A 40,790-nucleotide genomic window follows, 5' to 3' on the forward strand; every position below is an offset into this window, starting at 1 on the left:
TCTTACAAAGCAGATGTCGGCGGTTCGAAACCGTCCGCGCCCACCATGGATAGTCGCAGGTGAGAGCCTGTTTCGGCCCCTCGATCCGCTGAGATCGAGGGGCCGTTTCCATGATCGGGGCCACATAGGGGCCACATCGCCACAGAAATGCGGTCGTCCATCACTCGTTTGAGGGATGGACTCGGTGCCCAAGGCACGTAAGCTCTGCGGCAGGGAGGGGCAGGTGTGTCTCCCCCACGCGCGCCTGAGACGCGCCTCCCGCAATTCTGTGGTGCGTCAGCGGGGAGGCCGACCCCACGGAAGCGAGGCCCCCACCGGTTATGTCGGTGGGGGCCTTCTGCTATCCAACCTAAACCGCCCCGCACCTCTGCTGGTGCGGGGCGGGGCGCCTTGACCGAGTCTTAGCGCCATGCGGCGCAATCTGGCAGAGACGCGTATGCCAGGTGCCGCCTTGTGGCCGCTCCCTTTCGCGAGCGACCGCCCAGGATTACGTGCGGAGGGCATGTGCCGCAAGCTGTAGGTTCTGCCCTACATACATTCGATCATGAAGCGCAGAGCGTGGTGGAGTGCCACGCTCCGTACCCCCGCCCGCCTGGGTCATCGCCCGCCGCTGGGCCATCGGAGAACACATCCGTACTGCCCGCCAGGCCGCCGGCCTGACCCAAGAGCAGGTCGCTCTCCGCATCGGGATGGACCGGGCGACGTACAACCGCATCGAGCAGGGCCACAGCAGCCCCCTGCTCGACTCCCTCATCCTCATCGCCGACGCCCTCGGTGTACCCCTCGCCACCCTCGTCCGGACATGACCCTGCCCGCACCCCGGCCGCCGCCGGCCTCGGGTACGGGCAGGGAGTCTCAGCGGGCCGGTGCCACCGCTTCATCATGATCGCGGTGTTCGCCGATAGCAGCCGCCAACTCGTTGGCCCGGGCCCGGTCGTACCCGGGCGAGGCCGGCTCAGTGACCGCTATCCACTCCCGCGCCAGGGCGGCGCAATGCCCGCACCCCGGGTAGGGGCGCGGGACGGCCAGCGCCACGGTGCTCACGACCGGCCCGGGTGCGGGTGCCGGCGCAGTTCGACGTTGCAGTCGGACACGGCCGCCAGGTCGCCGATGCGGTGCGCTGCCTTGCGCTGCTGACCGAGCGCCGCGCACACCGTGCAGCCGACGGCGGGCGCCGGATCGGTCAGGCTCAGGGGGTCACTCAAGAACACGGGTTCGGTAAGATCCGGCATGGCGTCGCTCCTCGCAGCGTCGTCCGCACCCCCGGACCGTGGCAACGGTCGCGGGGGTTCTTCGTGCCGACCACCATATGCCCACCCCGATAGGTGCGATAGGTGCAATAGGCCGACTGATCCAGCCTGTCTCGCCTGGTTGGCTGACTCCGCTTAGCGTCGCGGCATGGACTGGCAGCCGGATATTCCCAGGTGGCGGCAGGTGTACGCCCTGCTTGAGGAGCGCATCGACAACGGGACGTACCCGCCGGGGACGCGCCTGCCGTCGGCGCTGGATCTCCAGGCTGAAACCGGGGTCAGCCCGGTGACGGCACGCCGGGTGTTGCAGGAGCTGCGGGCCGCGGGGCTGGCGTACATGGAACCGGGCATCGGCACCTTCGTCACGCGACTCCCCGAACCCGACGCCTAACCCCGGACATGACGAAGCGCCCCCGCCCTCCCCATAACAGGGGAGAGCGGGGGCACACCTTCAGAGACGAGCCGCCCCGGGCCGGCCTCCCACCACGGGGCCGGGCCGGGGCCTACAACCCCACCCCGTGCAGGTACGGCCGCGCTTCATCGGGTATCGGCTGAGGCGCCGGCGGCGGCTCCAGCTGCGACTGGCGGGCGAAGGCCACCATCGTGCGCAGCCAGCCCACCATGTACCGAATAGCCACATCCTGAGCAGTGATCCGCTCCCGGTCCCGCTCGGAGTCCGCTTCCTGCTCATCGATCCGGCGCTCCAGGCGCTCGATGTGCTGACCGAGTTGGTCAGTGACCGCAGTGAAGTCATCGCGCCGTTCGGCGCCGCGCGGACGGCGAGGCTGGCGGCGGCCGATGATGGCCGTCACCGCCCCACCGGCTGCGGTGACAAGGGCGACCGCAAGGGCGCTCAGCGCGGTCAGCATCTCAGGTCTCACGGGGTGGCTCCGATCGTGCTGGGGGTGGCTCGTCCCAGCCGATGGCAACCAAGCACACCGCCCCGAACGCGCCGAAGATCATTGCGACGACCCATCCTCTGGAGCTTGCGCCGAGCGGCCACCAGGACAGCAGGTAGGCCATGGCCCACGGGGTGGCGATCAGCCACACCGCGAGGAATCCGGGCCAGTCCCGGCGTGCGGGGACCCAGGCGCAGGCGAGTGCTATCACGCCTGCGATGATCCACGCCCAACCCCAGACGTCGAGCGGTTGCAGCTTCAGGAGCAGGGCCAGGCCGTCGTGGTCGCCGGTGGGCTGGACGATCTGTCCGAAGCCGTACCCTGCGGCCATGATGCCCTTGAGGGTGAGGAGTGCGCCGCGGCGGCCCAGCCGTCTGGTGAGCCGCCGGGCCGCCGCGCGCATCAGACCCCCTTGGCGAGGCTGGCCGAGTTCGTGACGTCCCGCCACCGGGCGACCAGACCCTTCAGCAGGGCGAGGACGGCGCCGACTCCACCGGCCCCAGCGGCGTACCACATGCTGCCGTTGAGCGGCTGGGTGATCACGACGCCCGCTATGCCCGCCTGGAGGAACGTGACGAGGACGCGCTCCAGGAGGTCACGAGCGTAGGTCTTGGCGCCCTTGAGGACGGTCTGGGTGCTCGGCGCAGGGAATCGCGTGTCGGCCATGTCAGGCCCCCTTCTTCAGGTCGGCGACAGTCTCGACCAGGCCGTCGAGGGTGGACTGGATCTGCTCGATGCGGCCGTGCATGTCCGGGATCCGGTGACCGGCCGCGCGGGACTCCTTGTCCTGGGCCGGGTTGCGGTACGTCCACGGGGCGAGGGCCTGCTCCGCCTTGATGTGGGCGACGTCGGCCGCGAGCTGCTTGAGCAGCTTCTCCTGGGCAGGGGTCATGTCGGTGTCCTCCTCAGGCTGGGGGGTTGTCTTGCTCGGGACGGTGCTGCCGCCGGGTGACCAGGACGCGGGGTGGGCGAGGCGCTCGGCGACGTCGGCGCGGAGGTCCGGCATGCCGAAGCCGCGGGGGTCGACCTTGTCGCTCGACCACTCCAGGTGGCCGATGACGGACTTCGCGCTCCAGCCGTGGGCGCGGCATAGGGCGGCCTGGACGCGGACGATCGCGTCGTACTGGGCGGCCGGCCACGGGTCGCGGCCGTCGCCGAGGTTCTCGCACTCCCACCCGTAGAAGTGCGCGTTGCCGTCGATGCCGTTGCTGTTGCCCTTCGTCGGGGCGGTCGGCCGGGTGGTGTAGGACTCGGCGGTGACCTGCTCGAGGACTCGGGGGTCGCCGCCGCCGGCGTGGTTGGTGCGGCCCCAGCCGACGAGGTGGACCTGCCCGTCCTTCGCGATGACGCCGTGGCACAGCGGCCCGGGCAGGGCGCTGTGCCCGTCACGGCACAGGGCCACGGTGGACGCGGTCCCGCGGGTCACGGTGTGGTGGACGATGCTGCCGTTCACCGGGCCCCAGGGCCCCTTGTGGTTGCGGTTGTGGGTGCGCCAGTCGCCGACCTCGACGACCCGCACGCCCTCGGCGCGCAGGGCCGCGAGGACAGCGGCAGCAGACAGTGGTGCGGCCATCAGGCCTCCAGACATGACGAAGCCCCGGGCCGGTCGGCGCGGGGCGGAGAGTGGTGCGGTGGGTCAGGTGGCGGTCTGGTAGGTGATCGACGCGCGCAGGACGTGGCCGGCGGCGAGGGTGTCGGGGACTGTTGCGGCCATCGATGCCGAGCGGGAGTCCGTCGCGGACGTCGGGAACGTGGCGTTGAAGGCGCTGCTGCCGCCGGACATGATCGTGCCGCCGTGCCAGGCCTGTACGGCGACGAGTCGTGCTGAGCCGGTGTAGTCGATACCGGCCGCCGACGTGAACGGGACGCCGAAGCTGTAGCCGCCGCTGCCGTATGTGGTGGTGGAGCCGGTGGTGAGTTTGAGGACGACGTGGCAGGTACGGCCGATCTTGATGTACTGGCCGGTCAGGGTGCCGTTGCCGATGCTGGGGTTGCTGGCCGCAGTCCAGGTCGGTGTGTATGGCGTCCAGGCGCCGAACATGCTGTTGAACTGGTCGCGGATCTGTTCATTCAGCATGGCCGCGGTGACGACCTCGCCGACTGACCATGATTTCGGGCCGAACGTCACGGCAGCGGCTCCTCGGGGGCGGGCTCAGGTGTGGGCTCAGGTGTGTTGGGGTTGGCCGGGTCGAGCGGGTTCCACCAGAACCGGTGATCGAGGGCGAGCGCTTCGGCCTCCGCCGCCGCGGTGTCGATGGGGACGATGAGCGGCACCCAGTCCCGGCGGCACTGCGCGCACCCGAACCGAGCGTCGGTCACGGACACGATCCACACAGCACCGCAGGAGGCACACTCGGCGAGCCAGCGGCCGTCATCGATCCGGGCGTACACCCCGGGGTCGTCTTGGACGAATTGAGTGGGGACGGGCACACGCCAGCCGAGCCGGTATTCGACCCATTTGTAGACCAGTTCGGCGCCGGGGACCTGTGACCAGTCCTGTGCCGGCTGCCCCCGGCGGGCGGGCGGCGGGAGGTAGTACGTCTCGGCCCGCACGATCTCAGTGGCGGGCAGGGCGTTTGCGGCCATGGGGTGTCCGATCAGTAGGCGAGGCGACTCGTGGACCCGAGCCTGGAGTAGGCGGGATCGTCCAGGACCCACACGGAGTCGGTGCTGGACGCGCTGGTGCGGAACTGGATCAGGTGCGACTGCTCCTTGAGCGTCTCGGTGTAGCCCTCGACGGTGACGCGCAGTTCTGCGGCGGTGGCCTGCGCTGGCAGCCCGTACACGGTGAAGTAGCCGCTGATGTCCGCGTCGAGGATGTCCAGGTAGCTGGCCATGGTGTACGCCTCGATGGGGACCTCGCGGAGCTCGGGCGCCGGGTCCGCGTACCGGGACACGATCCACGAAGCGGCGTCCACCACGCTGTTGTCCGTCGTCTTGAGGAGAGTGAGCGCCTTCTCGTACAGCCCGTATGCCTGGATCGATTCGGCCGAGCTGATCTTCTGCGTGGCCCCGCCCGGCCGCGACGCCTCGACGCTGTTGACCAGCTTCTGGTCATCGTCGGCGAGCTGCAGCCCCGGCTCCAGATCCGCGTAGGCGATGGTGAACACTTCGGCTGACGCGTCCGGGTTGTACCGCAGGTCACGGGACTGGTACGCCAGCCCGAAGTAATCGCGCTCGGCATACAGGCGCCCGGACTCAGTGGCCTCGACCTCCCGCATCCTGGCAATGACGGTGCTCCCGGCCTCGGCCTGGCTGGCCACCGGGTCGTGCGTGGACCCCAGGATGGTCACGCTGCCGACACCGGCGTACCGGGCCAGGCGTGTGATCCGCAGGTCCGCGGGCTCCCCGGCGTACCCGGTCGTCCCGGCGGCGTAGTGGGTGGCGAGCGTGGCCCCGATGGGAGCGCTGTACTGCACGGCGTACAGGGCCAGGTGTCCGATCGACCCGGACCACAGGCGCCCGCCCCGGTAGGCGCCGACGGTAAGCTGCCGGATCTCCACCGCGACGGTCACGGGGGCGCTGGTGCGCAGCACCCCGTCCACCCACACCATCTGCCTGATCTCGTCGTATACGAGGTGGTGCCATGCCCCGTCGGCGAGGTTGCCGCTGGCCACGGCCGACACGGTCAGCGGTGCGCCACCGTTGGCTGACTCCGCCTGCAGGGCGCCGGTGGCGTCCAGCGACCAGACGAGTTGACTAAACTGGATGGTGCTGGACAGGGCGGCGATAACGCGGCCCGGAGTCGTGGTCTGAAACCAGCACTCCATCTGAAGCCAGCGCGCACTGGACGCCCGCTCGAACGCTGCTCCGAGGTCGCTGGCGAGGTAGCGCCCGGCCGAGGCGCTGGCCGGGGTCAGGAGCGGGACGGGGTCGGCGGCGGCCACCGGGCCCGGTGTGGCGCCGAGGGTGAGGGTGCCGCCGCTCCCGGCCTGAGAAATCGTGAGCGGGCTGGCCGTGGTCCCGGACAGGTCGCCGGCCGATGTGCTGTCCGTCGGCTCGGTCAGCGGGAAGTACGCCAGCGGGCTGTTGAAGACGATCTCCTCGACGAGGGATGACCGCAGCGGCGGCAGCCGGTTGAGCCGCTTGAAGAGGTCCGTCGCGCTGATGGTCACCGAGCTGGCCAGCCCTTCCCAGTCCACCGGCCACTCGTTCACGGTGCCGTAGAAGCGGGGCCGGACCTGGGCGCCGAGGTAGTCCCACTCCACGTAGTCCCCGGTGCCGCCAGTCCGGGATGTACTCAGCGTCATGATGAGCTGCTGCGTGGCCGCCCAGGAAGGTGTGGCCAGACTGCGGCGCACGGCCCAGTCCCATCCGTCCGGGCTCGTCTCCCAATACACCGTCCCGGAGGTCTCCCGGATCCGTAGCCACAGGTGATCGATCCCCGAGTAGGGCAGATCGACGGCCGTCGCGTCACTGAATCCCACCATGTTCACGCACCGCAGCATCTGCGTCGCCACGTTGAACTGGAACCCGATGCGGGTGCCATTGGTCACCCCGTCGAGGATGAAGTGCGACAAGGCGGCGCTGCTGCCGTTCGCACCCGGTGCGGTCGATAGGCGGGCGCACACCGACGCCCCGGGCAGCAGCCAGGATCGGGCCGACTGCACGCCGGACGACCCGCCCGGGAGCAACGGGATTCGCAATCGCCCGCCGACCAGTGCGGACCCTCCGTACCGGTTCGGCCACAGGGCCGGATTGATCGCTGACCCGTCGAAGTCGTCGCCCATCATCGACACCGGCCACGGCGCCGCCCCGGTCCTCGCCGGGTACACCAGGGCGCTGACCCGGATCGGGGCATTACGCCGCACGTAGGGGGAGAACGGCGAGTTCGGATTGCCCGGGGTGAGCGCCCCGTCCTGGTTGTCCAGGGTCAGGCTCGCCGTACCGGGCTGCGCCTCGGACAGCTCATCCGACGCACCCCGGGTGATGGTCACCCCCCGCCCCTGGTCGACGCGGTCGGTGATGTCCGTCCACGTGATTCCCCCCGGGGCCTGTACGACCCCGCCCCACCCCATCTCGACGAGCACCGCCACGCCGTCACCCCACCTTCAGCTGGACCGTGGCGCCCTGCGCCCGGCCGTACTTGAGCAGCACACGCTGCAGTTCCCGGCCCACAGCCACCGGGTCCATGGCCTGCTCGACGTTGACCGCGATGTTGTAGACCACGCCGCCCGTACCGGCCCCGGCGACCGCGGGCCGGCCGATGACCGGGCGTGCTGCGGTGACCCGGCCGGACACGGCGGCGAGCGCCCCGTCGAGGACCGGCAGCCGCTCTCGCATGCCGACGGCCAGACCCTCAGTGGTGTACCGGCCGAGCTGTGCCATCACCCGGCTGGGGCTCTTGATGCCGAGGGCCTTCCGGATCGCCTTGTCCATGCCCTTGGCGATCTTCAGCATCTGGGCTTCGATCGCCTTCTGCTGCGAGGTGATGCCCTTCAGGAAGCCCTTCCCCGCGTTCTTCCCACTGTCGAACATGAGGTCAGCGCCCATGTTCCCGACGTTCTTCGCCGCGGTGTCCAACTTCGTCTGCGAGGCCGTGACCCCGGCCAGAGCGCTTTTGCTCATCCCGGACAGGGCCGAGGCGTAGGCGTACCCGGCGTCCGGGCCCATCTCGATGACCTGCCGCAGCAGAGACTTTGACAGGCCCCGCTTCCCGAGGTCGGCGATGTACCGGGCGAACTGGTTGACCTTCGCCAGCTTCTGCTGGAGCCCGGCTTGGATGCCGCCTGCGGTCACCTCCTCGTCCGACATCCCCAGGTTGCCGAGCCCGGCCGCCTGCGCGGCGTTGCCCTTCAGCGACACCGCGTACTGCCCGGCCTCGGCGAACGTCGCCGCCAGCTTGTCCCGGGCAGACGCCAGCTTCTGGAGCTTGGCCGTGTCCCGCTTCACCATGGCAACAAGGTGGCTGTCCTTGTTGGTCTTGACGCCCTTCCAAGCAGCCCAGATGTCTGCGACGAGATCCGTCGCCGTGGCGGAGATCTTCGACTTCTCGCCGGTCAGGCCAAGGATCAGACCCTTCCCGACGTCCTTCATCAGGGCGCGCATCTTCTTCGACGGAGACGCGATCTCCAGCTCTGTCCGCACGCCTGCTTCGACACCGGCCGCCATGACCCGCGCGGCGCTGTCGACCCCGGACACGGACGCCCGGAGACCTGCCTGCAGTCCCCGCCCGGCTTCCGCTCCGGCGCCGGCCATGCTGCCGCCAGCGTTGCCCACCGTGGCCGCCATACCCAGCCGGCCCTCGTTGATCGCGGCGAGGAACCGGGCACCGTACTTCGCGACGGACCGGGCCTTGATGACGAACTCGCCGTTGCTGACCCGGGCGATGATGCTGTCCGACGTGCCGGTACCGGGGCCGGACACCATGCCGCCGCCCGGGTAGCCGACGAGACCGCCGTCCGCGTACTTCAGCTGAGCGCCATACGACCCGGCCTTCCTGGCCGCGCTGCTGTCCCCGACCGTCACGTACCGGGTGGTGATCGTGACGGACCCGTCCCGCAGGTTGTCAAGCGCCCGCTGAGCGTTCGCGATCTTGTTCTTCAGGTCGGAGATATCCGCCCGGACCTGTGCCCGCCGGGAGTCCGGGACCTTGGCCAGCCGGGCCTTCGCAGCGTCCAGCTTCGCCTGCAGATCCTCCATATTGCCCTTGAGGTATGCCGTCTTGTTCGGCGTCTGCAGGATCTGATCGGCGAGCCGCTTGGCCTCGTCACGGTTCAGCCCCATGGCGTCAGCAGACGCAATCAGGGCCGCGCGCCCTTGGGCGTACTGGCCCTTGGCGTATTCCCACGACTTGCCCGAGTCCCGAGCCGCAGTGACGCTGCCCTCCGTTTTCCTCGCCAGATCAGTCAGCGCAGCTTGCGCCGTCCGCGCCGTCTCGGAGTTGAGGTTCAGCTCCCCGTTGGTGAGGTGCAGCGCATCCTTGTGCTTTGTCGCCGCCTTGGCTGCGGCATCGATCGACGCCTCCATACCGGCCCGGCCGTCAAGGGCCGCCCGGTTCACCTCATTGAGCGCAATGATGCTCTGCCGCAGCCCATCAGTGCTGGCCTTCTGCGCGTCGAGCTTTGCCTGCACCTGCTGTGCCTGGGCGCCGAACAGGCCCATGGACTGGGCGGCGAGCTCGGCCTCAAACTTCTGGTCGGCCAGCGCGGCCTTGTAGTCGTCCAGACCAGCCTTAAGCTCCTTGACCTTGTCCGGCTCCATGCCCTTGGTGAGGTTCTTCAGGGCTGCCGCGGCCAGGTCGGACTTGCCGCCGCTGACCAAGTTCGACAGCGCCTTGTCGACGGCCTCGATGTCCTCCTTGGCGGCCCTCGCATCTGGGCCGCCCTCCCCGTACCCGAAGAAGTCCGAGAACGCCTTCTCGATGGACTGGGTGGTGGAGGGGCGAGCCAGGACCTGCAGGCTGTCCGACAGGCCGTCCAGGTCCGTGCCGAACGCCTTCGCCGCTTCGCCGGTGACCTTGCCGGTGTCGCCGAGCTTGCCGAGTGACGTCGTCAGCCGGTCCACGTCCGGGGGCACCGACTTACCCCGCGCTGACAGCTCACTGATCGCGATCAGGAGCAGCCCGATACCCGTTCCAGCCAGGGCAAGTTTCGCCCCGCGGCCCAGCGCACCGATGGCCGCAGTCACTGCGGACAGCCGACCAGGTGCCGCGGCTGCCGCCGTCTGCATGGCGAGGAGCTGCGTGCCGAACGCGGCCATCGCGGTGCGCGCCGCCGCCATACCGACTGCCGCGAGCCGCACCGCCTTGATCGCGACGGCCAGCTGCAGGATCGTAGCGAGCGCCTCGGGGGGTACTGCTGCGACGATGCCGGCCAGGGCGTTGACGACCTGAAGCATGCCGACACCGACGTCCGCGCTGGCGTCGAGGACGTTCATCAGGGCGGCGCCGACGCTGCGGAGCGTCTCCGCGACCACAGGGCCCTGCGCGCGAGCGAAGTCCATGAACTCCGACAGGCCGCCGCCGACCTTGCCCGAGTCCGTGGTCCGCATCAGACGGACCAGCCCGTCGTTGACCCGCTGCAGGGTGCCCGTCGCGAAGTCAGTGAAGCGGCGGTTGAGCCCGTCCAGGCCCGGGGATGCCATGCCCCCGGCGAGGATCGTCACCATCCGGTCCAGCTGCGCCGACGCCCCCTTGACCAGCCCGGTTGTCTTCGGGAGCGCCGCCGAGAACAGCGCCATGCCCTTGATGACCGGGCCCATCGTGTCCTCGGCCAACGAGTCCGACCACCGCTTGTACTCGTCCTTCAGCACAGACAGGCCAGCCGCCGCCCGGCGTGTGGCCGGCGGCAGGTCGGCCATCACCCGCGCGTACTCCGCCTGCGCAGTGACCGCGGCCTCAGACGTCTTGCCGCTCTTCTTGACCTCGTCGGTGTACGCCTTCTCCGCCTCCACTGCCTCCGACATCGCGGCGATCTGCGGGCCCAGAGCAGCCCCGTAGGCGGCTGCGGCCACAGCAGCCGCACCGGCGCCCGCAGCAAGCGGGGCAAGCGACGCAGCGGCCGGACCGGCCGCCGGAGCGAGACTGATCAGCGCACCGCGCAGAGCCGCGGCAGCCTTCGCCCCGATGTCCGCGTCCCGCTGGAGACCCGCCATGTGCCGCGTCGTGCTGGAGCCGAGACGGCGCATGGCCGCGTCCCCGTTGATCGACGCGGCAGCGAGGCGGCGCTGCAGCCTGGTAGCCGCGTCGCCCGCGCGATCGAGGACGCGCGACAGCTGGTCGCGGCCGTCGAGCAGGAACGTGAGGCGAGTCGCCACGGTCACTCACCTCCGGATTGCTGGGCCTGCTGATGCGCGTCCAGCCAGCAGGTCAGGGAGTAGAAGTCGTCGACGAGCTGCCGGTCGACGACGTCCGGCGGCATGTTCAGGAGGTGGGCGAAGAGTCCGAGGTACTGGGCCCGGAGGACGTGGATGTCTTCTTCGCAGATTTCGTCCGCGCGGGTGCGGACCCCGTCGGCTCGGCCTCCGGCTCGGGGGCTTTTCCCTCGGAAGCCTCGGCCTGCCGCTGCTCGATGTACGCCCGCGCGTGCTCCGGATCGGCGGCGGCGTCAGGCACCTCGCGCAGTGCGTGAGCGATCGCCTCAGCCGTCACCTCCGGGTCGGTGCCCATCAGGTTGAACGCACCGTTCACCCAGTTCTCGACCTCGTCCTTGTCGAACCGGGTGGCCAGCTCGTCCACGCCCGGGTCGAACTCACCGAACCGCAGCGTGGGCGCGGACCGCTTCTTCAGGATCCAGACGACGGCGCGCATTGCGTCGAGGTCCTCGTCCGGCAGGCCTTCCTTCACGGCCGGCCACTTCATATCCACGGTCCGCGCCACGATCGACGCCTCCGACGCCAGCAGCGTCCGGGCGTCGTATTGTTCCGGCTCCCCACCGGCGGGGGTGTAGACGATGATCAACGGGTGCTCCTACTCGATACGGCGGCGCACGTCATCGACGACGCGGGCCACCTCGGCGGTCATACGGGGGGTGTGGCGGCGGACGGTCTTGTCCCACCACAGAGGGGGCGCTGTCTGCTGAGCCCAGCGGCGCCTGTTGCCGAACACCGGGTGCCTGAGACGTCCCTCGTTCAGGCGGTTCAGGACACCCATCGGAATGTCCGGCGGCAGGAGGGCTTTGTCGACCCAGACCCGGGCGCCCGGGCTGCCGGAGGTACGGACGCTGATCCGAATCGCCTGCGCGATCGACACCCGGAGCGGCCGTGTCGTCGGCGACGGGCCGCCACGCTTCCCGGACCCGCGGCCGGCCGACTGGATCGACAGGCCGCGGATCGTGGACTGCAGGTCATCACGCAGCGGCTCGGCCGCACGCCGAATCCTGCGCTGCATGCTGCTGCGGATGTTCTCGTGACCGGCCGCCCGGAGCTTCCGCTGGAGCTCCAGGAGGTGGCCGGTTCCGAGGATCTGGAAGGAGGCTGGCATGCCGGCCTCCGCTCAGAGCGCGATGTCCGTGGACATGTACTCGATGGTCGTGGGGTTCGTCCCGTCGTACAGGCCGGTGAAGTTGAACGTGGGCTTGATGACGTCGAACCCTTCGACGACCGGGGGAGCGTCGTCGAGACGGATGGCCGGGACCTTGAAGGTGATGCGCTCCGGGTTCGCTGCGGCAATGAGCGGGCCGGTGAAGTCCCAGACGAGGGACGTCGCGGCGTCCGAGGTGTGCAGGTCGTCGAGGATCGTGGAGACGTAGTCGCCTTCCAGCGACCCGGTGATCTTCACCTGGTCGTTGCTGATGGGCTCCTTCTTCAGCCCGGACTGTCCCGCGTAGAACCGCTCCGTCGCCTGCGGGCGCTCGATCTTCAGGGACACCTTGCGGATCCCGTCGAGCGCGGTCTCCGTGCCGTAGGCGCCGGTCTTCACTGACATCTGCCCGAAGTGGAAAGGCGACATGGCGGGGTACGTGGCGACGGCCAGGGTCTGCGTCTCGTCGCAGTCCTTCGCGTCGATCTCGAAGCTAGCGGTCAGCATGCCGCCGACCTCGCACGAGAACTCCGCGCTGATCACCTTGCAGCCTACGAACGTCTTGTCGGAGACGACTCCAGTGGTGAGCGGCACACCCTTCTGGATCACCAGCGATTTCCCGGCGACATCCGCGAGGACATGCGTCTGCAGATACGCCGACGTCGCCGCCTGCTGAGCCGGGGTCACGCTGGTACCCATGAGCGTCTGCAGGAGCACGCCCATGCCCTTGGTGGTGACCTCCATCTCCAGAGACCCGGACGCCTGCCGCTGCGTCACCACACGGCGCGACGACAGCGGGACGAGCCGACCAGCCGCGATGCCCGCGCTCTGCGCCGTGGTCTTCTTGAGCTGAAGGGATTCCTTCGTGAACTCGATGAACTTCGTCGGCGCGAGGAACGTCCCGTAGGACGCCTCCGCCGCGATACCGATCTGGGCGCCGAGCCCGGAACCGATCGCCATGGGTCAGCCCTCCGTCTTCGTGGCCGGCGGCTTCACCGCGGCGGTCAGCTTCGTCGCGGCGGGAGCCTCGTTCTTCGGCTCCTCGACCGCCTCCCACGTGCCGGCCTGGCACACGTACCCGTCGAACCGGGCGTCGGGTACCTCGACCAGCTCGTCCGGCTCGATCCGGCGGTCACCGAGCTCCGGCACGGTGACCGGCTCGGCGCCGATGTAGCGCACTCGCGCCATGGCGTATCTCCTCAGGTGGTGGTGTTCAGATGCGGGCGCGGTACGCCACGGTGAAGGCGAGGCCGGCCAGAGCACCGTCCGGGCCGTTGTCCTGGATCAGGGCGCCGGTGGTCAGCTCCGACCAGAGAACGACCCCGCCGAGCGCTGGGGCGTCCGGCGCGGTGTTCGTAGCCCGGAGCTCGGCCTCGACAACGGCGAGGAGCTCGAAGACGCGGGCCCGGCACAGGGCCATGTCCTCGTCCCCGGAGCGGGCCTCCAGGTAGCAGGAGATCGCCCCGTCCTCGTCACGGCGGCGGGCGCCAGCACCGGCGAACCGCTGCTGCAGCTCGGCCGCCTGCTCAGCCCCCGGGGCCCACCCGACGTACAGCCGGTCGGGCTCGGAGAAGTTCGTGCTCGGCGGCGGCCCGTCGATCACCCGGACTTCGGCCAGCGCCGGGGCGGTCTCGAACCGAACGACGAGGGCGGTGATCGCGGCATGCGCCGCAGACGTGGCCATCAGCCGATCCCCGGCGGGAGCTTGAACGGCTCCAGCAGTTCGAGGACCCGATTCGGCACCGCGTACCCGAACCCAGGGACCGGCTCGGTCACCGCGTAGTCGTCGGCGCCGGTCGCCCCGCGGGCGGGCCCGTTCTTCGTGCGCCACAGATGCTGAAGCAGGAGCAGCGCGGCCAGTCGGACGGTGGGCGGGACCACCGCCCGACCCGCCCTGTAGGTGGCCGTCCACGGGCCCCCGGAGAACCGGGAGCGGTCCGCGTAGGCGACCACGCCTGACGGGCCGTCCACGTGCAGCCTGGCCACGTCAACGGCCATACCGCCCGGCTCCACCGGGGAAAAGGACGTCACAGCCAGGACCGGCGTCTGCAAGAGCACAACGGCCGGCCCCTGCCCCGTCACGGTCTCGGTGACCTCCCGCTGCTCGACCACCCCCACGTAGCCCTCGATTACCGAGGTCAGGGCGTCGATGTACATCTGCAGCTCAACGTCCGACGCGGTGGTGCGAATGTTCAGCTGGGCTTTCGCCTCGGCCAGGGTCAGCAACGCCACGACTGGCCCCCTTACTTCGTGCGGGTCTCGGTGCGCGGCCGGCGCCCGGTCTGCTTCCGGGCCGTGCGCTCGGGCCCGGCCGCAGTGGTCTCCGGGGTCTCGGGCTGCTCGTCGCGGACCATGACGGCACGGACACCGTCGGCCCACGCCGCCGCCTCGGCGCCGGGCAGGTCAACGACCTCACCCGGCGCCCACGCGAACCCACGGCCCGACACGCTCGTCAGCAGTCGGATGCGGGCCATCAGTCACCCAGCCCCTGGTGCAGGTCGCGAACCTCGCGCTCCGCCCGGGACTCGGCTGTCTCCACGGCCTTGTCCTGGGCGTCCTTCAGCGCCTTGACGTCCGGGTCCGGCTCGGCCGCCGCAGCTGCCTCCGGGGTGCTGGACACCCCGCGCGCCGCGACGTCCACCGCGCTGACCGCCTGCTGGCCGAGCTGCTCCTTGGCCGCGGCAATGGCCACGTCCTTGTCGCCGATGAACTCCGGTGCGGTCTGGTCCATGCTGCCGTCGGCCTTGCGCGACGCCATGACGATCCGGTCATGGTCACCCGCCTTGGCCGCGGAAGCGGTCGGCTTGTCCTGGAGCACCGACGATTCGGTGCCCTCCTTCTTCGGCGTGGTCGCCATGGTCTGCGTCCTCTCTCAGTCGGATCAGGTGGCGGAGTTGCGGTACGCCTTGTACGCGGCGGTGTCCTGCGGCGTGCCGTCCGCCCGGGCGAACCCGAGGAACCCGACCTGGAGGTAGTCGGCGTACCGCTCGGCGAGACGCAGCATCTGCACGTCCTTGACGTCACGGATCAGGTAGCCCGCGAAGAAGTCCCCGAAGAGGATGCTCTTGGCGTTCGCGGCCATGACGGGCATGTCCTGGTTCACGACGTAGCCGTGGCCGAGGATCCCGTCCGGGACGCCGACCTGAATCGACGGCTCCCACAGCGGACGGTTCTGCCCGTCCTTCAGCTTCCGGACCGACGCCAGCGTGGCGTCGTTCAGCATGAACCGCTGCCGGCCGGAGGACCGGTACGCCGGGTCGATGCTGTGGATCAGGTCGATCAGGTCGTCGTACGTGACGGACGTGGTCTGCCCGGTGCCGCCGGTCTTCCCGATGGCCGCGTTGGTCTGGACACCCTCCGGCTGGGCCGTGCCGGTGCCGGTGGTGAAGTGGGTGTTCTGGATACGGCCGATGCGCTCGCCGAGCTTCCGCGGCAGCCAGGTCTCGATGTCGAACGCGCCGTCCTGGAGCAGCTGAAGGCTGACGCGCACCAGCTTCGAGGTGTACATGAACGCACCGATGTCGGCCTGGCCGATCGTCACGTCCTGCTCGGTGACCTGCGTGTTCTCAGCGAGGATCGCACCGACGTTGGCCGTGTCGTCGTTCGTCGGCCACGGCAGCGTCGCACCGGTCGACGTGGTGATGACCTCCGACACGTCGCGCATCGCGCCGTAGAACTTCATGGCCTCGACCATCTTCGCCCGGAACTCCGGGGGCACCAGGTACCCGCCGGCCGCACCGGTCGCGACACCCTGGGCGCGCAGCTCCTTGCCGTCGACCCACCCGGTCCGCAGGACCGTGCGCTCCTCGGAGGTGAGCTCGCTGGTGCCGTCGCGCATCCACGAGCGGTACGCCGCGGTGTACGCCTCGACGCCGGCCTCCCCGCCGTGGCGGGCGCGCGCCTCCTCGGCTTCCTCGGTGTCGGCCCTGGCGTCGATGACCTGGGAGTAGTCGACGGACGAGAGGCGGGCGTGCCGCTCCTCGGTCTCGATGTCCTTGGACAGCTGCTCGACGTCGGCGAGGGCCGCGTCCCACGCCGACCGGTCCTCGGCGGACAGCGGCTTGTCGTCGCCGCGGGACTGGAACTCCTGCGCCTTGTCCCATGCCTGCGCGCGCTTGTCGAGCAGGGTCTGAAGGTTGGGCATTGTGCCTCCCAGCACGAAGAGCCCCACAACCGTGCGGTGAGGGGCTGGAAAGGGATGTGAGAGCAGCTACCGCGCGAGGAGGTAGCGGGCGGCGAGCGCCTCCATGCGCATCGCCTGACGGCCCCCAGTGGTCTCTCCCGGCTGGGTTGCGTCACCACCCCGAGTGGGCGCGCGGCCCGGCTCGTGGCGGAAGTCGTTGAGTTCCGGGCGGTACTTCGCCCGGCGGTCGAACGCCGCGTCACTGCCGCGCGCGGCCAGGGCGACCCCGACGGACCGGAGCCCGGCGTCGGTGTCCTCGTAGGCAGGGAACGTCACCGCGGACACCTCGAAGAGCTGCACCTCGCGGATGATCCGCAGCTCGGCCTCGGCCTTGTCGCCGTCGACCGTCTCTATCTCCACCGGTTCCCAGTCGTCCTTGACGACCCGGAACCCGAAAGACATGCCCGTTACGTTCTTGTTCCGCAGGTTCACCACGAGGTCGCTCACGTAGGACAGCTCCGTGTCGAGATCCGCGTCGACCGCGAGGCCGACGCTGTCCTGCGCCAGCCGCAGCGACCCGGCCGATACCCGCGACACCACCATGCGGGTGTCGTGGTCCACGAGCATCCGGGCGTCGCCTTCGGTGATGGTCTTCGTGAACGCACCCGCCGCGATCTCCTCGTAAAACCCCCAGGTCAGCGGGTTACCAATCGCGGTCCGGGAGTTGAACACCGCGGCGTGCCCGGCGAACCCGGGTGCCCCGCCGTCTGCGGCCCGGACCTGCAGACCGGCCGTGGCCAGACTCAGGTCACGGCGCTCAGTCGTCTTCGGCATCGCTGCCTCCTTCGTCTCCGGGGTCGGTCATCAGGGCCGCCGCCTTGGCGAGATGATCGGCGGCGCGCGCCGCCCGGTCCGCGGTCGGTGGTAGGTCCGCCGGCGCCTTCACGCTCGGGTCGTAGCCCAGCGGGGCCATGTACAGCGGCTGCAACCGCATGTCGCCCTCAGGCCCGGTGATCGGCGGCAGGTCTTCCAGGCTGAGGATGTTGTTCGCGCTGAAAGCTCCCGTGTCCCGCATCGCCCGGTAGAACGTGGCGCGTGCCGCGCTGTCTCCACGCAGCAGCCCGCCGAGCTGGTACTTGGCGTACACGTTCTTCGGCAGCAGTTCCTTCGTGACCCGCTGCTCCGTCGGCGTCAGCCACGTCGGCGCGAGGTCCCACGTCACGAACCCCTGCGCCTGCTGCTCCAGCCCCGTACCCCACGACGTGCTCTTCTCCGTGGACATCAGCAGGAACGGCGGAACGCCGAACATGCGGGACACCTCGGTCACCTGGAACATGCGGGACTCCAGGAACTGCGAGTCCTTGTACGGCATCGTCACCGGATGGAACGACGCCCCAGAGTCGAGGATGGCCACGTCGTGCGCGGCTTGCCCACCGCCGTACCGCGCCCTCCACCCGGCCTTCAGCCCCGCGGCCTGCTCCGGTGTCAGTCGCTGCTCGGTCTGCAGCACACCGCTGATCATGTTGCCCGAGCCGTACAGGCGCCCCGCGGCCCGCTCCGCAGCGATGCCCAGCCCAATACCCTGCGCCGCCGCACGAATCGGAGAGCACCCGGTCACCCCGTCGTAGCCAAGGGCCGGCAGGTGCAGGATCTCTGCGGACGTGCGCCGCACCCGGCCGCCGTCCTCGGTCTGTACCCAGAACACCTTGCCGCTGGGGTTCTCCGGGGTCGGCTGTTCCTTGTCGACCTGCACCCGGTCCGGGCGGATCGGCCACAGCTGGACGACCTGACCGCCGCCGTTCCTCACCTTCTGTACGTAGGCGTTGCCCCACAGCAGCCGGTGCACGTACACCAGCCGCCACAGCTCGAACCGCGTCAGCTCCGGGTGCGGGTCGTCCAGCAGGGCGACCGTGGCCCGGTCCTTCGTGCCCACCGTGTACGTGTGCAGCGGCAGGGACGCGGACACGTTCGCCACGACGGACACCGCCCGCCACACCGCGGGCATCGTCAGCGCGCCCGTCTCCGTGACCGTCACGCCCGCCTCGACCGGCGCCCCACCACCCAGCAGATCGGACAGCGACGACGCCGTCAGCGGCGTCGTGGGGGACTCCACCGTGGCCCTGCGCTCGAACATCCCGAAGAGGCTCACGATGCCGTCCCCTTCCGTCGTTCTTGCTCACGTTCGACGGCCAGCACCCCGAGGGCGCCGGCCAGGATCAGCGCGGCCGGGACCGACCACATGCCCAAGCCCGCCACGACGGCGAGGACGAAGAGGACCTCCAGCACGAACAGCGCCACGTTCACCACAGGTTCGGCGCCCCTTCCGGCTCCACGTCCGCGCGCTCTGCGTGCCCCCACACGGCGAGCGTGCAGCCCACCAGCGGACTGATGTCCACCGAGACGCCCCGCCGCGCCCACGCCCACCCGTCGCCCACAGGGCGCTTGTCCGCACCCGCCAGCGCCGTAGCCAACGGGGGCTCGTCGAGGTGCACGATCGCCTGCGAGGCGACCGCGTCGAAGAACTGGCCGGACGCCCCAGCGATCTCGCGGGTTTTCGGTTCGATCAGGAGGTCCGGCAGGCCGAGGAGTTCCAGCTCCTTGCGCACCGCGGGGATCAGGGATCCGGCCGGGCCGCCCGGGTCGATGACGACCGCGCACGGACTGTGCCGCTCCACCAGTTCAATGAGCCGCTCCACCACCCAGCTGGTGCCCGGCCGGTGGTCTACGACCTCGACATGAACCGCTTCACCGGACCGTCCGGCCGCGCAGATCGCCGCGTGCGACCGCTCCGGCGTCACGTCCACAGCGAAGGACACCGGGTCAGCCATCGAGCTCGTACCGTCCGCCAAGGCCCGCCACACGTCCTCGTCGATGACCCGCCACGTGTCCTCCCCGTCCGTCGGGTAGTCGCCGACGCCGAGCCGCTCCCGCGCGAAGATCTCGTCCGACATCGTCAGCCGCTCCCGCTCCGTGTGCTCCAGCGTCAGCCGGTATCCCAGCGCCGGGTTCGCCTTGGCCACAGACAGAGGTGACAGCGGGTCATCGTGGTCGGTGCACCCCGGCGGGCACTCCCTCACGTGTGGGTCGATCGACCACTCCATGTACGCCAGCGACGGGTCCGGCTCCCCGTTCTCCGCCGCGGTGAGCGCCCGACGGCGCAGGCGGGCCAGCTGCTGCGACGGAGAGCCGATGCCGGCGCTGCCGAAGTACCAGACTTGCGGGTCCTTCACGGCCGCCATGGTCGGCATCAGCGCCCCCATCGCGTCGTCACCCAGGATCATGTCCTCGTCGAGGATGTTGCAGTTGCCGGTGAAACCGCGGCCGGAGCCGCCGGAGCGGGCCAGGAAACGCAGGCGCTGCCCGGTCAGCAGCTCGATGGCCTCCTCGCCCGTGGTCCGGCGGATCGCCTTCACGCGTTTCCGCAGGCTGTCACTGTTCGTGACCAGCGCGACGATGCGCCGGAACGCCTCGATCGACGTCTTGAACTCGTGGGCCGAGTGAAGGATCAGCCGCTCACCGAGGAGGAACAGGCCGGCCAGCTCGCGGGCCTCGATGATCCCGCCCTTCCCGTTCTGCCGCGGGACGTTCACTGCGACCTCGAACGCCGACCACGAACCGTCAGGGCGCTCCCCGAGACCCACGTGAAGGGCGAACGCCTGCCAGTCATCGAGCACCAGGCCCGCGTGCGCGGCCAGCTCTACGGCCTCCTGGCCCGCCGTGGACGTGTACGAGGGGGCGGTGAAGAGGCGGGGACGCTGTACGCCGAAGGTGCGCTCAGGCGCCACGGCGCTGGGCCCGTCGATCAGCGAGGTCATCGAGGACGTCCCCCTCCGTCGCGGGCGGCGCGATGGCGCGCAGTTTGGCCATGATCGTGTCGAGCTTGTCCGCGACGACGGCCTGTGATGTCGGAGCGTCACCGGCGCTGAGTTCATCGAGGGCGCGCGCGAGCTTCAGCGCAACGGCCACCCGCCCCGGCGCGATGCTGGTCACGCCGAGTTTGTCAAGCTCCGCGGCGATGGCATCAGCGATCATGATCGCCCCCCCCGTCACACAGTGTCACGTCACACAGAGTGAGGCCGCTAATTCCTCGGTTTCCGATTCCGGGTCATTAGTGGCTTCAAAAATGGCCGCGCAAAAAACAGGGCGACAAGGGCGTTTGGGTCGCCCGGTAGTGCGCTGAAGTTTTGATCCAGCTCTCCCGGTCGGCGTGGTTCGGCCGGTCGCGATCGGTGATCACCAGGTGCGTGATGCCTGCCGTGTCACTGCCCGTGATCCGCCCTTGCGTCGGTCGCGGTACCAGCGGGTGACGACGGCTTCCATGGCGGGTTGTCGCATGTCGCGGACCCTCTGGCGGACGATGGCTTCGCCCGGGTCGACGGTGACGACCTTCGCGCCGAGTCGCTTGTAGTGCGCGCGAGCCTTCGCCTGCGGCATCGTGTGGATGAGATAGACGTCGACCTGATCGAGGTGACGCTCTGCCTCGTGGATCGCTGCCTGCCGGGCCCGGTGGACTACCCGGAGTAGTGCCGGGTGGTGGTCGTGGTGGTCTGCTCCGGGTCCGGCCATGGCAAGGGCCATGAGGTCGAGGTCGATGACGATGTCTGACGCCTTGGCGTGGGCCCGGATGTACGAGGACTTCCCTGCGCCGGGCGGGCCGGTGATCACGTAGAGCACGGCGTTAGGACGTGCTGAGGTTGACGCCGTAGGTCACGGTGTCGCCCTCGTGGATGCTGTCGACTGCGAGGGTCATGCCCTCGATCTCGATGTGGTGCTGGCCGTAGGCACAGTAGGTGATGCCGTGCTGGGCGGTGGACTCAGTTAGGCGGTCAAGCGCGTCAGCAAGTCGACGCAGTGCTGTGGCGTCCATCAGCTTGGTCATGGTCACCATCTCCGTGAGGCTCGGCGCTGCGGGATCGTGGTGCGGTTGCCGCGGGCGCTGTTGCACCGTCTGTGTGCGGGCCTGGCGTTGGCCGGGTCGAGGAGGTCGCCGCCCTTGGACAGGGGCACGACGTGGTCGAGGGTGAACGACAGCGGGTGCTTCTCGGTGAGGCGCCCGTCGATGTTGTGGCCGCAGAGCCAGCAGGGCAGGCCCGCGGCTTTCAGCGAGGCGACGAGACGGCGGTAGGGGCGCCCGTTGCGGGGGTTGCCGGCCACGGGCGCCACCTCCTGCTACTGGTCGCCGATGATGCTGCCGTTGATGCTGCCGTCGTCGTGGTAGTCGAGGAGGTCCTGGTCGTCCTTGTCCATGCCCTTGAACGCTTCCTTCACGGCGTGGTTCAGCAGCATGTCGTCGTAGTCCTTCTGGCTGAAGTCCTCGCACTCTTCGGGCCGGTTGGTCTCGGTCGACTCGCTGGTGATGGCGCGCTGGCAGTCCTTGACGCTGTAGGAGCTGCATGCGGTGAGCGCGGCGAGCAGGCCGGCGGCGATGAGTGCAGCGGTGGTGCGGGTGCGCATGGTCCCCCCTGGGGCTGAGTGGTGAGGGGGGTCACGCTGCCACATGTGGTGGAAGGGTGGAGGTTCGTTGGCGGATCTGGGCACGCCGAACCTGGGGTCAGTGTTACAGGCGGTTAGAGCGCTGGTCAAGCTGCGTTGGTGCGCGGGGTGCTGGCCTTCTGTTCGACCAGCTGCACGGCGGCGTCGAGGTCGATGAGGACGCGGCCCTCGGTGTCGTAGCCGTGGTGGGTGAGGTGGCCGCGGTGGACCCAGATGCGGAGGGTGGCCGGGCGGGTGCCGGTACGGACGGCAGCGGCGTAGATGTCGACGATCGGCATGTGCCCATTGTGACGTGGGTGAGCCCCGCTCCCGGGGGGCTTTGGGGGCGGGGCTCGGTCCGGGTAGCGCGGCAGCCATGACGCGATCCAGATGGGTGGTGCTCGTGCAGTCAGGCTACGGGCCGGGACTGACAGCGGGGGTCAGCATTCGCAGTTGTCGGTCTTCTGCAGGCAGTCCCAGCAGCGGGGGCAGTCGCAACCGCACGCACAGTCGGCGTGGTCGGGGCCGAGGCCGTAGCAGTAGCAGCTGTTCTCTCCGCAGGCGTTCGGGTGGTCGCTCATGCTGCTCATCATCCCTTCTTCGGGTTGCCGTTGTTGGCCTTCTCGGCGGCGCGCTTCTGCTTCGTCTGCTCGTTGCGGCGGACGAGGTCGCCGATGCTGATGCTCTTCTCCAGTGCCATGATGCGGGTCCTGTCTCTGAGAGGGGATGGGCCCGGGGCCGGCCGGTCGCCTGGCAGTGAGTCGGCCGGCCACGGGGTCAGTGGTTGTCGTCGGTCTCGGTGACGGTGAGGTTCGGCCGGTACTTCCTGATGCGGTCGATGCGCTCCTTCGCAAAGTCCGGTGCGTTGGTGGCGAACTCGTCGAGGAACGTGCCGTCCTCGTCGGTCACCCGGTAGCGGATGAAGTTCACGTCAGCCCTCCTGATCGGCTTCGGCGGCCCAGCGCTCTTCGTCCTGCGCGTCGAGGACGGCCTCGTCGTGCTGGTCGTACTCGTGGAGCTCGTCGGCGCTCATCACGTCGGCGTTGGTCATCTCGTCGTAGTCGCTCACTGTGTTCCTCTCGGTGGGTGGTCCGGGCTGTCCGGCTCCCCTCACCGCCCGTGCGTGACGGGCGGATCGGGCAGCTGTCAGGCGGCTTCGGTGGTCTGACCGGCCGGGGTGACTGTGATCTGTGCCCCGCTCGCGTGCCGGGTCACGGTGACGTTGTTGGTGTTGTTGTTGGCGGGCTGACCTGCGGCAACAACACCCTCAGAAGGGGTGGCAGGGGCGGGGAAGTGGTGGCCCTTCACCCCGGTCGATGAGCCGCGGCCCTGCATGCGCACCGGCTCCACCGGGATGCCCTGGGCGGTGAGCACCTCGCGGAGGAGGTCCGTTGTGGTGCCCAGCTCGTCGGCGAGGACGGCGAGGTGGGCGTGCGGTGTGCCGACCCTCCACACGGCCTCGCAGACGTCCCGGGGGGAGGGCCGCGTGGCGTCCGGGCCCAGGGGCAGGGGCGCCTCGCCCCCCTCGTTCTCCTCGGCGTCGACTCTGCTCCCGTCCTCCTTGGCGACCGGGTGGGGGATGGAGCGGATCGCGGCCCAGCACCACACCGGGACGACGACCCACAGGACGGCGGGCCACCGGCGGACGAGGAGCCACACCCCGTATGCGCCGGCGCCGAGCACGGCCAGGCGCAGGAAGCAGCCGAGGATTGCGGCCAGGCCGTCGAGGTCGTCGCGGCGGCCGGCACGGATCCAGTCGGCGGCGTGGGCGGCCAGGCGGCGAAGGAGGATGCGCTGTCCGTGGGTGAGGGTGCGGGCCGCGCGCTGGCCCTTGCTGGGGGTTTTGGTGCCCATCAGGCGCGCCCTTCCAGGATGTTCCGGCCGGACAGTCCCAGCCCGTTCACGAGCCCGGGGAGCCCGTCGAGCGCTCCTGCTACGCCCGCGGTGGCGCAGAGGATCATTCCGGCGGCGAGGAAGCCGAGCAGGCGGCCCTTGTCGTCCTTGCTGGCTGCCTTGTAGGAGACGACGAGGATGACGGCCAGGAGGAACACGACCACTCCCCCTTCAGGGGTGAGCTGCCCCATGGAGGCACCGGCCAGGGGGGAGCCTGACTCGGTGCCGGTGACGCCGGTGACGACTTTCCCGCCGGCGCCGCCTGCGGTTTGCCGGGTGCATCCGGCGAGCCATCCGGCGAGACCGCCGACGCAGACGGTGGCGAGCGCTCCGGTGACGAAGCCCTGGATCATGGGGAAGAGGTCTTTCAGGGTGCGCCCGCCGACCCACCATTTCCGCAGGTAGACGGCCATGATGGCGACGGCGATGGCGCATGCGGCGAGGGTGGCGCCGGTCTGTGTGGTGGTCATGAGGGGTGTACTCCGGTGATCCAGGTGACGGGGTCGTACAGGTCGATGGCGCCGGCCAGGCCGACGAGGCTGACGGCGAGGAGCAGGAGGCGGCGCAGGGTGCCGCCGCCGCGGGTGATGCGGATGACGGCGATGGCGAGCGGGGTGCACGCGAGGGCGTAGCCGGTGCCCTGGCCCCACTCGGTGCGGGCCTCGCCGACGGTGTAGGCCCAGATGGTGGCGATGCTGTAGCCGACGCCGGGGATCGGGACCAGGGCGAGGGCGAGGGCGCCGCACACCTGCCAGGGGCGGCCGATGGTGCGCAGCCACGCCCACAGGCGCTCCCGGCGGGTGGGCTCCGGGGGTTCCTCGTAGGGGATGACGACGTGGACGTGGACCTGTGGGGCGGGGAGCGGTGCCGGTGCGGGCGTCGCGACTGCGGTCGGACGCGTCGGAGGCGGGGGCGGCGGCGTGGTGGGTGCTTCGCGCCAGGGCGGGATCTCCCCCGGGAGTGGGCCCCGGTTCGGGAGGGGTGCGCCGGCCGGGATGATCCGGGTCGGTGTGATCGGGCGGTCGGTCACGACGGTCCTCAGTGAGGGATGGCCGCGGCGAGTGCGGCGAGGGTGAGTACGAGGGCGAGGGTGCCGAGGAGGCGGGGCGTCTCGTGGGCGATGAGCGCGGCGAGGATGGCCCCGGCTCCGAGGGCGGCGACCGGGAAGAGCCAGCCGAGGGCAGTCATCCGTAGCCGCCCTTCATGCCGTCGGCGTTGCGGCGAGCACGGCGAACAGCGGCGGCGACTGACTGCCGATCAGCGTCGGGTCGGCGGGCGCAGATCGCTTTGACGGCGTCGGTGTTGTTCGTGGTGATCGCGGTCTGCTCGCGGGCGAGATCGGCGATGCTCGGCTGCTCGATCATCGTGTTCGCGCTGGTCGGCGTGTGTTCGGCGGGCGGCGTGTTCGGGGCGATCGGGGGTGTGCTCGCTGTGTTCGCGATCTGCTCGCGGGGCTGTTCGGTGTTCGCGATCGGGGTGATCGGATGCTCGCCCATGGTGAGAGCGAAGGGGGATTGGCGCTCGATCTCGGCGCGCATCTCCAGCCGTTCGAGGGTGATCTCGAAATCCGCGCGGTCGCGGGCGAGGGTGATCCGGGCCTGCTGCTGGATCCGCTCGATCGTCGCGTCGGCGCGGCGCTGCTCCTGATCGCGGCGGGCCTGGGCGAGGCGGGCGGCGTGCTCGCTGTCCCGGATCACCGAGTGGATCTCGGCTTCCTGCTCGGGGGTGAGGGCGGCCGGGTCGCGGAGCGCTGCGAGGGCGAACGACCAGACGACCTTGCCGACGAGGACGACGAACGGCCCGGCGATGGCCTGGGCGACGCTGTCGGCTCGGACGCCGTGGAGGACGAGGAGGAGGGCGACGCCGAGGGCGATGGCCCACCCGGCGAGGGGTGCGGCCCAGCGGGGGCCGATGCGCTTGTACTCGGCCCAGAGGACGGTGAGCCAGCCGATGTCACCGGCGACGGCGACGGACAGGCCGAACGGTCCGGACTCCATGAGGTCGGTGATGGCGTACCCGGACCAGATGAGGGAGAGGCCGGCCAGGGCGGCGGCGCCGTAGAAGACGCGGGGGCGCTTCTTCATCGGCCGGCCTCCTTGTCGAGGGCGGCGACGAGCTGGCGGAGGCGCATCTCCAGGCCGACGGCGGCGCGGATCATCTCGTCGTGGTCGTGGATGTTCGCGGTGGCCTTGTCCTCGAGGACCGCGCGGGCGTGCCGGAGGGCGGCGTCGACGGGCGGGGCGTAGGTGAGGCTGTCCGTCGCCGGGTCGTACAGCGGGGTGTGCGAGGTGGTGTCGCTCATCAGATCCCCCTGGCGGCGGCGAGGATGCGGAGGGCGTAGGCGTCGGGGGTCTCGCCGTTGTGGATGCTCGGCAGGGCGCGGGCGGCGGTCCGCTTGACCTCGTCGGCGACGACGTCGGGCAGGCCGTCGGTCAGGACGAGAGACGCCCCGTAGACGTAGGCGTCGAGCGCGTCGAGGGTGAGCGGCTGCAGCGGGTCCTCGGACTGCAGGGCGGAGGCCACGGCGGTGAGGATCTGCTGGGCGCGGGACGGCTCGGCGAGGAAGTGCTGGAGTTCGGTGTCGAAGGCGTTGATGCTCATGCGGCCACCGCCGACCGGGGCTTCGTGGTGGGGGCGGGGCGGCCCTGGACGCGGCGGAGAGCTTCCTCAGCGTCGGAGTTGGCCGTGGCTTCGTGCAGGGGCGCGGCGTATTCGGCGCTCTGGATCTCGTACGAGCGCCGCTGGCACTCGTCGTGCGCCTGGCGCATGTCCCGGATCTCCTTCAGCAGTTCCTGAAGTCGCGCGGCGATGTCCATCGTGGCGGGGGCTTCAGCCAGCTCGGGCGGGTCGATACTGTGGTCCACGGTCATCACTCCTGGTCACTCAGGTGGATGGCTGGCCCCGGCCATATGGCGTTGTGAGCGCCGGCCGGGGCCGTTGTGCGTTCGTAGCTGGGCTACTTCCCCAGACTGTACGGGGCCCCGTACACTCATGGCAAGCGGCCCGCCCAAGAGATGAGGCCGGGTGTGACCGAGGAGGCGCAACGCGTGATCGACGCCATGAATGCTGTAGAGGCAATGACCGACCCGCAGGAGCGTGCACGGGCCATCAGCGAGGTGATGGCCGACCAAGCGGACCGGGGCAAGAGGTGGCGGGAGCTGCGCCGTGAGGTCGTACTCGACATGCGCGCGCAGACGCCGCCCGTCTCGTACCGGAAGATCGCGGCCTCGCTGAAGGTGTCGCTGGCCACGGTGCAGGACATCGAGCGGGGCTACACCGGGTCGGGCAGGGACCGGCCGCGGGCAAAACCGCCGGCTGCGGAGTAGTCCGCGCGCACGAACGAGCCCCCGACCGGGATGTGGTCGGGGGCTTCGTCGTGCCCGGGGTCAGGCGGCGGCGCCGAGTTCTGACCAGACGCCGCCGCAGTCCGCGCAGTTGGCGAGGGGGCTGGCGCCGGCGCCGCCGTACACGGTGATGGTGCCGCCGCAGTCGGGGCACGGGCGGGACAGGGCCGCGGTGGCGGCCCTGGTGTCGAGCACGCTCTCGACGCGGCGTCGGCTTTCGGCTGCCACGGCGGTGATGTGGCGGTGCTGGGCGTCGGCGAGCGGCCGGAACGGGCCGGGGGCTCCCTGGACCCGGGCGAGGAGCCAGAGGGCCGCGTATGGGGCTGTGGGCTGTGTTCCGGTCCATCGCCACCGGCGGGGGTCCGCGGCGTCCTGCTGGGCCATACGGATGCGGCGGGCGTGGTCGTCCCAGGCGACCCGGTCGGCCCGGGTGCGGGCGACCGCGGCACGGCGGGGTGCGGGCATGGGGATGGGTGCCCGCTGGACGTGTTCGGCGACCGCGGCGGCGCACCCGGTGAGGGCGGCCTCCACGGTGCGCATGGTCGCGTACACCTGGAGGCGGATCGGGATGGGGCGCTGGCCGAGCTGGGCGGGGTCGCGCTCCAGGGCCCGGAGTTCGGCGGCCGTGTCGAGGTCGGGTTCCTCGATGGCGGCGAGGTAGCCGCGGAGGCCGCGACCGAATGCGCCGATCTGTGCGGGGGCGCCCAGCGCGTCGTTGAGGTCGACCCAGGTGGTGGCGATGGTGCGGAGGTCAGCGGCGGTGCTCACAGGGTGGCTCCTGGTGTGCGGTGGGACGGGTGCGCGGGGGTGGCCGCCCGGGTGTGGGGGTCCGGGCGGCCGGGGTGGGTCAAGGGGTGATGAGGCCGCGGGCTCGGGCGGTACGGACGGCGGCCTGGCGGCGGTCGCCGCGGGGCAGGTGCGTCACGTCGAGGCGGCGGTAGGCGTCGGAGAGGCGGGCGGCGACGGTTTCGCGGGTGACGTCGAGCCGGTTGGCGACCTCGCGGAGCGGGGCTCCGTCGGCGGCTGCGGTGAGGACTTGGGCTTGTCGGGGGGTGAGGGGCATGCGGGCGGGGCCTCGGGTCATCGGGTCGGCTCCTCGGTGGCGTGGTTGGTGCGGATGCGGACGGGTGGGCTGAGCGGGGCCGGCGGGTCGTTGCGGTGCTGCCAGGCGTCCCAGCCCTGCACTGGGTGGGCGATGAGCCAGCCGATGTTCTCGATGGAGTTCACCGTGTACATCGCCCAGTAGCGGGCTCCGGTCGGGCGATGCTTTGCCCAGCGCTGCCGGTATGCCCAGTCCGAGGTGCGGTGGGCGGGCCGGTAGCGGCCGAGCCCGTATCCGGTGGCGAGTGCGGCCAGCGCGGTGTAGAGGGCGCTCACGGGGTCGGCTCCTCGTCGGCGTCGCTCATCGCGGTCAGCAGCGCCTTGACGGTGATCGTGTGGTAGCCGGGGCGCCCAGAGCACAGCCGCTCGACGGCGTGCAGGCGGCGGGCGAAGCGGCGGGCGGCGTCGTCGGCTGTCTCGGTGAGGTCGGTCTCGGTGGGGGTGGGCTGTTCGTCGCCGGTGGCCAGGCGGTGGAGCAGGTTGGTGGCGGCGCTGTGGTCCTGGGGCAGGCGCTCGATGGCGTCGATGGCGTCGTACAGGGCGGTCCTGTAGGCGGCGGTCGGGTCGAGCGTGGCCAGCGCGGGCTGCTGCGCCTCGGCAGCCTGCTGGCGAAGGCCCCTGATGACGTCACTGATCGCAGACCAGTACCGGGGGTCGGCGCCCGGGTCCGCCGCGTTGCGGAGCACGCCCTCGAAGAAGTTCGCACGCTCGTTCAGGGTCGTGGCCCGGCGTCCGTCCTGCTTCGCGAGCACGGCGGCGCGCAGGTGGGCGATCATCTCCCTGGCCGCCTCGGGCTCCAGGAAGTCACCGCAGTCGCAGACCTGGCAGACGTCCTCGAAGTGCTGCGCCTCGGTGTGCCCGCAGATGCAGACCGCGGCCCGGTCGACGGCGGGAGCGGGCAGTACGGCCAGGACCGCGTCAGCGTGCTCCCCGTACTCGTCGGGCTCCATCAACTCGTCGGGGAGCCAGGTGAACCCGGACGCCTCGCAGATCGCCCGGCGGATCCGGTCTCTCACCGGGACCCGGTCGACGACGGCCGCCTCGGTTTCCGGTTGCCCGGTGGTGGTGCCGAGGACCTGCCGGGCGTGCGCGAGGTCGGGCCGCTCGGCCTCGAACGCGAGGATCGAGTCGAGCAGTTCGCGCACGGCCGGGGTCTCCTCGTCGGCAGTCAGGTGCTCGGCGTGCAGACCGAGCAGTCCGGCCGCGCGGTGGACGCCGTCTCGGTACTCAGGCAGTCCGGACAGGGCGTCCGTGCGAAGGGTCGCGGCGAGGACATCGGCGTGGTGGGCGAGCAGCGCGGCAAGGCGGTCGCGCAGCTGGTCGGCGGCGGCGGGTGTGGTGTGGGTCATCGGGTGCTCCGTGGTGTGAGCGGCCCGGGGCGGTGTGGCCCCGGGCCGGGGGTGGGGTGGGTCAGGCGGTACGGTGGTGCGGCGCCCGACCGGCTTCGACCCGGTCGGGCGTACTGCGTGTCACGCCGCGGCCAGCTGCCGGGCGGGCATCGGGACGCCGGTGGCTGCGGACAGGACGTGCGCGGCAAGCAGCGGGGGGACGGCGTTCGCGATCTGCTGGAACGCCTTGGACTCGCTGCCCTGGAACGGGTAGTCGGCGGTGAATGCCTGGAGGACCGCGGCTTCGGTCAGGGCGAGCGGCCGGCGTTGCTGGGGGCCGTCACCGACGGTCTGCCACTGGTAGTCGCGGCGGGAGTGCCCGGCGACGATCGTGGCGGCGGGCTGGTCCAGGCGGTGGGTGGTGGCGTTCGAGCGGGCGCCTTGGCGGAGGACCCACCAGGAGCGGGCTTTCTCGGTGAGCGTCCAGGAGGGGCGATCTGCTGGGAAGTTGTTGCCACCGGAAGTGCGGCGTTCGCCGCGGGTGTTGATGTCGATGCCGCTGGGCCAGTCGAGAGCGTCGGCCATGCTGACCCACGGGTCCAGGCGGGTGCCGAACAGGTCGTCGGCGGGCTGTTCGGAGTGGGTCGGCTCGGGGCGGTGACCTCTCGAACCCGGGACGCTATGAGGACGGCGCGTTCGCGTGTCTGGGGCACGCCGTAGTTCGCGGCGTTGAGGATGCCGACCCACACGCTGTAGCCCCAGGAGCGCAGGATTCGCGCGTACTGCTGGAACAGGGGCAGGACGGCGGGTACCTGCTCCATGAGCACGGTCTCGGGCCGGAGGTCGTGGTGCCAGCGCATTGGCTCGGCGGCAAGCAGCGACCTGGGGTCCTTGCATGCGGTGAGGAGCTTCGCACGGGTGTCGCGTCCGGCGGCGAGGTCTTCGACAGCTTGGTGGACGAGGGGTTGGTCCTGGAGGCCAAGCCCCTTGCCGGCGCGTGACCAGGCCTGACAGGGCGATGAGTCGACCTTGGTGATGCGGCGCCCGGTGAAGGGGCTGGTGGGGTACTCGGCGACATCGCAGCGGACCACGGTGTGCCCGGCCGCGGTCGCGGTAGCGCACGCGGCGGCGTCCCATTCCAGGCCGATGGCGCGGGTGTGCAGGCCGAGGATGCGGCGGCCTTCCGCCCAGCCTCCGGGGCCGTGGAACCCTTCGACGATGAGGTCGGGTGCGGTCATGTGGTCGCTCCTGGTGAGGTCGAGTTGTCCGGGGATGGGGTCGGGTGGCGGGGTGTCGAGGAGGGCGCGGGCCCGGTCCAGGGCGAGGGTCACTCAGAACCGCCACCAGCCGTCGAACCCGGCGGGGATGGTCGGGTAGTTGTCGAGCATCGGCCGCAGCAGGGTGAGGTGTTCCTCGATGACAGTCGGCTCGTGGGCACCCCAGTAGCCGTTGCCGTTCCAGCGGCCGTCGCAGTGGCCGCCGTACCGGCCGTCGACGAATGCGGTCAGGAACTCTTCGGCGGTACGCGGTGTCTGGTCCTGGAGGTCGCGGAGGGTGCCTACACAGGCGACGGTGATAGTGCGGCGCTTGGGCCCGGTGTTGTCGGGGCGGCGACGGAACCAGACGGCGTTGATCATTGCCCACGTGTTGCCGGTGTTCGGGTTGGTGTCACCCACACGCAGAGAGGCAGGGTCGATGGCGTAGGGCGTGCGGCTGATGAGGAATCGGGTCTCGCGGATCACGGTGTTCTCTCCTCTGGCTGTGTGGTGAGGGGTGGTGGTGCCCGGGGCGGGAGTCGAACCCGCAAGGGGTGCCGCTTTTAAGGCGGCTGCGTCTGCCGTTTCGCCACCCGGGCCGGGATGGCCCGGTGACCGGGCGGCCCTGTTACGTGGTTACGTGGGCGGACTCCCGGGTGGCAATGGCGCCGGAGCCGGGGCAGGGGTGGCCGGGGGCGCCGTGGCGGCGTATCTGCCCGTTGCTGTTCACGAGTTGCCCGGTGGTGCAGACGGGGCAGGCGGTACGGCTCCCGGTGCGTTTCCGCGGGGGAATGTGGACGGCCCACCCAGAGGAGACGAGGGTCGCGGCGGCATAGCGGGCGGCTTCGGCGGGGTTCTGTTCGTGGGTGGGTGTGGTGAGGCGGTAGTCGTCGAGGCCGGCAGCGAACGCGGCGAGGGCCGCGGGCGGAAACGGGTCGGGGATCATGCGGCGCGGCCTCCTCGGCGGCGGTCGGTGCCCGTCATGGCGACGACGCGGGTGTCCTCGGAGAGCCGGGACACGATGCGCTCGCCGAGCGCGGACGTGAGGTCAGGGGCGTTCTGCGCGCGGGCGGGAAGGTTCGAGGTGTAGAGGGTGGGGCGGCAGGCGTTGTACCGCTCGTTGATCAGCCGGTAGGTGACCTCCTCCGTCCACTCGGACGCCTTCGCGCTGCCGAGGTCGTCGAGGACGAGGAGCGGGATACGGCAGAGCCGCCGAAGTTCTTCCTCGGTGCCGCGCTCGCTCCCCTTGGGGCGGAGCAGGCCGTACATGTCGGCGGCGGTGATCGCCTGGATCTCGTACACGCGGGGGCCGGCGGCGGCGATGCGGCGGAGAGCTCCGTACGCCTGGTACGTCTTGCCGGTGCCGGTCGTGCCGGTGAGGAGCAGCGATCCGGCGGTGTCAGGGTCCGCGGCAACGTCGTCGGCCCACTGCTGGACGTCGGGGACGGTGGCTTCGGCACGGCGGTAGCGGGGCGGGGTGGCGGTCTCCCAGCGCTTCAGTGCCCATTCGGCGCGGCGGCGGCGGTGGTACTCGGGGTGGCCGGGCTCGTCGGGGGTCGGTGCGTCGTCGATGGGGCCTGCGGTCACGCCTTCGTCCTGCTTCTGGCGGATGCCGCCCATGAGGTTGGCGAGGGCGGACGGGCCGAGGCTGCCTGCGGTGGTGGGTTCCATGGTCAGAATCCGTTCGAGTACGCGGAGACGTCGGTCGGGTTGGTGTAGGGCTGCCAGCCGCCGGACACGGCACGAAGCGGCGGGCGAGCGGTGCCGGCCTCGGGCATGGGCGGGAGTTCACGCCAGCCGGGCAGGAAGTACTTGGCGTAGCTGATGTCCTTGGCCGCGGCCTGCTTCTGGGCGTAGGCGGCGAGGGCAGCAACGCCGGTGCGCTGGATGAGCGCTTCGACGATGAACCATTCGGTGGGGGCGAGGTTCCAGCGGACGAGGATCCCGGCGGCGGTGAGAGTGTCGACGAGGGGTCGGCAGTTGGTGGGGATCTCGGGTCCGAGGACGGGAGCAGGCTCTCCAGCTAGCTTGCTTTCACTCCTGGTAGGAGTGGTCTGGTTGAGGGGTCCGGAATCCGGACCCATAGGGGTCTCGTTTCCGGACCCCCCCGGTCCGACTTTCGGACCCCTAGCCGTTTCGCTACCGGTCCGGATTCCGGACCCCTGCTCAGAGTTAGGGGTCTCGTTTCCGGACCGGTAGCTGTTGTCTACCGGTCCGGATTCCGGACCCCTAGCGTTCAGGGTGGGGCGGACGTACCCGACTGCGTGGGGCAGCTGGTATGTAGCCGCCCGGCTTCCCACGGCAGGCTCGGTGATTACCAGCTCGCCCGATGCGAGGGCCGCGTCGACGGCCTTGACGACCGAGGATCGGGCCGCGTTCAGCCGCGCGACGAACTCGGTGGTGCCCAGCTTTGCCGTGACGTCGGGGCCGGGTGCCTTGTCCGCGACGGCGAGCAGCACGAGCCGGGCGTTCCCCTTGGCGCGGGAGTGGTTCCACACCCAGTGCATGGCGTCGATGGACACGCGGGCCTTCTTCCGTACGGTCGTGGTGGTGCGGGTGGTGGGCCCGGGGCACAGCGGCCCCGGGCCGGTGGCGCGTCAGGCGGTGGCGAGCTGTTTCGTGGTGCCGGTGTTCCGCAAGCGGCGGTCGGCGTCCGCGTTCGCCTGCCGGCACGGGTCGCACGGCGTCTCGCCCTGCCGCCGGTGCTTCTGGTAGCCGGGCCGGGTCCCGCACACGGCTGGCCCGCGGCGGGCCCGGTCGTGGGCGCGGCGGGCGGCCTTGCACTCCTCGCACGGCTCCTCACCCCGCCGCTCATGCACCTTGTACGCGGCAGGCGTGCCATGCCGGGTGGCCCGGAGGGTGTCGTCGAGGAGGTGCCCCACGGTGATGCAGCCGGGGCGGTCGCACCCGGTGGACAGACGTCCGACCGGCGGCCCACCATGGGCGGCATGCCAGGCGACCTGACCGGGCGTGTAGCAAATGCCCTTGATCCGTACCGGGTTCGACCCGGTCCACAGGGTGTGGCCGTCGGGCAGGGTGATGGACTGCCGAGCCAGGGCATCTACGAGACCGGTCGGTCGCGGCTTCGCGGTGACTGTGCTCGGTGCCCGGCGGCCGTGGATGCGGCGGCGTTCCTCTTCGTCGAGTCCGCCCCAGATGCCGGTGTCCTCGCGCTGGTCGAGTGCCCAGCGCAGGCAGATGTCCATCACGGGGCACCGGTGGCAAACGGCCTTGGCCACGACGGTCTGCTGTTGTGCGCCGGGCCCGGTTCCGACGGGGTGCCAGGCCTCGGGGTCGTAGACCGGGTCGGCGCACAGGGCCTGTTCGCGCCACCGGTCGCCGTGGTCGACGGTGTCGGGGGCGGGCTGGTGGAAGAGGCTGACGGTCATGCCTTCGCCTCCTTGGCGGGCTTGTCGGTGCGGCGCTGCTGCCACTGGGCGCCGAGGTCGAGGGCCGGGGCGTCGAGGCCGACCGCGCTGTCGTACGCGGCCTGAAGCCGGTCCGCACGGCGGGCCTCGGCGGCCAGTGCCACCCGGTACCGGACGACGGCCCGGGCCAGGCGCTCGATACGGCGCCCGTACCTCACGGCGTCGCTGATCCGGGCCAGCCGCACCCGGTGCAAGGTCGCGTCGGCGCTGGCGTACTGGCCGGCCGCGGTACGGGTCGCGGCCTGCCCGGCCCGGACCTCGCGGCGGGCGGTGTCACGCTGCTCCAACACCCGCTCGTAGTCGGCCTGCAAGGCGGCGTGCGTGCTACGAAGAACGAACATGGCTCAGGCCTCCGTCGTGGTGCTAGTGATCTGCGGCAGGGGCAGGTGGGCCAGGGCTCCCGTGCGCCACGCCTCGGCGATCAGGGCCCGGCCGTCCTTCGTCGGCCGCACCGAGTGCGTCGTCGACCGAGTCGCTCGGATCTCCACCCCCGCCACCGCCTCGACGACACCGGTCTCCTTGTCGGACACCTCGGCCGTACCAGCCGCGGTCATCTCGGCGAGGAGCGCCGTCGTGTACGCCGGCCGAACCTCGGTGACAAGGCGGGTGGTGACGTTGTGCGGGGAGTTCGCCCGGACCCAGGCGAGGAACGCCTCCGGGTCGGTGACGACCGCGGCGGGCTTCGAGTCGGTGCGGCTGATGGTCGCGACCTTCGTGCCGTCGGGGAGGGTGGCGTCGACCTTGCCGACACCCCCGGTGGTGAGGGCTTCCTGCATCTCGGCCTTCACGGTCTTCAGCCGGTCCATGACGGTGTCGGCGAGGGTCTTCAGTGCGGCCTCTTCCAAGGCCAGCTGCTGCATGTCCATGGGATGCTCCTTGGTGGGGCCGCCCGCCTATCCCGCGGGCGGCCCCGTTGTGCGGTGTGCGGGTGGGTCAGGCGGCGGCGGGGCGGATCGTCGCGGCGAGCGCCCGGATCGCTTCGACGGGGGCGTCGGCGAGCGGCATGCCGAGGGCCTGCTCGGTGCCCGCGTCGAAGTCCTCCAGGCGGGCGAGCTCGGCGGCCTCGCGGAGTTCGGCGACGGCGGCCGCGTAGTCGTCCTCGGGGCTGACGACCTCGGCGTCGACTACGCCCTCGTCGGTTGCCTCCGGGGCGGCGGGAGCGGGCGCCGGGGCGGCGGCCTTGTCCTTGCCGACGGCCGCGATCTGCTCCAGGTACTCCGGCACCGCGCCGTCGGCCTGCGCCTCGCGCCAGATCCGGCGCACCGATTCGGCGTCGGCCGCTTCGTGTGCCTCGTGCAGGTAGTCGCGGCCCTGTGCGGCGGTCTGCGGTGCTGCCCACGGGTCGCCCTCGCCCGGCTGGACCCGACGCAGCTGCTGCACCGACGCCTCTACCGGCTCGCCGTCCTGGTTGACGACCGCGCCCAGTTCCTCGGGCGTGTAGTGCAGGCCGAAGAGGACGTCCTCGCAGGCATCGCGTGCCACCTCGGTGATCGCACGGGCCTTGAGCATGGCCGCTGTGTACTTCTCCCACGTGGCGGGCCTACCGTTGCGGTCGCGGGCCCACGGCTTGCCCTCCTTGATCTGGAGAAGCCCGGCCTGTTCGGCGCGCTCCAGCGTCCACGTGCACTCGTACGTGAAGTCGGGGTCATCGGCCCTGACGATCTGCGCGGTAGCCGTCGTGGCTCCGTCGCTCTTGACCCGCAGCTTGTGTCCGGCCTGCCGCACGAGCGCCCCGATCAGACCGGACGACGCGGACGGCTTGCCCTCGATCACGTGGATACCGGTGATCGCGGCGACGGGGGTGATGCCGAGGGTCCGGCCGTACTCGATGGCGTAGAGGACGTTGGCGGGCTTGCCCACGAACTGCTTCGGCAGAAGGTCGGCATCGGCGAGAAGCTGCGCGAAGCGGACGGATCCGTCGAGGCTGGCGGGCTGGCGGATGGCGATGTCGGTCATGCGGTGGCTCCGTGAATCGTGAGGATGGTGACGGCGATGACGGCCCAGATGGTGAGGCTGGCGGCGAGGGACCAGGCCCAGGCGCGGGGGCTCATCGGCCACCGCCGTAGCGCTGGACGAGGCGGAACACGCGGCGGCCGGGGTCGGTGTCGTCGAGGACGAGGAGCCCCTCGCAGGTCAGCTGCGCGAGGTCCTGGCGAGCCTTGCCGCGCCAGTCACCCGGACCGAACTTGCCGGCGTAGTACGTCTGGACGACGCGGGTGGTGATGGGCCCCTGGTAGTCGCGGACGAGCGTGCGGAGGGCAGTCAGCCGGGCGTCGGTCGGGTTCCTCATGCCGCCCTCCGGTCCTGCTGGCGGGGCATCGGGCGAACGGCGAGGTACCGGGAGAGGGACGTGAACCCGTCCTCGGCCGCCGCCTGCTCCGCCGAGTCGTACTCCGGCTCCTCGTCGGGCGTCAGGTCAGCGGGCATCGGTGCCTCCGAGGGCGAGTTCGAGGAGCCAGAACACGAGGACGGCGAGGGAGAACACGAGGAGCCAGATCACGAGGCGTCCTCGCGGAACGCGGCATGGAGGGCGCCGATCTGCGCATCGAGGTTGATGACCTCGGTCTGCGGCTCGTCGGCGAAGTGCTCCAGCACGTGGTCCAGCGGGTCGACGAGGTGCCGCTGCTCGGCCAGTTCACCCGGCAGCGGGGGCAGCCCCTCGTCCTCGTCGTCGTGGGTGAGGACCCACCGGCGGGACTTCAGGTCCCACTCGATGTGCTCGTCGCTGAACGGGGCGCTGATGTGCCCGTCCGGCTCGACGTGAAAAGCGACGCCGGCGTCGACGAGGGCGTTGAGCCCGGCGACCGCACGCTCCCACGGGGAGCCCGCCTCCAGCTCGGCGACCCGGGCACGCAGCTCCGCGATCTTCGCCGCGTGCCGGTCGTTCCGCAGCGACTCCCACACACCCAGCACCGCAGGCAGACCGATGTTGAACGCGTACGTGTCCCACGTGCCCATGAAGTACTGGCCGCTGCTCTCGCAGCTGGTCGGCCAGCTGCGGCAGTAGCACAGGTCCTCGTGGTAGTGGTCGTTCACCGCCCGGTTCCCCGCAGCGGCCAGCGTCTCGATCTGCTTCTCGGTCAGCTCGACAGGCATCGGCTCACCCGTCGGCATGGGCAGGGCGCCCAGCTCAGCCACCGCAGCGGCCAGCTCGTCGCGGGCGTTCATGCCGCCACCTGCTCACAGGCGTCAGCCGCCGCGTACAGCACCGCCACCGCCGACTCCGTGGTCCGCCCCTCGGCGTCACCCCACGCGTCGACGTGCGCCTCCAAGGCGAAGATGTCGCCCCACCGCGGGCCGCCGTCGTCCAGGCGCAGGGCCAGGGTCGCGATCGCCTCGTCCGCCAGCAGCGAGTCCCTACGGTGGTCACCCGACACCGCGCACTTCAGCGCGGCCACGATGCTCATCGGGCGAAGGAAGTGCGGGATGCACATCTCCCGGTCGAACGCGTCCGGGACGAAGTCCCCCTGGTGCAGCCCGTTCGCGGCGAGCACCCGGGCCGCTGCACGGAACGTGCCGGCCACGGTCGTCGGGCGGGGAACGGTGATGTCCACGTGGTGGGTGCGCCGGTGACCGGCAGGCACGTCCGTCGGGCGGATAAGATTCACAGTCACGGTGTCCTCTTCTTCTCTGTGGTTGAGGTCTGCCGAGGGGTCGCATCCGGATTGCCGTCCGGGGCGGCCCCGTGGTGCGTAAAGGGGTCAGGCGGTTGCCGCGAGCTGCGGCTCTTCCGCCATCCAGGTGCGGACCTTCTTCAGGTCGAAGCGCCGGCCGCGGAAGCGGCCCTGCTCGGTGGGGCATCCGTCCTTCACCCACTCGTTGACCGTCCAGTTCGAGACGCCGTAGTAGGCCTGGAGCTGGGCGGTGGTGAGCAGGGGGGCCACGCCTACGGCGCGGAGCGTCTCGGTGCGGTCAGCCAGAGTCGCCATGGTGGGTAGACCTTTCAACTGTGTCGGTTGAAACTGTGGGCATGTCGAAGTGGTCTTGCAGTGGCTCGCCCATGGCCGTAGTCATGAGCCAAGCCGTCCGGGGCCGGCACTCGTCGGTGGCGGTGGATCCGCTGCCGGTGATCTTCCAGACCGTTGCTGCACTGATTCCGCGCCCGGTCACGTCCACTTCCTTTGTGGCTGCTGCGAGCTGCTCGGCCGACATGCCCTTCCGCTTCATTGCGTCGCGGAGTGGCTTGCCTGCGCCCTTGCGGATCAGGTTGGTCATGCGGACCTCGCGCCAGGTGGTGTCTCTGCGGCCCGGTGTGCGCCGCCGTTGACACATTTCTACTGTGTCAGTGACGTGAGGTCAAGTGAGTTGGCGTGAGTTTCAGTGAGTTTCCCGATGGGCTGGCTGTGAAGCGAACGCGTGTTCTAGTGTGTGCATATGCCACTGTCTACGGCGCGCGACGGGGAGGTCACGCGCCGGAGCGAGATCCCGCCATGCCTCTACTTTTACTTGCAAAAGTAGAAGATCAACCGTCATTCTTGGGGTCGTGACCACCCATGAACAGCAGCCATCCGAGGACCTCGCGCAGCTGATCGCCCGGCTGAAAGACACCTACGGTGTCAGTGACTCGGAGATCGCGCGCCGCATCGGCGTCGCCCCTGCGACCGTGAACTCATGGGTCCACCGCAAGCGCGGCGGCACGCGCGGCCCCAACAAGGAGAAGCTGCGCGCCCTCGCCGCCGCCTTCCCGAGGTTCACCGAGGCTGAGATCTTCGCCGCCGCCGGCCGCGCCACGCCCGGCCCGCTCTCTCCAGACGCACGCGAGCGGATCCTCGCCCTCATCGAGGAACTCACCGAGGAGCAGCAGGAGATGACCGAGGTTCAGATGCGCGCGCTCGTCGAGCGCAACCGTTTGTCCTCGTCGTGAGTCTCCGCTAAATGGACTCCGTCACTCCTTGTGTCTGACACATCGTCAACATAAGTTTCAGTAGTCGCGGATTCCATCATCTGGGGGTACGGTCGAGCACACGGCCGATGCCCTCCCCCGTCGGCCGCAGGTCCCTATCCCGCCTGCGTACCTCGGGGGTCCCATGTGCGTCCGTGTTGAATACTCCGCCCTGCTGCCGTCGGTCGACCCGTGGGACCCGACTGCGCGCGTCATCACACTCCCTGTGACGCTGTCCGCGTCCGAGACGAAAACCGCCACAGTCGTCCGGGCGGTTCTTCGGGAACTGGCCGTCGAGCAGCCGCCTGACGGTGCACGCTGCTTCTGCGGGGCACCGATCCACCTTCTGCCCCGCGTACCCCAGCAGCGGAGGAGCAGCGAGGTGATGTCTCGTGGCGCGTAGAGCGACGAACAACCCCCGGCAGATCAGAAGCAAGGAATGCGGCTGCAAGCTGTGCACCGAGGCGTACCCGCCCGGCGAGCACGGCGAGAGGAAGCCGCGGCGAGACTGCCTCGGCCGGTGGCAGGCCCGCTACAGGGACGCCGACGGCCGGCAGTGCGGGCCCCGCTTCGATACGTACAAGGAAGCGGTCGCGCACCTCAACAAGGTGAAGGCGGCGCTCGACGCCGGGACGTACCAGGACCCGAAGCGCGGGTCCATCACAGTGGAGCAGTGGTACGAGATCTGGTGGCCGACCGTCGACATCAAGTCGGTGACCACCCGGAACCGGAAGCTGTCCGCCTGGACCGTCCACGTGAAACCGAAGTGGGGCAAGCGGAAGCTGTCCTCGATCACGTGGATCCAGGTGCAGGACTGGATCACCAACGAGGTGAAGGGGCGGGCTACCCAGCTGAAGGTGCTGGAGCTGTTCCGGCATATGATGCTGGCCGCGCTCCGCGACCGCCGGATCCAGCTCAACCCGGCCGCCGACATCCAGGTCACCGCAGCGACCAGCCGGCACCCGGACGAACTGATCCCGCCGACCCGCGAACAGTGCGCGCTCATCCGCGAGCACCTGCCCGAGTACTACCGACCCCTCATCGTGTTCGCCGAAGAGACCGGTACCCGGTGGGGTGAGTTCACCGGCCTCCGGGCCGCGAACGTCGACCTGCGGCAAGCCGTGATGAAGGTGAAGGAAGTTCTCATCGACGACCGCGGCAAGGTCCACCGCAAGGCGGCGCCCAAGTCGAAGGCCGGGTTTCGTACGGTGCCGCTCACGCCGGCCGCCGTCGAGGCGGTCGAGATGATGTGGGAGATGTGGGACCCGGCGACCACGGAGTCGCCGATCGGGGACGGCTCGGATCTTCACGAGGAGGAGCTGGTGTTCCGCGGTCCGCGCGGCGGCGCGCTGACGCGGCCGAACTTCCGGCGGTCGTGGCTCCCCGCGATTCAGGCGGCCGGGCTGGCCCGGCAGGTGACGAATCCGGCGACCGGCCGGACGGAGTGGTGGCCGAAGGTCCACGATCTGCGGCACACGTTTGCCACGAGGCTGAAGGACGCCGGGGTCCCGGAGAAGGACGTTCAGGTGGTGATGGGCCATGAACGCGGGGGCCGGGTGACGTGGCTGTATCAGCACGCGGGGGCCGACCTTGTGGACGAGGTGCGTACGGCGCTGGTTTCCGGGCGGACGCTCCGCAGGGTGGTGTGAGGCCGTGGGGCCACACGCGGCCACACTGGGGCCACAAAAACCCCTCACTGCCACTCACTCGACCTCACCGGTACTCACTCGCGGCCCTGATCGGCCTGTTGAGCCCAACTCACTGGTCCTCACTGGGACTCACCGATACAAGATCGACCGACGCGATATCTTACAAAGCAGATGTCGGCGGTTCGAAACCGTCCGCGCCCACCA

62 protein-coding genes, 1 tRNA gene and 1 pseudogene are annotated in these 40,790 nt (G+C 70.3%); 5 read left to right on the top strand and 59 right to left on the bottom strand.

The window, feature by feature from the left end:
- Positions 1 to 566 precede the first annotated feature (566 nt).
- A complete protein-coding gene (locus tag ACH4VO_RS30970) occupies positions 567 to 806 on the top strand; it encodes a helix-turn-helix transcriptional regulator (RefSeq protein WP_360989571.1) in 240 nt (79 codons plus the stop codon).
- Between the two features lie 234 nt (positions 807 to 1,040).
- On the opposite strand, the gene ACH4VO_RS30975 is transcribed toward ACH4VO_RS30970, so the two are convergent.
- Positions 1,041 to 1,232, bottom strand: a complete 192-nt coding sequence (locus tag ACH4VO_RS30975) for a hypothetical protein (RefSeq protein WP_360989574.1) — start codon at positions 1,230 to 1,232, stop codon at positions 1,041 to 1,043.
- Positions 1,233 to 1,398: 166 nt separating this feature from the next.
- On the opposite strand from ACH4VO_RS30975, the gene ACH4VO_RS30980 reads away from it, so the two are divergent.
- On the top strand, positions 1,399 to 1,641 hold the full coding sequence (locus ACH4VO_RS30980) for a winged helix-turn-helix domain-containing protein (protein WP_360989577.1): 243 nt from the start codon (positions 1,399 to 1,401) through the stop codon (positions 1,639 to 1,641).
- Positions 1,642 to 1,753: 112 nt separating this feature from the next.
- On the opposite strand, the gene ACH4VO_RS30985 is transcribed toward ACH4VO_RS30980, so the two are convergent.
- The 38 genes from ACH4VO_RS30985 to ACH4VO_RS31170 form a co-directional block, all read right to left on the bottom strand.
- A complete protein-coding gene (locus tag ACH4VO_RS30985) occupies positions 1,754 to 2,119 on the bottom strand; it encodes a hypothetical protein (protein WP_360989580.1) in 366 nt (121 codons plus the stop codon).
- Position 2,120: 1 nt separating this feature from the next.
- Positions 2,121 to 2,552, bottom strand: a complete 432-nt coding sequence (locus ACH4VO_RS30990) for a hypothetical protein (protein WP_360989583.1) — start codon at positions 2,550 to 2,552, stop codon at positions 2,121 to 2,123.
- Positions 2,552 to 2,815 carry a hypothetical protein gene (locus tag ACH4VO_RS30995; protein ID WP_360989585.1) on the bottom strand — a complete coding sequence of 88 codons (264 nt, stop codon included), beginning with the start codon at positions 2,813 to 2,815 and terminating at the stop codon, positions 2,552 to 2,554. Before ACH4VO_RS30995 ends, ACH4VO_RS30990 begins: the two co-directional genes overlap by 1 nt.
- Before the next feature lies 1 nt (position 2,816).
- Positions 2,817 to 3,722 (bottom strand): N-acetylmuramoyl-L-alanine amidase, encoded by a 906-nt coding sequence (locus tag ACH4VO_RS31000; RefSeq protein WP_360989588.1) that lies wholly within the window; start codon positions 3,720 to 3,722, stop codon positions 2,817 to 2,819.
- A 63-nt stretch (positions 3,723 to 3,785) separates the two neighbouring features.
- Complete coding sequence (locus ACH4VO_RS31005) at positions 3,786 to 4,277, bottom strand: hypothetical protein (protein ID WP_360989591.1); 492 nt, start codon at positions 4,275 to 4,277, stop codon at positions 3,786 to 3,788.
- Positions 4,274 to 4,735, bottom strand: a complete 462-nt coding sequence (locus tag ACH4VO_RS31010; RefSeq protein WP_360989593.1) for a hypothetical protein — start codon at positions 4,733 to 4,735, stop codon at positions 4,274 to 4,276. Before ACH4VO_RS31010 ends, ACH4VO_RS31005 begins: the two co-directional genes overlap by 4 nt.
- Positions 4,736 to 4,746: 11 nt before the next feature.
- Entirely contained in the window at positions 4,747 to 7,185 is a 2,439-nt protein-coding gene (locus tag ACH4VO_RS31015; protein WP_360989596.1) for a hypothetical protein, read from the bottom strand.
- 4 nt (positions 7,186 to 7,189) lie between these two features.
- Entirely contained in the window at positions 7,190 to 10,906 is a 3,717-nt protein-coding gene (locus ACH4VO_RS31020) for a hypothetical protein (protein ID WP_360989597.1), read from the bottom strand.
- Positions 10,907 to 11,012: 106 nt separating this feature from the next.
- Positions 11,013 to 11,549, bottom strand: coding sequence for a hypothetical protein (locus ACH4VO_RS31025; protein ID WP_360989600.1), 537 nt, complete (start codon positions 11,547 to 11,549; stop codon positions 11,013 to 11,015).
- Positions 11,550 to 11,558: 9 nt separating this feature from the next.
- Entirely contained in the window at positions 11,559 to 12,071 is a 513-nt protein-coding gene (locus tag ACH4VO_RS31030; RefSeq protein ID WP_360989603.1) for a hypothetical protein, read from the bottom strand.
- A gap of 12 nt (positions 12,072 to 12,083) precedes the next feature.
- Positions 12,084 to 13,070 carry a phage tail tube protein gene (locus ACH4VO_RS31035; protein ID WP_360989606.1) on the bottom strand — a complete coding sequence of 329 codons (987 nt, stop codon included), beginning with the start codon at positions 13,068 to 13,070 and terminating at the stop codon, positions 12,084 to 12,086.
- 3 nt (positions 13,071 to 13,073) lie between these two features.
- Positions 13,074 to 13,298, bottom strand: coding sequence for a hypothetical protein (locus ACH4VO_RS31040; protein ID WP_360989609.1), 225 nt, complete (start codon positions 13,296 to 13,298; stop codon positions 13,074 to 13,076).
- Between the two features lie 25 nt (positions 13,299 to 13,323).
- Positions 13,324 to 13,794 carry a hypothetical protein gene (locus tag ACH4VO_RS31045; protein ID WP_360989612.1) on the bottom strand — a complete coding sequence of 157 codons (471 nt, stop codon included), beginning with the start codon at positions 13,792 to 13,794 and terminating at the stop codon, positions 13,324 to 13,326.
- Positions 13,794 to 14,342, bottom strand: a complete 549-nt coding sequence (locus ACH4VO_RS31050) for a head-tail connector protein (RefSeq protein WP_360989615.1) — start codon at positions 14,340 to 14,342, stop codon at positions 13,794 to 13,796. The genes ACH4VO_RS31045 and ACH4VO_RS31050 overlap by 1 nt, the downstream gene beginning before the upstream one ends.
- 11 nt (positions 14,343 to 14,353) lie before the next feature.
- Positions 14,354 to 14,584, bottom strand: a complete 231-nt coding sequence (locus ACH4VO_RS31055) for a hypothetical protein (protein ID WP_360989617.1) — start codon at positions 14,582 to 14,584, stop codon at positions 14,354 to 14,356.
- The gene (locus ACH4VO_RS31060; RefSeq protein ID WP_360989620.1) at positions 14,584 to 14,967 is read right to left on the bottom strand and encodes a hypothetical protein; all 384 of its coding nucleotides are present in this window, start codon (positions 14,965 to 14,967) and stop codon (positions 14,584 to 14,586) included. The genes ACH4VO_RS31055 and ACH4VO_RS31060 overlap by 1 nt, the downstream gene beginning before the upstream one ends.
- Positions 14,968 to 14,991: 24 nt before the next feature.
- Positions 14,992 to 16,254, bottom strand: coding sequence for a phage major capsid protein (locus ACH4VO_RS31065; RefSeq protein ID WP_360989622.1), 1,263 nt, complete (start codon positions 16,252 to 16,254; stop codon positions 14,992 to 14,994).
- 66 nt (positions 16,255 to 16,320) lie between these two features.
- Positions 16,321 to 17,067, bottom strand: a complete 747-nt coding sequence (locus ACH4VO_RS31070; protein WP_360989625.1) for an HK97 family phage prohead protease — start codon at positions 17,065 to 17,067, stop codon at positions 16,321 to 16,323.
- The gene (locus ACH4VO_RS31075; RefSeq protein ID WP_360989628.1) at positions 17,051 to 18,382 is read right to left on the bottom strand and encodes a phage portal protein; all 1,332 of its coding nucleotides are present in this window, start codon (positions 18,380 to 18,382) and stop codon (positions 17,051 to 17,053) included. The genes ACH4VO_RS31070 and ACH4VO_RS31075 overlap by 17 nt, the downstream gene beginning before the upstream one ends.
- The gene (locus ACH4VO_RS31080; RefSeq protein ID WP_360989630.1) at positions 18,379 to 18,540 is read right to left on the bottom strand and encodes a hypothetical protein; all 162 of its coding nucleotides are present in this window, start codon (positions 18,538 to 18,540) and stop codon (positions 18,379 to 18,381) included. Before ACH4VO_RS31080 ends, ACH4VO_RS31075 begins: the two co-directional genes overlap by 4 nt.
- Positions 18,534 to 20,048 carry a terminase gene (locus tag ACH4VO_RS31085; protein WP_360989633.1) on the bottom strand — a complete coding sequence of 505 codons (1,515 nt, stop codon included), beginning with the start codon at positions 20,046 to 20,048 and terminating at the stop codon, positions 18,534 to 18,536. Before ACH4VO_RS31085 ends, ACH4VO_RS31080 begins: the two co-directional genes overlap by 7 nt.
- Complete coding sequence (locus ACH4VO_RS31090; RefSeq protein WP_360989635.1) at positions 20,008 to 20,265, bottom strand: hypothetical protein; 258 nt, start codon at positions 20,263 to 20,265, stop codon at positions 20,008 to 20,010. Before ACH4VO_RS31090 ends, ACH4VO_RS31085 begins: the two co-directional genes overlap by 41 nt.
- A gap of 201 nt (positions 20,266 to 20,466) precedes the next feature.
- Positions 20,467 to 20,907: an AAA family ATPase gene (locus ACH4VO_RS31095; RefSeq protein ID WP_360989639.1), complete on the bottom strand. Its 441-nt coding sequence runs from the start codon at positions 20,905 to 20,907 to the stop codon at positions 20,467 to 20,469.
- Positions 20,908 to 20,911: 4 nt separating this feature from the next.
- Complete coding sequence (locus tag ACH4VO_RS31100) at positions 20,912 to 21,121, bottom strand: hypothetical protein (protein WP_360989641.1); 210 nt, start codon at positions 21,119 to 21,121, stop codon at positions 20,912 to 20,914.
- A complete protein-coding gene (locus tag ACH4VO_RS31105; protein WP_360989644.1) occupies positions 21,115 to 21,387 on the bottom strand; it encodes an HNH endonuclease in 273 nt (90 codons plus the stop codon). The genes ACH4VO_RS31100 and ACH4VO_RS31105 overlap by 7 nt, the downstream gene beginning before the upstream one ends.
- Before the next feature lie 15 nt (positions 21,388 to 21,402).
- Entirely contained in the window at positions 21,403 to 21,687 is a 285-nt protein-coding gene (locus ACH4VO_RS31110; protein WP_360989647.1) for a hypothetical protein, read from the bottom strand.
- Between the two features lie 125 nt (positions 21,688 to 21,812).
- On the bottom strand, positions 21,813 to 22,004 hold the full coding sequence (locus ACH4VO_RS31115; RefSeq protein ID WP_360989650.1) for a hypothetical protein: 192 nt from the start codon (positions 22,002 to 22,004) through the stop codon (positions 21,813 to 21,815).
- A gap of 141 nt (positions 22,005 to 22,145) precedes the next feature.
- Positions 22,146 to 22,286 (bottom strand): hypothetical protein, encoded by a 141-nt coding sequence (locus ACH4VO_RS31120; RefSeq protein WP_360989652.1) that lies wholly within the window; start codon positions 22,284 to 22,286, stop codon positions 22,146 to 22,148.
- 196 nt (positions 22,287 to 22,482) lie between these two features.
- Positions 22,483 to 22,635, bottom strand: coding sequence for a hypothetical protein (locus tag ACH4VO_RS31125; protein WP_360989655.1), 153 nt, complete (start codon positions 22,633 to 22,635; stop codon positions 22,483 to 22,485).
- Position 22,636: 1 nt separating this feature from the next.
- Complete coding sequence (locus tag ACH4VO_RS31130; protein ID WP_360989657.1) at positions 22,637 to 22,774, bottom strand: hypothetical protein; 138 nt, start codon at positions 22,772 to 22,774, stop codon at positions 22,637 to 22,639.
- A gap of 77 nt (positions 22,775 to 22,851) precedes the next feature.
- Positions 22,852 to 23,559, bottom strand: a complete 708-nt coding sequence (locus ACH4VO_RS31135) for a hypothetical protein (RefSeq protein ID WP_360989659.1) — start codon at positions 23,557 to 23,559, stop codon at positions 22,852 to 22,854.
- On the bottom strand, positions 23,559 to 24,068 hold the full coding sequence (locus tag ACH4VO_RS31140) for a hypothetical protein (protein ID WP_360989662.1): 510 nt from the start codon (positions 24,066 to 24,068) through the stop codon (positions 23,559 to 23,561). Before ACH4VO_RS31140 ends, ACH4VO_RS31135 begins: the two co-directional genes overlap by 1 nt.
- Positions 24,065 to 24,628 (bottom strand): hypothetical protein, encoded by a 564-nt coding sequence (locus ACH4VO_RS31145; protein ID WP_360989665.1) that lies wholly within the window; start codon positions 24,626 to 24,628, stop codon positions 24,065 to 24,067. The genes ACH4VO_RS31140 and ACH4VO_RS31145 overlap by 4 nt, the downstream gene beginning before the upstream one ends.
- 8 nt (positions 24,629 to 24,636) lie before the next feature.
- The gene (locus tag ACH4VO_RS31150) at positions 24,637 to 24,786 is read right to left on the bottom strand and encodes a hypothetical protein (RefSeq protein ID WP_360989668.1); all 150 of its coding nucleotides are present in this window, start codon (positions 24,784 to 24,786) and stop codon (positions 24,637 to 24,639) included.
- Positions 24,783 to 25,682 carry a hypothetical protein gene (locus ACH4VO_RS31155; RefSeq protein ID WP_360989671.1) on the bottom strand — a complete coding sequence of 300 codons (900 nt, stop codon included), beginning with the start codon at positions 25,680 to 25,682 and terminating at the stop codon, positions 24,783 to 24,785. Before ACH4VO_RS31155 ends, ACH4VO_RS31150 begins: the two co-directional genes overlap by 4 nt.
- Complete coding sequence (locus tag ACH4VO_RS31160; protein WP_360989673.1) at positions 25,679 to 25,900, bottom strand: hypothetical protein; 222 nt, start codon at positions 25,898 to 25,900, stop codon at positions 25,679 to 25,681. Before ACH4VO_RS31160 ends, ACH4VO_RS31155 begins: the two co-directional genes overlap by 4 nt.
- On the bottom strand, positions 25,900 to 26,199 hold the full coding sequence (locus tag ACH4VO_RS31165; protein ID WP_360989676.1) for a hypothetical protein: 300 nt from the start codon (positions 26,197 to 26,199) through the stop codon (positions 25,900 to 25,902). Before ACH4VO_RS31165 ends, ACH4VO_RS31160 begins: the two co-directional genes overlap by 1 nt.
- Positions 26,196 to 26,462 (bottom strand): hypothetical protein, encoded by a 267-nt coding sequence (locus tag ACH4VO_RS31170; protein WP_360989679.1) that lies wholly within the window; start codon positions 26,460 to 26,462, stop codon positions 26,196 to 26,198. The genes ACH4VO_RS31165 and ACH4VO_RS31170 overlap by 4 nt, the downstream gene beginning before the upstream one ends.
- A gap of 183 nt (positions 26,463 to 26,645) precedes the next feature.
- Here ACH4VO_RS31170 and ACH4VO_RS31175 point away from each other — a divergent pair, with 183 nt between their 5' ends.
- The gene (locus ACH4VO_RS31175) at positions 26,646 to 26,924 is read left to right on the top strand and encodes a hypothetical protein (protein WP_360989681.1); all 279 of its coding nucleotides are present in this window, start codon (positions 26,646 to 26,648) and stop codon (positions 26,922 to 26,924) included.
- A gap of 60 nt (positions 26,925 to 26,984) precedes the next feature.
- Here the strand turns inward: ACH4VO_RS31175 and ACH4VO_RS31180 are convergent, their stop codons facing one another.
- The 20 genes and pseudogenes from ACH4VO_RS31180 to ACH4VO_RS31275 all read right to left on the bottom strand — a co-directional run bounded on the left by ACH4VO_RS31180 (position 26,985) and on the right by ACH4VO_RS31275 (position 38,270).
- Positions 26,985 to 27,710, bottom strand: a complete 726-nt coding sequence (locus tag ACH4VO_RS31180; protein ID WP_360989684.1) for a hypothetical protein — start codon at positions 27,708 to 27,710, stop codon at positions 26,985 to 26,987.
- A gap of 79 nt (positions 27,711 to 27,789) precedes the next feature.
- A complete protein-coding gene (locus tag ACH4VO_RS31185) occupies positions 27,790 to 28,026 on the bottom strand; it encodes a LuxR C-terminal-related transcriptional regulator (RefSeq protein WP_360989686.1) in 237 nt (78 codons plus the stop codon).
- Positions 28,023 to 28,319 carry a hypothetical protein gene (locus ACH4VO_RS31190; RefSeq protein WP_360989689.1) on the bottom strand — a complete coding sequence of 99 codons (297 nt, stop codon included), beginning with the start codon at positions 28,317 to 28,319 and terminating at the stop codon, positions 28,023 to 28,025. The genes ACH4VO_RS31185 and ACH4VO_RS31190 overlap by 4 nt, the downstream gene beginning before the upstream one ends.
- Positions 28,316 to 29,392 carry a hypothetical protein gene (locus ACH4VO_RS31195; protein ID WP_360989691.1) on the bottom strand — a complete coding sequence of 359 codons (1,077 nt, stop codon included), beginning with the start codon at positions 29,390 to 29,392 and terminating at the stop codon, positions 28,316 to 28,318. Before ACH4VO_RS31195 ends, ACH4VO_RS31190 begins: the two co-directional genes overlap by 4 nt.
- A gap of 120 nt (positions 29,393 to 29,512) precedes the next feature.
- Positions 29,513 to 30,609: pseudogene (locus ACH4VO_RS31200) on the bottom strand (DNA cytosine methyltransferase).
- 93 nt (positions 30,610 to 30,702) lie between these two features.
- Entirely contained in the window at positions 30,703 to 31,113 is a 411-nt protein-coding gene (locus ACH4VO_RS31205; RefSeq protein ID WP_360989694.1) for a hypothetical protein, read from the bottom strand.
- A gap of 35 nt (positions 31,114 to 31,148) precedes the next feature.
- Positions 31,149 to 31,226 (bottom strand) — tRNA-Leu (locus ACH4VO_RS31210).
- 29 nt (positions 31,227 to 31,255) lie between these two features.
- On the bottom strand, positions 31,256 to 31,573 hold the full coding sequence (locus tag ACH4VO_RS31215; protein WP_360989697.1) for a hypothetical protein: 318 nt from the start codon (positions 31,571 to 31,573) through the stop codon (positions 31,256 to 31,258).
- Positions 31,570 to 32,298, bottom strand: a complete 729-nt coding sequence (locus tag ACH4VO_RS31220) for an ATP-binding protein (RefSeq protein WP_360989700.1) — start codon at positions 32,296 to 32,298, stop codon at positions 31,570 to 31,572. The genes ACH4VO_RS31215 and ACH4VO_RS31220 overlap by 4 nt, the downstream gene beginning before the upstream one ends.
- Positions 32,299 to 32,300: 2 nt before the next feature.
- Positions 32,301 to 33,149, bottom strand: a complete 849-nt coding sequence (locus ACH4VO_RS31225) for a hypothetical protein (protein ID WP_360989702.1) — start codon at positions 33,147 to 33,149, stop codon at positions 32,301 to 32,303.
- A gap of 75 nt (positions 33,150 to 33,224) precedes the next feature.
- Positions 33,225 to 34,016, bottom strand: a complete 792-nt coding sequence (locus tag ACH4VO_RS31230; RefSeq protein ID WP_360989705.1) for a WhiB family transcriptional regulator — start codon at positions 34,014 to 34,016, stop codon at positions 33,225 to 33,227.
- Complete coding sequence (locus ACH4VO_RS31235; RefSeq protein WP_360989707.1) at positions 34,013 to 34,396, bottom strand: hypothetical protein; 384 nt, start codon at positions 34,394 to 34,396, stop codon at positions 34,013 to 34,015. Before ACH4VO_RS31235 ends, ACH4VO_RS31230 begins: the two co-directional genes overlap by 4 nt.
- A 3-nt stretch (positions 34,397 to 34,399) precedes the next feature.
- Positions 34,400 to 34,921, bottom strand: a complete 522-nt coding sequence (locus ACH4VO_RS31240) for a hypothetical protein (RefSeq protein ID WP_360989710.1) — start codon at positions 34,919 to 34,921, stop codon at positions 34,400 to 34,402.
- A gap of 67 nt (positions 34,922 to 34,988) precedes the next feature.
- Positions 34,989 to 36,011: a hypothetical protein gene (locus ACH4VO_RS31245; RefSeq protein WP_360989713.1), complete on the bottom strand. Its 1,023-nt coding sequence runs from the start codon at positions 36,009 to 36,011 to the stop codon at positions 34,989 to 34,991.
- 91 nt (positions 36,012 to 36,102) lie between these two features.
- Positions 36,103 to 36,345 (bottom strand): hypothetical protein, encoded by a 243-nt coding sequence (locus ACH4VO_RS31250; protein WP_360989715.1) that lies wholly within the window; start codon positions 36,343 to 36,345, stop codon positions 36,103 to 36,105.
- Positions 36,342 to 36,482 carry a hypothetical protein gene (locus ACH4VO_RS31255; protein WP_360989718.1) on the bottom strand — a complete coding sequence of 47 codons (141 nt, stop codon included), beginning with the start codon at positions 36,480 to 36,482 and terminating at the stop codon, positions 36,342 to 36,344. Before ACH4VO_RS31255 ends, ACH4VO_RS31250 begins: the two co-directional genes overlap by 4 nt.
- Positions 36,483 to 36,551: 69 nt before the next feature.
- Positions 36,552 to 37,223: a hypothetical protein gene (locus tag ACH4VO_RS31260; protein WP_360989721.1), complete on the bottom strand. Its 672-nt coding sequence runs from the start codon at positions 37,221 to 37,223 to the stop codon at positions 36,552 to 36,554.
- A complete protein-coding gene (locus ACH4VO_RS31265) occupies positions 37,220 to 37,669 on the bottom strand; it encodes a hypothetical protein (RefSeq protein WP_360989723.1) in 450 nt (149 codons plus the stop codon). Before ACH4VO_RS31265 ends, ACH4VO_RS31260 begins: the two co-directional genes overlap by 4 nt.
- An 87-nt stretch (positions 37,670 to 37,756) precedes the next feature.
- Positions 37,757 to 37,984: a hypothetical protein gene (locus ACH4VO_RS31270; RefSeq protein ID WP_360989726.1), complete on the bottom strand. Its 228-nt coding sequence runs from the start codon at positions 37,982 to 37,984 to the stop codon at positions 37,757 to 37,759.
- Positions 37,968 to 38,270 carry a helix-turn-helix transcriptional regulator gene (locus ACH4VO_RS31275; RefSeq protein ID WP_360989729.1) on the bottom strand — a complete coding sequence of 101 codons (303 nt, stop codon included), beginning with the start codon at positions 38,268 to 38,270 and terminating at the stop codon, positions 37,968 to 37,970. Before ACH4VO_RS31275 ends, ACH4VO_RS31270 begins: the two co-directional genes overlap by 17 nt.
- 268 nt (positions 38,271 to 38,538) lie before the next feature.
- Here ACH4VO_RS31275 and ACH4VO_RS31280 point away from each other — a divergent pair, with 268 nt between their 5' ends.
- Positions 38,539 to 38,919, top strand: a complete 381-nt coding sequence (locus ACH4VO_RS31280; RefSeq protein ID WP_360989732.1) for a helix-turn-helix transcriptional regulator — start codon at positions 38,539 to 38,541, stop codon at positions 38,917 to 38,919.
- 410 nt (positions 38,920 to 39,329) lie between these two features.
- Positions 39,330 to 40,586, top strand: coding sequence for a tyrosine-type recombinase/integrase (locus ACH4VO_RS31285; RefSeq protein WP_360989734.1), 1,257 nt, complete (start codon positions 39,330 to 39,332; stop codon positions 40,584 to 40,586).
- Positions 40,587 to 40,790: the final 204 nt, after the last annotated feature.

This window comes from Streptomyces sp. NPDC020780, from assembly GCF_044334475.1.
Lineage (GTDB): Bacteria > Actinomycetota > Actinomycetes > Streptomycetales > Streptomycetaceae > Streptomyces.

Excerpts from the sequence above, each read along its gene's own strand:
- ACH4VO_RS31030 (WP_360989603.1), bottom strand. The coding sequence starts at position 12,071 with ATGCCAGCCTCCTTCCAGATCCTCGGAACCGGCCACCTCCTGGAGCTC.
- ACH4VO_RS31240 (WP_360989710.1), bottom strand. The coding sequence starts at position 34,921 with ATGGACATGCAGCAGCTGGCCTTGGAAGAGGCCGCACTGAAGACCCTC.
- ACH4VO_RS31245 (WP_360989713.1), bottom strand. The coding sequence starts at position 36,011 with ATGACCGACATCGCCATCCGCCAGCCCGCCAGCCTCGACGGATCCGTC.
- ACH4VO_RS31120 (WP_360989652.1), bottom strand. The coding sequence starts at position 22,286 with ATGAGCGACCACCCGAACGCCTGCGGAGAGAACAGCTGCTACTGCTAC.
- ACH4VO_RS31115 (WP_360989650.1), bottom strand. The coding sequence starts at position 22,004 with ATGCCGATCGTCGACATCTACGCCGCTGCCGTCCGTACCGGCACCCGC.
- ACH4VO_RS31055 (WP_360989617.1), bottom strand. The coding sequence starts at position 14,584 with ATGGCCCGCATCCGACTGCTGACGAGCGTGTCGGGCCGTGGGTTCGCG.
- ACH4VO_RS30980 (WP_360989577.1), top strand. The coding sequence starts at position 1,399 with ATGGACTGGCAGCCGGATATTCCCAGGTGGCGGCAGGTGTACGCCCTG.
- ACH4VO_RS31040 (WP_360989609.1), bottom strand. The coding sequence starts at position 13,298 with ATGGCGCGAGTGCGCTACATCGGCGCCGAGCCGGTCACCGTGCCGGAG.
- ACH4VO_RS31220 (WP_360989700.1), bottom strand. The coding sequence starts at position 32,298 with ATGGAACCCACCACCGCAGGCAGCCTCGGCCCGTCCGCCCTCGCCAAC.
- ACH4VO_RS31085 (WP_360989633.1), bottom strand. The coding sequence starts at position 20,048 with ATGACCTCGCTGATCGACGGGCCCAGCGCCGTGGCGCCTGAGCGCACC.
- ACH4VO_RS31065 (WP_360989622.1), bottom strand. The coding sequence starts at position 16,254 with ATGCCCAACCTTCAGACCCTGCTCGACAAGCGCGCGCAGGCATGGGAC.
- ACH4VO_RS31000 (WP_360989588.1), bottom strand. The coding sequence starts at position 3,722 with ATGGCCGCACCACTGTCTGCTGCCGCTGTCCTCGCGGCCCTGCGCGCC.
- ACH4VO_RS31070 (WP_360989625.1), bottom strand. The coding sequence starts at position 17,067 with ATGCCGAAGACGACTGAGCGCCGTGACCTGAGTCTGGCCACGGCCGGT.
- ACH4VO_RS31060 (WP_360989620.1), bottom strand. The coding sequence starts at position 14,967 with ATGGCGACCACGCCGAAGAAGGAGGGCACCGAATCGTCGGTGCTCCAG.
- ACH4VO_RS31260 (WP_360989721.1), bottom strand. The coding sequence starts at position 37,223 with ATGAACGCCCGCGACGAGCTGGCCGCTGCGGTGGCTGAGCTGGGCGCC.
- ACH4VO_RS30995 (WP_360989585.1), bottom strand. The coding sequence starts at position 2,815 with ATGGCCGACACGCGATTCCCTGCGCCGAGCACCCAGACCGTCCTCAAG.
- ACH4VO_RS31250 (WP_360989715.1), bottom strand. The coding sequence starts at position 36,345 with ATGAGGAACCCGACCGACGCCCGGCTGACTGCCCTCCGCACGCTCGTC.
- ACH4VO_RS31155 (WP_360989671.1), bottom strand. The coding sequence starts at position 25,682 with ATGAAGAAGCGCCCCCGCGTCTTCTACGGCGCCGCCGCCCTGGCCGGC.
- ACH4VO_RS30990 (WP_360989583.1), bottom strand. The coding sequence starts at position 2,552 with ATGCGCGCGGCGGCCCGGCGGCTCACCAGACGGCTGGGCCGCCGCGGC.
- ACH4VO_RS31195 (WP_360989691.1), bottom strand. The coding sequence starts at position 29,392 with ATGACCCACACCACACCCGCCGCCGCCGACCAGCTGCGCGACCGCCTT.
- ACH4VO_RS31215 (WP_360989697.1), bottom strand. The coding sequence starts at position 31,573 with ATGATCCCCGACCCGTTTCCGCCCGCGGCCCTCGCCGCGTTCGCTGCC.
- ACH4VO_RS30985 (WP_360989580.1), bottom strand. The coding sequence starts at position 2,119 with ATGCTGACCGCGCTGAGCGCCCTTGCGGTCGCCCTTGTCACCGCAGCC.
- ACH4VO_RS31255 (WP_360989718.1), bottom strand. The coding sequence starts at position 36,482 with ATGCCCGCTGACCTGACGCCCGACGAGGAGCCGGAGTACGACTCGGCG.
- ACH4VO_RS31165 (WP_360989676.1), bottom strand. The coding sequence starts at position 26,199 with ATGAGCATCAACGCCTTCGACACCGAACTCCAGCACTTCCTCGCCGAG.
- ACH4VO_RS31140 (WP_360989662.1), bottom strand. The coding sequence starts at position 24,068 with ATGACCACCACACAGACCGGCGCCACCCTCGCCGCATGCGCCATCGCC.
- ACH4VO_RS31235 (WP_360989707.1), bottom strand. The coding sequence starts at position 34,396 with ATGTTCGTTCTTCGTAGCACGCACGCCGCCTTGCAGGCCGACTACGAG.
- ACH4VO_RS31090 (WP_360989635.1), bottom strand. The coding sequence starts at position 20,265 with ATGATCGCTGATGCCATCGCCGCGGAGCTTGACAAACTCGGCGTGACC.
- ACH4VO_RS31135 (WP_360989659.1), bottom strand. The coding sequence starts at position 23,559 with ATGGGCACCAAAACCCCCAGCAAGGGCCAGCGCGCGGCCCGCACCCTC.
- ACH4VO_RS31160 (WP_360989673.1), bottom strand. The coding sequence starts at position 25,900 with ATGAGCGACACCACCTCGCACACCCCGCTGTACGACCCGGCGACGGAC.
- ACH4VO_RS31275 (WP_360989729.1), bottom strand. The coding sequence starts at position 38,270 with ATGACCAACCTGATCCGCAAGGGCGCAGGCAAGCCACTCCGCGACGCA.
- ACH4VO_RS31230 (WP_360989705.1), bottom strand. The coding sequence starts at position 34,016 with ATGACCGTCAGCCTCTTCCACCAGCCCGCCCCCGACACCGTCGACCAC.
- ACH4VO_RS31035 (WP_360989606.1), bottom strand. The coding sequence starts at position 13,070 with ATGGCGATCGGTTCCGGGCTCGGCGCCCAGATCGGTATCGCGGCGGAG.
- ACH4VO_RS31045 (WP_360989612.1), bottom strand. The coding sequence starts at position 13,794 with ATGGCCACGTCTGCGGCGCATGCCGCGATCACCGCCCTCGTCGTTCGG.
- ACH4VO_RS31110 (WP_360989647.1), bottom strand. The coding sequence starts at position 21,687 with ATGCGCACCCGCACCACCGCTGCACTCATCGCCGCCGGCCTGCTCGCC.
- ACH4VO_RS30975 (WP_360989574.1), bottom strand. The coding sequence starts at position 1,232 with ATGCCGGATCTTACCGAACCCGTGTTCTTGAGTGACCCCCTGAGCCTG.
- ACH4VO_RS31185 (WP_360989686.1), bottom strand. The coding sequence starts at position 28,026 with ATGACCCGAGGCCCCGCCCGCATGCCCCTCACCCCCCGACAAGCCCAA.
- ACH4VO_RS31010 (WP_360989593.1), bottom strand. The coding sequence starts at position 4,735 with ATGGCCGCAAACGCCCTGCCCGCCACTGAGATCGTGCGGGCCGAGACG.
- ACH4VO_RS31100 (WP_360989641.1), bottom strand. The coding sequence starts at position 21,121 with ATGGTGACCATGACCAAGCTGATGGACGCCACAGCACTGCGTCGACTT.
- ACH4VO_RS31150 (WP_360989668.1), bottom strand. The coding sequence starts at position 24,786 with ATGACTGCCCTCGGCTGGCTCTTCCCGGTCGCCGCCCTCGGAGCCGGG.
- ACH4VO_RS31270 (WP_360989726.1), bottom strand. The coding sequence starts at position 37,984 with ATGGCGACTCTGGCTGACCGCACCGAGACGCTCCGCGCCGTAGGCGTG.